The sequence below is a fragment of the bacterium genome, from assembly GCA_035308905.1.
Classification (GTDB): Bacteria; Sysuimicrobiota; Sysuimicrobiia; order Sysuimicrobiales; family Segetimicrobiaceae; genus DASSJF01.
On record DATGFS010000003.1, the window covers coordinates 113,406 to 170,048 of the forward strand.

General features: G+C 70.4%; 56 protein-coding genes, 1 tRNA gene, 1 other RNA gene and 1 pseudogene (2 of these 59 running past the window's edge). 20 read left to right on the forward strand and 39 right to left on the reverse strand.

Annotated features, from left to right (window positions below; translation table 11 throughout):
- Positions 1 to 171, reverse strand: partial view of a helix-turn-helix domain-containing protein gene (locus tag VKT83_00835; protein ID HLY20993.1) — the 5' portion only. It extends 789 nt beyond the left edge of the window; 171 of the gene's 960 nt are visible here — the first part of the coding sequence; it begins with the start codon at positions 169 to 171; its stop codon lies off the left edge, out of view.
- Between the two features lie 10 nt (positions 172 to 181).
- The gene (locus VKT83_00840) at positions 182 to 505 is read right to left on the reverse strand and encodes a hypothetical protein (protein HLY20994.1); all 324 of its coding nucleotides are present in this window, start codon (positions 503 to 505) and stop codon (positions 182 to 184) included.
- Between the two features lie 193 nt (positions 506 to 698).
- Between VKT83_00840 and VKT83_00845 the strand changes: the two genes are divergently transcribed.
- Positions 699 to 1,880 (forward strand): Xaa-Pro peptidase family protein, encoded by a 1,182-nt coding sequence (locus VKT83_00845; protein HLY20995.1) that lies wholly within the window; start codon positions 699 to 701, stop codon positions 1,878 to 1,880.
- 13 nt (positions 1,881 to 1,893) lie between these two features.
- Complete coding sequence (locus tag VKT83_00850) at positions 1,894 to 2,709, forward strand: creatininase family protein (protein HLY20996.1); 816 nt, start codon at positions 1,894 to 1,896, stop codon at positions 2,707 to 2,709.
- Here VKT83_00850 and VKT83_00855 read toward each other — a convergent pair.
- The 6 genes from VKT83_00855 to VKT83_00880 all read right to left on the reverse strand — a co-directional run bounded on the left by VKT83_00855 (position 2,681) and on the right by VKT83_00880 (position 8,907).
- On the reverse strand, positions 2,681 to 3,484 hold the full coding sequence (locus tag VKT83_00855) for a creatininase family protein (GenBank protein ID HLY20997.1): 804 nt from the start codon (positions 3,482 to 3,484) through the stop codon (positions 2,681 to 2,683). The two genes, VKT83_00850 and VKT83_00855, sit on opposite strands and share 29 nt — an antisense overlap.
- A 55-nt stretch (positions 3,485 to 3,539) precedes the next feature.
- A complete protein-coding gene (locus tag VKT83_00860; GenBank protein ID HLY20998.1) occupies positions 3,540 to 4,394 on the reverse strand; it encodes an ABC transporter permease in 855 nt (284 codons plus the stop codon).
- Entirely contained in the window at positions 4,381 to 5,301 is a 921-nt protein-coding gene (locus tag VKT83_00865; GenBank protein ID HLY20999.1) for an ABC transporter permease, read from the reverse strand. The genes VKT83_00860 and VKT83_00865 overlap by 14 nt, the downstream gene beginning before the upstream one ends.
- A gap of 66 nt (positions 5,302 to 5,367) precedes the next feature.
- On the reverse strand, positions 5,368 to 6,957 hold the full coding sequence (locus VKT83_00870) for an ABC transporter substrate-binding protein (protein HLY21000.1): 1,590 nt from the start codon (positions 6,955 to 6,957) through the stop codon (positions 5,368 to 5,370).
- Positions 6,958 to 6,994: 37 nt separating this feature from the next.
- A complete protein-coding gene (locus VKT83_00875) occupies positions 6,995 to 7,759 on the reverse strand; it encodes an alpha/beta fold hydrolase (protein ID HLY21001.1) in 765 nt (254 codons plus the stop codon).
- Complete coding sequence (locus VKT83_00880; GenBank protein ID HLY21002.1) at positions 7,753 to 8,907, reverse strand: Xaa-Pro peptidase family protein; 1,155 nt, start codon at positions 8,905 to 8,907, stop codon at positions 7,753 to 7,755. The genes VKT83_00875 and VKT83_00880 overlap by 7 nt, the downstream gene beginning before the upstream one ends.
- Positions 8,908 to 9,095: 188 nt before the next feature.
- On the opposite strand from VKT83_00880, the gene VKT83_00885 reads away from it, so the two are divergent.
- The 3 genes from VKT83_00885 to VKT83_00895 are packed head-to-tail and all read left to right on the forward strand — an operon-like array spanning position 9,096 to position 12,895.
- Entirely contained in the window at positions 9,096 to 10,160 is a 1,065-nt protein-coding gene (locus tag VKT83_00885; GenBank protein HLY21003.1) for an LLM class flavin-dependent oxidoreductase, read from the forward strand.
- 48 nt (positions 10,161 to 10,208) lie between these two features.
- Positions 10,209 to 11,279, forward strand: a complete 1,071-nt coding sequence (locus VKT83_00890; GenBank protein ID HLY21004.1) for a DSD1 family PLP-dependent enzyme — start codon at positions 10,209 to 10,211, stop codon at positions 11,277 to 11,279.
- A 20-nt stretch (positions 11,280 to 11,299) separates the two neighbouring features.
- Entirely contained in the window at positions 11,300 to 12,895 is a 1,596-nt protein-coding gene (locus tag VKT83_00895) for an ABC transporter substrate-binding protein (GenBank protein ID HLY21005.1), read from the forward strand.
- 15 nt (positions 12,896 to 12,910) lie between these two features.
- Here VKT83_00895 and VKT83_00900 read toward each other — a convergent pair whose 3' ends face one another.
- The 11 genes from VKT83_00900 to VKT83_00950 form a co-directional block, all read right to left on the reverse strand.
- The gene (locus tag VKT83_00900; protein HLY21006.1) at positions 12,911 to 14,095 is read right to left on the reverse strand and encodes a Xaa-Pro peptidase family protein; all 1,185 of its coding nucleotides are present in this window, start codon (positions 14,093 to 14,095) and stop codon (positions 12,911 to 12,913) included.
- 35 nt (positions 14,096 to 14,130) lie between these two features.
- Entirely contained in the window at positions 14,131 to 14,817 is a 687-nt protein-coding gene (locus tag VKT83_00905; GenBank protein HLY21007.1) for an isochorismatase family protein, read from the reverse strand.
- Positions 14,818 to 14,888: 71 nt separating this feature from the next.
- Positions 14,889 to 15,152, reverse strand: an RNA gene (gene ffs, locus VKT83_00910) — signal recognition particle sRNA large type.
- Positions 15,153 to 15,191: 39 nt separating this feature from the next.
- Positions 15,192 to 15,635 (reverse strand): VOC family protein, encoded by a 444-nt coding sequence (locus VKT83_00915; protein ID HLY21008.1) that lies wholly within the window; start codon positions 15,633 to 15,635, stop codon positions 15,192 to 15,194.
- A 28-nt stretch (positions 15,636 to 15,663) separates the two neighbouring features.
- On the reverse strand, positions 15,664 to 16,311 hold the full coding sequence (locus VKT83_00920; protein ID HLY21009.1) for an HAD family phosphatase: 648 nt from the start codon (positions 16,309 to 16,311) through the stop codon (positions 15,664 to 15,666).
- A 3-nt stretch (positions 16,312 to 16,314) separates the two neighbouring features.
- Positions 16,315 to 16,674 (reverse strand): antibiotic biosynthesis monooxygenase, encoded by a 360-nt coding sequence (locus VKT83_00925; GenBank protein HLY21010.1) that lies wholly within the window; start codon positions 16,672 to 16,674, stop codon positions 16,315 to 16,317.
- Entirely contained in the window at positions 16,664 to 17,668 is a 1,005-nt protein-coding gene (locus VKT83_00930; protein HLY21011.1) for an NAD-dependent epimerase/dehydratase family protein, read from the reverse strand. Before VKT83_00930 ends, VKT83_00925 begins: the two co-directional genes overlap by 11 nt.
- Positions 17,669 to 17,690: 22 nt before the next feature.
- Positions 17,691 to 18,026: a DUF6176 family protein gene (locus tag VKT83_00935; GenBank protein HLY21012.1), complete on the reverse strand. Its 336-nt coding sequence runs from the start codon at positions 18,024 to 18,026 to the stop codon at positions 17,691 to 17,693.
- Between the two features lie 31 nt (positions 18,027 to 18,057).
- Positions 18,058 to 18,702, reverse strand: coding sequence for a class I SAM-dependent methyltransferase (locus tag VKT83_00940; GenBank protein HLY21013.1), 645 nt, complete (start codon positions 18,700 to 18,702; stop codon positions 18,058 to 18,060).
- 18 nt (positions 18,703 to 18,720) lie between these two features.
- Complete coding sequence (locus VKT83_00945; GenBank protein HLY21014.1) at positions 18,721 to 19,425, reverse strand: peptidase E; 705 nt, start codon at positions 19,423 to 19,425, stop codon at positions 18,721 to 18,723.
- Positions 19,426 to 19,499: 74 nt separating this feature from the next.
- Entirely contained in the window at positions 19,500 to 20,654 is a 1,155-nt protein-coding gene (locus VKT83_00950; GenBank protein HLY21015.1) for a YbfB/YjiJ family MFS transporter, read from the reverse strand.
- 76 nt (positions 20,655 to 20,730) lie between these two features.
- Here VKT83_00950 and VKT83_00955 point away from each other — a divergent pair, with 76 nt between their 5' ends.
- The gene (locus VKT83_00955) at positions 20,731 to 21,966 is read left to right on the forward strand and encodes an MFS transporter (protein ID HLY21016.1); all 1,236 of its coding nucleotides are present in this window, start codon (positions 20,731 to 20,733) and stop codon (positions 21,964 to 21,966) included.
- A 17-nt stretch (positions 21,967 to 21,983) separates the two neighbouring features.
- The gene (locus VKT83_00960; GenBank protein ID HLY21017.1) at positions 21,984 to 22,157 is read left to right on the forward strand and encodes a hypothetical protein; all 174 of its coding nucleotides are present in this window, start codon (positions 21,984 to 21,986) and stop codon (positions 22,155 to 22,157) included.
- Positions 22,158 to 22,185: 28 nt separating this feature from the next.
- On the opposite strand, the gene VKT83_00965 is transcribed toward VKT83_00960, so the two are convergent.
- Positions 22,186 to 22,608, reverse strand: a complete 423-nt coding sequence (locus VKT83_00965) for a hypothetical protein (GenBank protein ID HLY21018.1) — start codon at positions 22,606 to 22,608, stop codon at positions 22,186 to 22,188.
- Between the two features lie 144 nt (positions 22,609 to 22,752).
- Here VKT83_00965 and coxB point away from each other — a divergent pair, with 144 nt between their 5' ends.
- From coxB to VKT83_00980, 3 genes are read left to right on the forward strand one after another with little or no spacing between them, the layout of a single operon-like run.
- On the forward strand, positions 22,753 to 23,430 hold the full coding sequence (coxB, locus tag VKT83_00970; protein ID HLY21019.1) for a cytochrome c oxidase subunit II: 678 nt from the start codon (positions 22,753 to 22,755) through the stop codon (positions 23,428 to 23,430).
- Complete coding sequence (locus tag VKT83_00975) at positions 23,427 to 25,043, forward strand: cbb3-type cytochrome c oxidase subunit I (GenBank protein HLY21020.1); 1,617 nt, start codon at positions 23,427 to 23,429, stop codon at positions 25,041 to 25,043. The genes coxB and VKT83_00975 overlap by 4 nt, the downstream gene beginning before the upstream one ends.
- Positions 25,040 to 25,432 (forward strand): cytochrome c oxidase subunit 4, encoded by a 393-nt coding sequence (locus VKT83_00980; GenBank protein ID HLY21021.1) that lies wholly within the window; start codon positions 25,040 to 25,042, stop codon positions 25,430 to 25,432. The genes VKT83_00975 and VKT83_00980 overlap by 4 nt, the downstream gene beginning before the upstream one ends.
- Here VKT83_00980 and VKT83_00985 read toward each other — a convergent pair.
- From VKT83_00985 to VKT83_01005, 5 genes are read right to left on the reverse strand one after another with little or no spacing between them, the layout of a single operon-like run.
- Positions 25,339 to 26,211, reverse strand: a complete 873-nt coding sequence (locus VKT83_00985; protein ID HLY21022.1) for a cytochrome c oxidase assembly protein — start codon at positions 26,209 to 26,211, stop codon at positions 25,339 to 25,341. The genes VKT83_00980 and VKT83_00985 overlap by 94 nt on opposite strands.
- Positions 26,208 to 27,575 carry a ubiquinol-cytochrome c reductase cytochrome b subunit gene (locus VKT83_00990; protein ID HLY21023.1) on the reverse strand — a complete coding sequence of 456 codons (1,368 nt, stop codon included), beginning with the start codon at positions 27,573 to 27,575 and terminating at the stop codon, positions 26,208 to 26,210. The genes VKT83_00985 and VKT83_00990 overlap by 4 nt, the downstream gene beginning before the upstream one ends.
- Positions 27,572 to 28,405, reverse strand: coding sequence for a Rieske 2Fe-2S domain-containing protein (locus VKT83_00995; protein HLY21024.1), 834 nt, complete (start codon positions 28,403 to 28,405; stop codon positions 27,572 to 27,574). Before VKT83_00995 ends, VKT83_00990 begins: the two co-directional genes overlap by 4 nt.
- Positions 28,405 to 29,172, reverse strand: a complete 768-nt coding sequence (locus tag VKT83_01000) for a c-type cytochrome (protein HLY21025.1) — start codon at positions 29,170 to 29,172, stop codon at positions 28,405 to 28,407. Before VKT83_01000 ends, VKT83_00995 begins: the two co-directional genes overlap by 1 nt.
- Entirely contained in the window at positions 29,169 to 29,756 is a 588-nt protein-coding gene (locus VKT83_01005) for a cytochrome c oxidase subunit 3 (GenBank protein ID HLY21026.1), read from the reverse strand. Before VKT83_01005 ends, VKT83_01000 begins: the two co-directional genes overlap by 4 nt.
- Positions 29,757 to 29,869: 113 nt before the next feature.
- Between VKT83_01005 and VKT83_01010 the strand changes: the two genes are divergently transcribed.
- Genes VKT83_01010 through VKT83_01020 form a run of 3 tightly spaced genes read left to right on the forward strand, consistent with a single transcriptional unit; the run spans position 29,870 to position 33,356 of the window.
- The gene (locus VKT83_01010; GenBank protein HLY21027.1) at positions 29,870 to 31,588 is read left to right on the forward strand and encodes a long-chain fatty acid--CoA ligase; all 1,719 of its coding nucleotides are present in this window, start codon (positions 29,870 to 29,872) and stop codon (positions 31,586 to 31,588) included.
- Between the two features lie 17 nt (positions 31,589 to 31,605).
- Positions 31,606 to 32,529, forward strand: a complete 924-nt coding sequence (locus VKT83_01015; GenBank protein HLY21028.1) for an ABC transporter permease — start codon at positions 31,606 to 31,608, stop codon at positions 32,527 to 32,529.
- Positions 32,526 to 33,356, forward strand: a complete 831-nt coding sequence (locus VKT83_01020) for an ABC transporter permease (GenBank protein HLY21029.1) — start codon at positions 32,526 to 32,528, stop codon at positions 33,354 to 33,356. Before VKT83_01015 ends, VKT83_01020 begins: the two co-directional genes overlap by 4 nt.
- A 17-nt stretch (positions 33,357 to 33,373) precedes the next feature.
- Here VKT83_01020 and VKT83_01025 read toward each other — a convergent pair whose 3' ends face one another.
- The 10 genes and pseudogenes from VKT83_01025 to VKT83_01070 all read right to left on the reverse strand — a co-directional run bounded on the left by VKT83_01025 (position 33,374) and on the right by VKT83_01070 (position 43,966).
- Positions 33,374 to 34,369, reverse strand: coding sequence for an LLM class flavin-dependent oxidoreductase (locus VKT83_01025; GenBank protein HLY21030.1), 996 nt, complete (start codon positions 34,367 to 34,369; stop codon positions 33,374 to 33,376).
- Positions 34,370 to 34,383: 14 nt separating this feature from the next.
- Complete coding sequence (locus VKT83_01030) at positions 34,384 to 35,982, reverse strand: ABC transporter substrate-binding protein (GenBank protein ID HLY21031.1); 1,599 nt, start codon at positions 35,980 to 35,982, stop codon at positions 34,384 to 34,386.
- 48 nt (positions 35,983 to 36,030) lie between these two features.
- Positions 36,031 to 36,828 carry a creatininase family protein gene (locus VKT83_01035; GenBank protein ID HLY21032.1) on the reverse strand — a complete coding sequence of 266 codons (798 nt, stop codon included), beginning with the start codon at positions 36,826 to 36,828 and terminating at the stop codon, positions 36,031 to 36,033.
- A 134-nt stretch (positions 36,829 to 36,962) separates the two neighbouring features.
- The gene (locus tag VKT83_01040) at positions 36,963 to 38,342 is read right to left on the reverse strand and encodes a cation diffusion facilitator family transporter (GenBank protein ID HLY21033.1); all 1,380 of its coding nucleotides are present in this window, start codon (positions 38,340 to 38,342) and stop codon (positions 36,963 to 36,965) included.
- Positions 38,343 to 38,412: 70 nt separating this feature from the next.
- Positions 38,413 to 38,934, reverse strand: coding sequence for a signal peptidase I (gene lepB, locus VKT83_01045; protein ID HLY21034.1), 522 nt, complete (start codon positions 38,932 to 38,934; stop codon positions 38,413 to 38,415).
- A gap of 54 nt (positions 38,935 to 38,988) precedes the next feature.
- Positions 38,989 to 39,080 (reverse strand) — tRNA-Ser (locus tag VKT83_01050).
- A gap of 98 nt (positions 39,081 to 39,178) precedes the next feature.
- Positions 39,179 to 40,102, reverse strand: a pseudogene (locus VKT83_01055) (carbon-nitrogen hydrolase family protein).
- A gap of 83 nt (positions 40,103 to 40,185) precedes the next feature.
- Positions 40,186 to 41,049, reverse strand: a complete 864-nt coding sequence (locus VKT83_01060) for a xanthine dehydrogenase family protein subunit M (protein ID HLY21035.1) — start codon at positions 41,047 to 41,049, stop codon at positions 40,186 to 40,188.
- Positions 41,046 to 43,442, reverse strand: a complete 2,397-nt coding sequence (locus VKT83_01065; protein ID HLY21036.1) for a xanthine dehydrogenase family protein molybdopterin-binding subunit — start codon at positions 43,440 to 43,442, stop codon at positions 41,046 to 41,048. The genes VKT83_01060 and VKT83_01065 overlap by 4 nt, the downstream gene beginning before the upstream one ends.
- 17 nt (positions 43,443 to 43,459) lie before the next feature.
- Positions 43,460 to 43,966, reverse strand: a complete 507-nt coding sequence (locus VKT83_01070; GenBank protein HLY21037.1) for a (2Fe-2S)-binding protein — start codon at positions 43,964 to 43,966, stop codon at positions 43,460 to 43,462.
- A 189-nt stretch (positions 43,967 to 44,155) separates the two neighbouring features.
- Between VKT83_01070 and VKT83_01075 the strand changes: the two genes are divergently transcribed.
- The 7 genes from VKT83_01075 (at position 44,156) to acs (ending at position 51,977) form a co-directional block, all read left to right on the forward strand.
- The gene (locus VKT83_01075; GenBank protein ID HLY21038.1) at positions 44,156 to 45,004 is read left to right on the forward strand and encodes a branched-chain amino acid ABC transporter permease; all 849 of its coding nucleotides are present in this window, start codon (positions 44,156 to 44,158) and stop codon (positions 45,002 to 45,004) included.
- Positions 45,001 to 46,083 carry a hypothetical protein gene (locus tag VKT83_01080; GenBank protein HLY21039.1) on the forward strand — a complete coding sequence of 361 codons (1,083 nt, stop codon included), beginning with the start codon at positions 45,001 to 45,003 and terminating at the stop codon, positions 46,081 to 46,083. Before VKT83_01075 ends, VKT83_01080 begins: the two co-directional genes overlap by 4 nt.
- On the forward strand, positions 46,080 to 46,763 hold the full coding sequence (locus VKT83_01085; protein HLY21040.1) for an ATP-binding cassette domain-containing protein: 684 nt from the start codon (positions 46,080 to 46,082) through the stop codon (positions 46,761 to 46,763). The genes VKT83_01080 and VKT83_01085 overlap by 4 nt, the downstream gene beginning before the upstream one ends.
- Entirely contained in the window at positions 46,756 to 47,448 is a 693-nt protein-coding gene (locus VKT83_01090) for an ATP-binding cassette domain-containing protein (GenBank protein HLY21041.1), read from the forward strand. The genes VKT83_01085 and VKT83_01090 overlap by 8 nt, the downstream gene beginning before the upstream one ends.
- Before the next feature lie 73 nt (positions 47,449 to 47,521).
- Positions 47,522 to 48,448: a hypothetical protein gene (locus VKT83_01095; GenBank protein HLY21042.1), complete on the forward strand. Its 927-nt coding sequence runs from the start codon at positions 47,522 to 47,524 to the stop codon at positions 48,446 to 48,448.
- A 5-nt stretch (positions 48,449 to 48,453) separates the two neighbouring features.
- Positions 48,454 to 49,662: a Xaa-Pro peptidase family protein gene (locus VKT83_01100; protein HLY21043.1), complete on the forward strand. Its 1,209-nt coding sequence runs from the start codon at positions 48,454 to 48,456 to the stop codon at positions 49,660 to 49,662.
- A 209-nt stretch (positions 49,663 to 49,871) separates the two neighbouring features.
- A complete protein-coding gene (acs, locus tag VKT83_01105; GenBank protein HLY21044.1) occupies positions 49,872 to 51,977 on the forward strand; it encodes an acetate--CoA ligase in 2,106 nt (701 codons plus the stop codon).
- Positions 51,978 to 51,996: 19 nt separating this feature from the next.
- Here the strand turns inward: acs and VKT83_01110 are convergent, their stop codons facing one another.
- The 4 genes from VKT83_01110 to VKT83_01125 all read right to left on the reverse strand — a co-directional run.
- Entirely contained in the window at positions 51,997 to 53,841 is a 1,845-nt protein-coding gene (locus tag VKT83_01110) for an adenine deaminase C-terminal domain-containing protein (protein ID HLY21045.1), read from the reverse strand.
- Between the two features lie 25 nt (positions 53,842 to 53,866).
- The gene (locus tag VKT83_01115; protein HLY21046.1) at positions 53,867 to 55,540 is read right to left on the reverse strand and encodes an ABC transporter permease subunit; all 1,674 of its coding nucleotides are present in this window, start codon (positions 55,538 to 55,540) and stop codon (positions 53,867 to 53,869) included.
- Positions 55,537 to 56,331 (reverse strand): ABC transporter ATP-binding protein, encoded by a 795-nt coding sequence (locus VKT83_01120; GenBank protein ID HLY21047.1) that lies wholly within the window; start codon positions 56,329 to 56,331, stop codon positions 55,537 to 55,539. The genes VKT83_01115 and VKT83_01120 overlap by 4 nt, the downstream gene beginning before the upstream one ends.
- A gap of 72 nt (positions 56,332 to 56,403) precedes the next feature.
- Positions 56,404 to 56,643, reverse strand: partial view of an ABC transporter substrate-binding protein gene (locus VKT83_01125; protein ID HLY21048.1) — the final stretch only. 819 nt of this gene lie beyond the right edge of the window; the window shows 240 of its 1,059 coding nt (coding positions 820–1,059); its start codon lies beyond the right edge, outside the window — the gene reads right to left on this strand; it ends in the stop codon at positions 56,404 to 56,406.

Genomic DNA, 56,643 nt, shown 5'->3' on the forward strand with positions numbered 1-56,643 from the left:
CCGCTCCGGCGCCGTTCCGGAGGAGGCCAGCCGTACGAGATCGCGGTCGACCACCTCGACGCCCGCATGGAGCACGGCGGCAAGCATGTCGGCCATCCGCTGCGCCGACTCCCGCGCATCGATCGGGATCGCCTCCGCGCGCGCGCCGTCGCCGCGGCGCGATCCGGTCACCGGCACGGCCTCAGGACCACTCGACGAGGCGGTAGTGCTCGCGGGTCCAGCGCGTCAGCTGGGTCCCCTGCCTGGCGCGAACGGCGGCGAACGTCGCGTCGCCCTCCTGCAAGGCACGGATCCGCTCGCGTTCGCGGAGATCCGCGTAGGTACATTCCCAGATCACGTCGGCGGCGCCGGCCGGATCGATCCCCGCTTCCCCGGTCACCGGCACCCAGATCTGTCCCGGGGGTACCCCCAGTTCCGCCAGACGCCGGGACGCCTCGATCCGCGTGTCGAGCACGCGCTCGCGCAGACCGGGCTTCGCCGCATAGCGCTGATGGACCAGGATCATTCGTCGCCTCCGTCGTGTCGGGTCGCGGCCACAGCCCGCGGCCGAGCGATTGCGCCGCGGGCGTCCCGTCTGCGCGGGACGAGCGGCCGCTCGGGGGGTTCCGATCCCGATCCCTCGGAGTCCTGCCCTGCGGCAGGGCAGGGAGACACGTGGGGCTCGGCCAAATGCCAGACGCCTGGAGGTGCAGCCGCCGATGCCGCGCGTCCCCTACGACCTGGAATCCCGCCGCCCGTATCTCGCGCAGGCGTTCAGCGACGCCGAGTACGACCGGCGCGTCACAACTCTTCGACACGCGATGGAGCGCGAGGGACTCGACGCGCTGTGCGTCTTCGCGAGCGCGGCGTCGCCGTCCGCGATCGCGTACCTCACGAACTACACCCCGGCGTTCGGCAGCGCGTTCTGCGTGCTCCGCGCGGACGGGACCATGACCGTGATCACGGACGCCGTGCTCCACGGCGAACCGATGCACTCGATGATCTGGATGTGCCGCGTGGCGGACGTCCGGGTCGCCCTCGGCCCGGTCTACGGCGGCGCGGCCGATGAGATCGCGTCACTCGCGGCGGACGCCGTGGGGGCCGCGCAGCGTGTGGGCCTTGCCGGCGCCTCCTCCCTGCCGTACGGGCTGCACGCGGCGCTCGCCTCGCGCCTTCCGCACCTCTACCCGGCGGACCATGTGTTCGCCCGCATCCGGCTGGAGAAGAGCGACGAGGAGATCGCCGTGATGCGCCACGCGGGCGTCATCTCCGACGATGCGATGGGCGCCGTCTTCTCGGCCCTCGAGGCGGGCGTCGAAGAGACCGTCGTCGCCGCGGCCGCGGTGCAGCGGATCATCGCGCACGGCGCCCGCGAGGCGTTCGCGACCTGCGTCGTCGGGGGAGAACAGGCCGGGTTGAAGCACGGGATGCCGCGCCTGCGGCCGATGCGCGACGGCGAGAGCGTGTTCATCGACCTCGGCGCCGCCTACCACGGCTACGCCGCCGATACGAGCCGGTGCACCGCGGTGGGGCGCGCGACCGGGCGCGTGCGCGAGCTCCTCACGGTGGGCGCCGACCTGTACCACGCGGGCCTCGGCGCGATCCGGCCCGGGTGTACGATCGACGACGTCTCAAACGCGCTGCTCGCCGTCGTGCGGGGCACCCGCTACGAGCCCTATTACTGCGCCGGCGGGTTTGGCCACGGCATCGGCATGTCGGTGATCGAAGTCCCCGGCCTGTTCGCGGGCAACACGACGGAACTGCGGCCGCGCATGACCGTGGCGTACGAACCGATGGTCGTGGTGGAAGGCCTCGGCACCGGCGTGGTCGAGGACACGCTGCTGATTACGGAGACCGGATACGAGCGCCTGACCAACTATCCGGTCATGACCTGGTCGTAGCGGCCGGCGCCGGATGTCGCCAGGCGAGGAAAAGCCCTCCGCCGGCCCCGGCGTCTATTTGGAGCGGCTCACGTGGCCCGAGGCGGCCGCGCTGTTCGGCCGCGACCCGCTGATCGTACTGCCGATCGGCGCGGCGGCCAAGGAACACGGCCCGCACCTCCCGCTGGGCACCGATCGCCTCCTCGCCGACCATCTCGCGGCGCGGATCGCCGAGCGCGTCCCCGCGATCGTCGCCCCGACCGTCACCTACGGCTACTACCCGTCGTTCGTGGGGTTTCCGGGCAGCACGCACCTGGAAGCGTCCACCTTCGGTGCCATGATCGGCGAGATCATCATCTCGCTCCACCGGCACGGACCGCGGCGGTTCCTCGTCCTCAACACCGGAATCTCGACCTTCCCGGTGCTCGAAGTCACGGCGCGCGACCTACGGCTCCGCTACTCCGTGCTCGTCGGCGTCACCCGAATCGAAGACCTCGGCGGCCGGGCGCTCGACGGGCTGCTCGAGCAGCCGGCGGGCAGCCACGCCGATGAATACGAAACGTCCGTGCTCCTTGCGATCGCGCCGGAGGCGGTCCGGACCGACCGCGCCGTGCGGGAGATCCCCGACCGCCCGCGGCCACGCGGCCTCTTCGTCCCGGCGCCGCTCCCGGCGCCCGGCGTCGGGAGGCCGGAGGCGACGGGGGTCTACGGCGACGCGACCCTCGCGACCCGCGAAAAAGGCGGGCGCATTCTGGCCGCGATCGTCCCGGCCCTGGTTGCCGCGGCCGAGTACGTCCGGACCGCGCCGATCGACTGGAACGCTACGTCGTCGCGGCCTGCCAGGCCTTGATGAACGCGACCGTCGCCTCGACGTAGGCGTCGAACAATTCTTTCCCCCGCTCCACCGTGCCGGCGGCCGGGTCGCCGTAGGTGATGCAGCCGTTCGACGAGATCTCGTGCACCGGCGGCAGCTTGAGGGTGACGTAGCGCAGCAGCGACGGGTCGCTCCGCACCTGCGCGAGCAGGCGTTCGCGCCAGGGGTCAAGCGTCATGCGCGGCCGCGCCACCTTGTCTCTGCGCACCAGTTCCGGCTGCTGGTAGAGCATGCTCGACGTCTCGCCGATGCCGGCGTGGATGTCGAGTTTGTCGATGTTGGCCGTCAGGTAGATCTTCCGCAGCTCGGCGATGCCGAAGACCATCGCCGACGCCGGCGTCTCGCGGGTGATGCGGTAGGCGAGGTACGTGAGGGTCGCCTCGTTGCCGCCGTGGCCGTTGGCCAGCAGGATCCGGCGAAACCCGTGCGCCGCGAGCGACTCCGCCGCCTCCATCACGACACGGCTGAACGTCTCCTCGGAGAGCGTGATCGTGCCGGGAAAGTGCATGTGGTGCGCGGACAGGGCCGGAAAGAGGATCGGCGCGCACAGCGCCTTGGCCCGGCGCGCCGCCGCGCGCGACACGGCGATCACCCCGAGCGTATCGGTCCCCATCGGAAGCGCGGGGCCGTGCTGCTCGATCGCCCCGAACGGCAGGATGACCGTATCGGTCGTCTTCAACAGCTCGCCGACCTCCGGCGACGTGAGATGTGGCAGGTAGTACGGGTCCTTGGTCTCGTGGAGATCACACATGCGACCGTCCCCCCTTTTTCGAATGCGGACGCCCCGCGGGCCGGACCGGCCGGCGTCAGTGGCGGCCGGCGTAGCGCGGATCCAGGACGCGCGACAGGAACTCGCCGACGACGTTGAACGCGATGACCGTGATCGACAGCGCCGCGGCGGGAAAGACGAGCAGCAGCGGATGGCCGTCGAGGTACTGGAAGCTCTCGTAGATCATCTGGCCCCAGCTCGGATGCGGCGGCTGGACACCGATGCCGATGAAGCTCAGCGTGGCTTCCGCGAGCACGAGGGTGCTGACGTCGAGCGTCGCGCGAACGATCAAGAGGTGCACGACGTTCGGCACGAGATGGCGGGCGAGGATGCGGGGCGTCGTCGCGCCGAGCGCGCGGGCGCCGTCCACGTAGTCCCGCTCGCGGATCGCGACCACTTCGCTGCGGATCGTACGGGCGGTCCCCGGCCACGCCGTCAGCACCAGCGCGATCACGATGTTCGTGAGGCTCGGGCCGAAGATGCCGGTGACCAGGATCGCGAGGAGAATGGTCGGAAAGCCGATCAGGAGATCCACGACGCGCATGAGCGCGTTGTCCCAGGCGCCGCCGTAGTATCCGGCGACGGTGCCCCAGGTCATACCGAGCAGCGACTCGCACGCCACCGCCGCGAAGCCGACCGACAGCGAGACGCGCGCCCCGTACACGATGCGGGTGAACGAATCGCGGCCGAACTGGTCCGTGCCGAACCAGTGCGCGGCGCCGGGCCCGCGGAACAGCGCGTCGAGGTCCTGCGCGTCGTAGGCGTAGCGGATGGCAAACGGCCCCGCCACCGCCAGCACGACCACCGCGAGCAGGAAGCCGGCGCTCGCGGCGACGAGGCGGTCCCCGCCGAGCGCCTGCCGGATCGCCTTCCGGCGCTCAGTACCGAACACGGGGATTGAGATACGCGTAGGAGACGTCCACCGCGAGGTTCACGAAGGAGAACAGGGCGGTGTAGACGAGCACGGTGGCCTGCAGCACCGTATAGTCCCGCTGGAAGATTGCGTTGACGGCGACCCGGGCGATGCCCGGCACGTTGAAGACGACCTCGACGACGAACGCGCCGACGATCGCCGTCCCGAACGCCATCCCGATGGTCGTGACCACCGGCAGCGCCGCGTTCCGCAGCACGTGGCGGAAGAGCACGCGCGGGGTGCGCAGGCCCTTGCTGCGGGCGGTGCGGACGTAGTCCTCCAGCAGCACCTGGCCGACGCTCGACCGCGCGATGCGGGTGATGAAGGCGAGCGGCGCGATCGAGAGGACTATGACCGGCAGCACGTAGTCGCTCGGGTGGCCCCACCCGGCGACGGGCAAGAGGCGAAAATGCAGCGCGAACAGATACACGAGCGCCGCGGCGGTGACGAAACTCGGCACCGAGAGGCCCAGCACCACGCCGAACTGGATCAGCCGGTCGAGCGGCCGGCCCGGCACCGTCGCCGCGACGACGCCGAGCACCGTCCCGACGACGGCGGCCGCGGCGACGGCCAGCGTCGCCAGCCGGAGGCTGATCGGCAGCGCGGTTCGCAGCAGATCGCCGACCCGCAGCCCCGGGTTCACGTACGACGTGCCGAAGCGGAACGTGGCGAGCTGCCCGAGATAGTCGACGAACTGCGCCGCAAACGGGCGATCGAGGCCGAGCTGGTGGCGCAGCACCGCGGCGGTGGCCGGCGTGTAGCGGTCGCCGAGCAGGGACTGCACCGGATCGCCCGGCGCGAGGTGTCCCGCCACAAAGATCAGCAGCGCCGCGCCGAGGAACAGCGGCACGGCCATCGCGAGGCGGTAGAGGACGTAGCGGACCACGGACCGCGGCGGGACTAGCGGGTGTGGCGGCCGGGGCCGCGGCCTCGCGCCGCGGCCCCGGAGCCGCTACTTCTCGATCGAGACGGTGTCAAACGGCAGCCAGCCGTTCACCGCGGGCGACGTACGGAGCCCCTTCACGTAGGGCTTCTTCAAGTACGCAAACTGCGTGAACATGAGCGGTACGGCCCCGACGTCCTCGATCATCAGCGCCTCCGCCTTGTGATACAGCGCGATGCGGTCGGTTTCGTTGGGCGCCGCGTTGGCCTGGTCGACCAGTTTGTCGAAGTCCGGATTGTTGTAGTTCAGCCGGTTGAGCGGCGAGGTGCTGTACAGCAAGATATCCAGGTAGTCGCTGTAGTCGAGGTAGTCCGCGGACCAGCCGCTCAGGAACGACTGGTACACGGTCCGCTTGTTCAAGTTGGTGATGAACGTCGCAAACTCCGTCCGCTCGAGCGTGGCGTCGACCCCGAGATTCTGCTTCAGCATGGCGACGGCCGGCTCGCCCTCCATTTGGGCGACGGGGCCGAACGGGTTCATCGCGATGCGGAACGGCGGCAGTTTGCCGGCCACGCCCGCCTCCTCGAGCAGCTTACGCGCGCCCGCGGGGTCGTACGGCAGGCCCTTGTAGCCGGCGTAGAACCCCGGAATCCCCGGCGGGGTGAACACGCTCGCCGGCGTGTAGAATCCGAAGAACACCGTCCGGGCGATCCGCGCCTTGTCGATCGCCATCGCGAACGCGCGGCGGACGCGGCGATCCCTGAAGGGCGCGTAGACGCGCGGATTGAGCCCCAGATAGAGGATCTGCGCGCGGGGGTACACGAGTAGTTCCTGCTTGAGCTTGGCGTCGGTACTGATGCGCTGGTAGTCGCCGAGCGGCACCAGGATAAAGTCGAGTTGCCCGGCGAGATACTCGGACAGCTGCGTGCGCGCCTCGGTCACGATCGGAATGCTGATCGCGGCGACCTTGGGGGCCCCGGCGTAGTAGCGCGGGCTGGCCGCGAGCGTGAAATGGTCGTTGTGGGCCCACTCCTTCAATATAAAGGGCCCCGTGCCGGCGTCCTGCGTCGTGTACCAGCCCTGACCCCGGGCCACCACGTCCTTGTCCATCACCACCGCGGCGTAGTAGGCGAGCCGGTTAAGGAAGCCGCCGCGGTGGGCCGGATTCAGGACGAACCGCAGCGTGGTCGGGTTGACCGCGGTGATGCCGGCGATGCCGTCGGCGCCGCTCTGGAACGCGTCGTAGCCCTGGATGCCCGAGACGACGACCGAGCCCACCGGCGACTTGAGCGCCGGGCTGCCCATCCGCTCGAACGACCACTTCCAGTCGGCGGCGGTCGCCTTGCGGCCGCTGTGGAAGTACATGTTGTCCCGCAGGTGGAAGGTGTAGACGAGGCCGTTCGGCGAGATGTCCCAGCTGCTCGCCGCCTGGGGCAGCAGCCTGCCGTTCGCGTCGAGCCCCACGAGCGTGTTGTACATCAAGAACACGACGGGCGCGGACGCCGAGTCCACCGCGTAATACGGATCCAATGTCGGCGCCTCGCCGCTGAGCGGCGTCCGGAACACCTGCGGCATCTGCGCCCTCGCCGCCGGCCACGGCCCCGCGGCCGCCACGGCAAGCAGCACCATCACACCTATTGTCATCACACGACGGATCACGCCGATCCCCCCTTCGACCGAGTTCAACCGCGCGACGTTACACGTATCGTGCAAGAAACGGCAGCACTACGGGCACCCACAACTGCGGCGCGTGCACCCAAATTTGATGCGCCTCCATCGGCGAGGCCCCGAACGGCGGAAAGAGATGCCGCTCGCAGACCCCGTCCGCCGCCCGCCGGCGGGCGGCGAGTGCTGCGGACGGCGTGACGTCGAAGTCGTTCTCCGCCTGCAGCAGCAGCAGCGGGCACCGAATGGCATCGGCGTGGGTCAGCAGAAACGGCCGCAGTCCCGGCACCGGACCCCAACTCATCGCCGCCGCGGCGAATGAGACGCAGGCCCTCACCCGCTCGTCGCGCGCCGCCGCGAGCAGCGAGTTGATGCCGCCGTACGAGGAGCCCATCACGCCGACGCGGTCGGGATCCGCCCCGGGCATCGCGCGCACGAAGCGCAGCGCCGCGAGCACGTCGTCGCTCTCAGCCAGAAGGCGGGCGCAGACCTGCTCGTCGTGCCCGGGCGCGCCGGCGGGCGCCGGCACCTCCTCGAGCCGCGAGGGGCCGGGCGACCCGGCATACCCGCGCCGGAACGGGACGAACACCGCGTAGCCGGCGTCGGTCAGCACGCGTGCCACGCCCGGCTTACTGTCCTGCTCGAGGCCGCTGCCGTGGTTCAGAACGACCGCGGGCACGGGACCGCCGCGGCCCCCGCCGCCGGCCCCCGGCGCCGGGAGGTAGCGGTACGCGATGAGATCGCGGCCGGCGCTCGGAAACAGGAGGCGCTCGCCGGGATGGCTTCCGGTTACCACACGCGCAACGGGCAGCCCGACAGCGCCTCGGCCCCGGTCGGCGTGATCAGGACCGTCTCCTCGATGCAGGCCGTGCCGAAGTTCATCCGGATCAGCATCGGCTCGAGCGCGAAGATGTTCCCCGGCCGGAGGACATCCGTCGTCGCCGGACGCAGGGACGGCCGCTCGAAGAGCGAGCAGCCGAGGCCGTGACCAAAGCCCTTGGGCATGTAGTCCGCTTCGTAGCCGGTCCGCACCGCGATCGTCCGCGCGGCCGCGATCATGTCCTGCACCGGCACGCCGGGACCGGCCTTCGCGAGCGCCGCCTCGAACATCTCGAGTCCGGTATCCAGGAACCGCCGCTGCTCGGCGCTCGGTGTGCCGACGACCGTCGAGCGCGACACGTCGGCGCAGTACCCGTGGTAGGTCGCGGCCATGTCGAGGAACACCATGTCGCCCGGCTCCATCACGCGATCCGACGGGGCGCAGTGCTTGAGGCCGGCGCGAGAGCCGGTGGCGACCGCGCTCTCGAAGGCGAGGGCGTCCGCGCCCTCGGCGAACGCGACCGCGTGCGCCCGGGACGCGACGTCGAACTCGCGCGCGCCCGGCGCGAGCGCCCGCAGCGCCTCCTCGTGCATCCGGCCCGAGATGCGCGCCGCGCGCCGCATCGCTTCGATCTCGAGCGGCGACTTGACCGCGCGGACCTCCATCAGCAGGTCGTCCGCCGGAATCCAGGTGGCGCGGGGCAGACGCTCCTCGAGCGCGACCATCACGTGGTGCGGCACGATCGGTCCGCCCGCGACCCCGATCCGGTCGGCCGCGGCCCCGGCCTCTTGAATCCGGTCGGCCGCATGGCCGGCGACGCTCGTCTCGGGGCTCCGGACGAACCCGGGGCGCTCGGCGCCGCGGACGTCGTCGAGCCACGCCGTCCAGATCATGGTATGCATCGGCTCCCCGTGCATCAGCCAGTTCGTGGTCAGCATCGGCGGCCCCGAGGCGGGAATGACGACGACGGTGTCGCCCGCGCTGGTCTCGAAATTCACGAGATACCGCCCGTTGCCGGGATCGGCGCCGTTGGAGTAGGCGACGAGCGCGGCGAGCCCTTCCGCCTTGAGGCGCGCCTGCACGGCCGTGATGCGGCGCTCGTACTCCGACTGCGGAAACGGCATCGTCCGCCACGGACGGCGCGCGTCGGGATCGTAGGGAACCTTCGCCTGGTAGACCGGCAGAACGCCACCCCGCTCGCTCCCGCGTATATCGAGTGAGCGCGCGGGTGCGCCGCTTCCTCTTCCGATCCCGCCGCAACGAGTCCTGCCCATGAAGGACTTGTCCGGAGGGCGCCGGAAGCACCGGCGCCATGAGCGCGGCGCTCGAGTTCGGTATTCAATTTCACCTCGCCTCGACGGTCGACCGCTACGCAACCCCAGATCTCGCAGCGCTCGGCGAGGCCGCGGAGCGCGGGGGGTTCAGCCAAGTCTGGGTCACCGACAATCTCGGCGCGCGGAACCCGTTTGTCGTCCTCGCGGCCCTGGCGCCGCGCGTGCGGATCAAGCTGGGCGCCGCCGTCGTCGTGCAGTACTTTCGCAATCCGGTCGACGTCGCGGATGCGATCGCGACGTTGACCGAGCTGACCGGCGGGCGCGAGCTCGGCGTCGGGCTCGCGCGCGGCAGCCTCTCGAAGACCCCCCAATACGTCCGGCCGTCCGATCCGATCGCCATCCTGGAAGAAACGGCCGGCATGCTGCGGCATCTACTGGCCGGCGACGGCGTGCAATTTGCCCGATACCCCGCGCTGACATCCTATTTCAACCTCTCGCCCAAGGGCGAAGGACGCTTGGGCATGCGTCCGGCCGGTCCGGTCCGCCTGTACGGCGGGGGCAACGGGCCTCGGGCGCTCGAGGTCGCGGGCCGGGCGATGGACGGCGTGATCTACGGCGGATCGTTCCTCGCAGCGGCGCGCGCCGAGACGATCGGCCGCTCGGTCGAGATCGCGGACCGCGCCGCCGGGCGGAGCGCTCCCGGGAAGACACTGCGAAAGGTCGCGGAGGTAAACGTGTCGCTGTCCGCCGATCGAGCCGCCGCCAGGCGCTATGCCAGGCCGTTCGCAGCCACGGTGATCGGTCACCTGCATGCGACGGGCTGGGCCGCGGATGATTTCCGCCGAGCGGGCGTGGAGCCGGAGGACGTCGGGCGCCTCGTCGCCGCCCGGCGCGCAGGGGCGCCGGAGGACGCCGCGGCCGCGATGGTGACCGACGGCATGATCGACGCGACGATCATCGCGGGCGATCCTCGAGCGTGCGCACCCCGGCTCGACGCGGCCTGCGCCGCGGCGGCCCGGCTGGAGTTTCACCAAGTGATGTTCTCCAAGCTCGGGCCCGACTACGGCGAGGCCATCGGCCTGCTCGCGGACTGGCTGCCGTAACCGCGGCGCCAAAGGAGAGCCCGTCTCCCGCAGGTAAGCAAAGAGGCGATGACCCTCGACGACGTCCAGACGCCCGCGCTGATCCTGAATGTCGATGCGTTGGAGCGCAATCTCGCGCGCATGGCGTCGGAGTGCGCCGCCGCCGGGATCGCGCTGCGGCCGCACACGAAAACACACAAGAGCCCGTGGGTCTCCGCCAAACAGATACGCCTGGGGGCGGCCGGCGTCTGCACCGCCAAGCTGGGCGAGGCGGAGGTCATGGTCAAAGCCGGCATTCCCAACGTTCACCTCACCACGGAATTGACGCCGTCCAACATGGACCGGGCGCTGGACATCGCGGCGCTGGCCGAGGTCAGCGTCGTCGCGGATGCCTTCGAGATGGTCGACCTCCTGTCGGCGAAGGCCCGGGACCGCGGGCTCACGCTGACGGTGCTGGCCGACGTGAACGTGGGCCAGAACCGGACCGGCGTCGAACCGGGTGAACCGGTGCTGCAGCTGGCGCGGCGCATTCTCGACGCGCCGGCGCTGCGCTTCGGCGGACTGCAGGGATACGAAGGGCACTGCCAGCACATCCGGGACCGCGCGGAGCGCCGCGGCCGCGCGTTCGAGGCATACGCGCGTCTGGCCGAGACCAAAGCGCTGCTGACCGACCACGAGATCCCGGTGCCGGTCGTGACGACCGCCGGCACCGGCACGTACGCGGCCGCCATCGAGCACGGGACGGCCACCGAGGTCCAACCGGGCTCCTACACGGTCGTGGACAGCGACTACGCCGCGGTGCAAGGCCTGCCCTTCGAACACGCGCTGTTCGTGCTGACGACCGTGGTCAGCAATCAGCGCGCGGGGCTCGTGATCATCGACGCCGGCCACAAGACGGTCAGCACCGACGCCGGTGCGCCCGCGGTCAAAGACTTTCCGGAAGCCAAGTATCAGGCGGCCGGCGACGAGCACGGCAAGATCGCGGGCCTGCCCGCGCGGCGCACGCCCGGCGACCGGATCTGGCTGATCCCGAGCCACTGCGACACGACGATCAATCTCTACAACCGGTACGTCCTCGTACGGGACGACGGGCGCTGCCTGGGCACACTCACGATCGACGCCCGGGGACAGAGCGCCTGACACTCCAAGGGGGGAAACGCGTGTCTCGATTCAAGGCAGGGCTATTGCTCTTTGCCGCGTTGATCGCGGCGGCGGTCGCCGCGCAGCCGTTCTCCGGCGCGACCGCGCAGCAGGCCGGCGTCCTGCGGACGCCCCTCGACGGCCAGCCGTCGAGCCTCGACCCGTACTTCGCGGTGGACGTGCCGGGGGCGTCGGTCGTCATGATGATGTACAACACCCTGGTGACGTTTGACGCCGGGGGGAGGCTGGTGCCGGCCGCCGCGCGGAACTGGGATATCTCCCCCAACGGGCTCGTCTACACGTTTCATCTGCGGCCGATGCGGTTTCACGGCGGCCGCGCCGTCACGGCGGACGACTGGAAGTGGTCGTTCGACCGGATGAGCGATCCGGCGCTGCGCGCGCCGGTCGCCGACTTCGCGCTGTCCAGCGTGCAGGGCTATCCGGAGCGGCGGGCCGGCGCGGCCACCGTCGCCGGCATCCGCGTCTTGGATCCGATGACGCTGCAGTTCGTCGTCAACCCGGCCCGCCGCGGCGGGTTTCTGCACCGCCTCGCCTACTACGCGGCGGTGGTCCTCGACCGCGACGTCGTGCAGAACGGCGGCCAGGGCTGGTTCGCGCAGAAGGACGCCGGCACGGGCCCCTTTACGATGCGCGAGTGGGTGACGAACGACCACATCACCCTGGCCGCGAACCCCGTCTACTTCCTCGGCGCGCCGAAGATCAGCCGCCTGGAAATGCCGATCGTGACCGAGTCGACGACGCAGTTCCGCGAGTATCAGACCGGGCAGCTCGACCTCATCCAGGTGCCGCTCGCGCAGTTCCCGCGGATCAAAGCGGACCCCGCGCTCGGCAAGGAGCTGCTGGTCTTCCCGCGGGTGCAGATCGTGTATCTCGGGCTCAACGAGCGCGTGTACGCGCCGTTCAAGGACCCCCGGGTCCGCCGCGCCTTCGCGATGTCGGTCGATAAAGACAAGATCGTGCAGAACGTCTTCTTCGGCCTGTTTACGGCCGCCCGCACGATCGCGCCGCCCGGCATCCCCGGCTTCTATGGAGAGTACAAGGGCCTCCCGTACGATCCCGCGCAGGCGCGCGCGCTGCTCGCGCAGGCCGGCGTATCGGGCAAGCTCCCGCCGCTCACCGTCGCCGTGAACCCGGGCGGCTCGCTGTACCAGATGACGGCCGAGCCGGCGGCGGCGATGCTGAAGCAAAATCTGGGGGTCGACGTCGGGCTGCAGAAGACCGAGTACGCGACGTTCATCCGCGCGCTGATCGCGAAGAACGTCTACCAGGCGTTTCTCACCGGCTGGACGGCGGACTATCTCGACTACAGCGATTACATGGACGTCCTGCTCTACAGCACGTCGCCGTTCGACCGGGTCAATTACAACAATCCGGACGTGGACCGGCTGATCGACCAGGCGAATGCGGCGCCGACGGACGCGGAGCGGATCGCGGCCTACCACAAGGCGGAGGCCATCGCCGTCAACGACGCGGCGCTGGTGCCGATTTTCTACAGCCGCAGCGCGATGCTCAAGAAGCCCTACGTCGTCGGACTGCAGACGGCGCCCTGGGCGCCGGGCTATCTCCCGCCGGCCGGCGTCGTCATTCAGAAGTAGCGGCGCCGCGCGGCCTCAGTCCCAGGTCACGGTCGGATACCGCGTCAGCATGTCCACGCCTGTCGGCGTGATCAGAATCGTATCCTCGACCACGCCGGTGCCGACGTTCTCCATCACGACCATCGGCTCGTAGGCCATCGTCATCCGGGGGCGCAGCTCCGCCGGGTTCCCGGCGAAGAGGCCCGGCGCTTCGAACAGCGAGACGCCGAGACAGTGCCCGTACTGCCCGGGGCAGAAGTACGGCTCGTAGGGCGTCCCGCGCACGACCGCCGCCAGCACCTGCGCGACCTCGTCCACGGTCACGCCGGGCCGGATGGCCGCGAGGCCCGCGTCGTGGAGCTTGAGCCCGGTCGTCAGCAGCTCGCGTCCCACGCCCGCGGCGCCGCCCACCATCGTGCAGCGGCTGAGATCGGACTTGTATCCGTCGAAAGACGCGCCGAGATCGATGAACACCATGTCGCCCTTCTCGAGGCGGCGCCGGCGCGGGTGGCTGTGCTTCAGCCCCGCGCGCGGCCCCGACACGATGCTCGTCGCGAACGCCTCGGTGCCGCCGAGGCTGTGCATGCGGTTCACCGCGGCGCCGGCCAATTCGGTCTCCTCGACCCCTTCGCGCAGTATGCCGAACACCGCGGCCATCGCCTCGTCGGCGATCCGCCCGGCCTCGCGCAGCTTGGCGATTTCTTCGTCGCTCTTGTAGCGGCGGATCTCGGCCAAAATCGTGTCGGCCGGCTGGAGCTGCGGGAGCCGGGCCATCAGCGCGCTGTGCACCGGATGCGGCAGCCCGGCGGAGCCGATGATGCCGACCTGCTTGACATCGCCCAGGGCGTCGGCGGCCAGCTGGGCGATGCCGTCGACCGGACCGCCGTAGACCGGACGGCGTAGAATTACCCGGACGTCCGGCACCCGGCACATCCAGATCATCGAGTGCATCGGCTCGCCGTGCATCACGGCGTCCGTCGTCAGGGCCATGCGGCCGTCGAGGTGCACGATGGCAAACGCGCTGCCGACGACCGGCGCGAAGTTGGTCAGATACTCGACGTTCTCCGGGGCTTCGCGGGTGCCGTAGACGCAGACCGCGTCGAGCCCTGCCTTCTCCATCCCGGCGCGCAGCGCCGAGATCCGCCGGTCGTATTCGGCGTCGCTGACGAGATTGACGCGATACGTCTTGCGCGACTCCATGTCATACGGAACACGCGGCATGCCTACGCCTCCGGGGAAGTGGTCTGCGGACGAGCTTAGGACGTCGCGGCCGGCGCCGCCTGCCGCTCTCCGTCCCGCACCGACTCGAGGTATACGAGCACCTCTGAGGCGGGCGTCACGTCGCCGTACTTCATGTCGATGTCGAACAGACTGACCTTGTGCGCGACGGTACTGCGGTCGCAGACGCATTCGACGGGGACGATCACGCGGAAATGGTAGCTGAACGCGTCCAGCACGGTGGCCCGCACGCAGCTGCTCGTGACGGTGCCGGTGACGATCAGCGTGTCCACGCCGCCGTGGATCAGGTACGACGCCAGATCCGTGCCGAAGAACGCGCTCGGCGCGGACTTCACGATCACCGATTCGGTCGGGAGCGGCGCGAGCTCAGGCACGATCTCGTACGCGCCGTCGCCCGCCATGATCGGGTCCCGGACGGCCGTGGCCTTCGAGCGGCCTCGCTCCGCAGGGATGGTGCGGCGGCGCGCCTTTGAAAAGAACACGGGACAGCCGGCCGCGCGCGCCCGATCGAGCAGCGCGCGGATGGCGCGCACGGCCGCGGGCGCGCCCTGGGTGCTGAACGGGTAGGCCGGATCGACGAAGGCGCGATACATGTCCACGATCAGCAGCGCGGGACGGCGTCCGTATCCGATCCGGCCGCCCCAGCCGCCCTGTGTGTAGAGGTCCCGTTCGGCCTGCGGGATGACGTCATCCCAAATCGCCACGGCGTTCCCCCGCCCTCTGCGCAGCTCGCGGATGGATGGTATTACCGGTCCCAGCCGATCGGTGAAATTGGCCGTGCACCCACCGTCGACAACACCGTCCAGGCGGTCCCCGCGTCGCCGGCTCCGACCAGGTGTCCCCGCGGCACACGAGACGCCTTACGTACCGTTGCTTCCTTCCGGACCTGGCGGGGTTGGTAAGATCTCGTTGCGCGGGACCCGATCCTCCTCGTCACGTGCGCGGGCCGGACCCTGAGCGGTGAGGCCTCGGGTGGGAGTTCAGTCCCGCTGGAGCGGGTTGCGGGTACAGGGAACCGCTAGCTCCCCACCTAGCACGGCCATGTCGTAGTATAGCACGCGCGCCGTCCCGACCGGCGTCAGCGGCGGGTCTGCAGCCACCGAGTGTACGGCATCCACGCCACGTCCGGCCGAGGCGGATCCGGCAGCATCGTGATCAGCTCGACCGAGTGTCCGTCTGGATCATCGAAGAACACCGACGCGGCCGGCATCCACCCGATTACGACGGGCTCGTCTCCGTCCCGCGGGGTGACGCCGGCGGTCCGGAGCCGGGCGGGCGCCGCCAGCAGGTCGTCCAGCGCGACCTCGACCGAGAAATGGAGCCGCTGCGCAAGCGGTGAGGTCCCGATGGACCACAGACCCAACATTCCCTTGCCCGCCCCGCCGATCCACAGAAACGCGGCGTCCCGCTCGGGCACCCGGTGGGCCAGCGTGAGACCGACGACGTCCCGGTAGAATGCGATCGAACGGTCCAGGTCCCGCACGGTCAAATGCGTTTCGAAGAGGCCGCGAATCGGCGGCACGGTCGCCACCTCCTTGCCGGCGTTGGTGCTAGGCGCGAGCGATCGCGTTCCGCAGCGCCGCCGCCGGATCGTCGCCCACGAAGTGCACGGTGCGCATGCCGAGTCGCGCCGCAGCGGTGACGTTCTCTTCGCGGTCGTCGACGAAGAGCGCTCCCGCCGGCTCAGCATCGAGGCGCTCGAGACAAAACCGGTAGATTCGCGGATCCGGCTTCGTGGAGTGGACGTCGCCGGAGACGATCACCACGTCAAACCACTCCTCCAGCGCGCGGTCGCGGCGAATGCACTGGGCCAGCGCCACAGGCATGTTGGAGAGCATGGCGGTTGAAACGCCCCTCGCCCGAACGTCCCTTGCAAGATCCCAGACCTCGTCCCGATACCGCATCCATGAATCGCCGTCGCGGTCGGCGAGCCAGTCGAACAGCGCCCGTTCGTTCGATTCCTCCGGCCGGAGCCGAAGCGACCGCAGCACGCGCCGCCAATAGTCGGCGGGTGGATACTCGCCCGCGTCGTAGGGCCGGCGGTGCTCCCAATAGGCCGCGGTAAAGGCCTCGACGGTCACCCCAAGCCGCGCCGCCATCGCCTGAATGACGTCCGCCGCCTGCGGATAGGTCAGCACGTTGCCGTAATCGAGGATGAGCGCGCGCAGCGGTGTCACGTCGTCATTGTAGCGGATCATGAACTACCAGTAGGCGAAATCACCAAGGGGCCGAAGGTACGTCGCGCCGGCCCGATCCAGTACCGCCTTGAGCTCATCCGTCGGCGTTCCGAACACGGAGAGCCGTTTTCGGTCCACCAAGCTTTCAAACCGGCGGCTGAACATCTTCTCAAACGCTCGCAGGTGTGCCAGCGCCGCCGCGGAGTCCGCGTATCTCTCGTACAGATGCACGATCCGACCGTCTTCGCTTACGAACCGTTGATAACTCAGCGCACCGGGCTCGGGGCGCGTCGACTCCACCATCTCGCCCGTCAGCGCCCGAAAGTTATCGAGCTGACCGGGCCTGACGGCCAACTCGACCACCCACGCGATCTCATCGCCCATGTGTCGCCTCCCACAACCGCAGCAACTCTGTCTCGCGCCCGGCCGCCAAGCCGGCCAAAGGGTCTCCGTCCTGCGGCCGCGTGCGGTCCCAAGCGAGCGTGTCGGCGATGGTCTTCGCGAGCGGCCGCAGGCGGAGGCCCGCGCCGATCGCCTTCGTCGAATCGAGACCGGCCAGGTCGTCGCGGCCCCGCGGCACCCAGAGCGGGATTTCCGTCCACGGCGTCACGCCGTGCTCGAGCAAGAACGCCTCGCTCACCCACACGAACGACGCGCCGGAGGCGCGGCTGACCGCCCGGCTGGTCTCGAGCACCTCTCCGATCGTGACGCCGGGCTGGCTGCCGAGGTTGAACGTCCCCGTCAGCCCCGCTTCCACGCTCATGACGATCCACCAGGCGATGTCCCGCGCGTCGATAAACGGCAGCACCACGCGGTTCGGTCCATCGAAGGCGAGGACCGTGCCGCCCCTCGCCACCCGGCGCGGCCAGTAGGTAAAGCGGTCCGTGGGATCCCGCGGCCCGACGACCAGGCTGAGCCGCGCGACGAGCGCCTGGTCCGGCATGGCGTCCTCGACGGCGCGTTCGCACAGCGCCTTGAGCGCCCCGTACGCGGCCGGGTCCTGATAGTCTTCCCGCCGGTCGTCCGTGATCGTCTTGATCGGCGCCTGCTCGCCGATTCGGTCCGCGGCCTTCGGCGAGTCGTAGACGCTGGCGGTCGAAATGAACGTGTAGTGGTCTACGGCGGGCGCCAGCAGTTGGACCGAGGCGCGGACGATTCGCGGCACGTAGCCCGAGACGTCGATGACCGCGTCCCACCGGCGCCCGCGCAGGGCGGTGAGATCGCCGTCGCGGTTTCCGCGCAGGTGTTCGACCGCGATATCCGGATTCGGATCCGATTGGCCGCGGTTGAAGACCGTTACGTCGTGGCCGCGGGCCAGCGCGGCTTCCGCGATGTGCCGGCCGACGAACCGCGTCCCGCCGAAGATGAGAATCTTCACGCCGTGCACGCCGGCCGGTTCCTCACCGCCATTGCCCGGATCGATTGTCGAAGAAGAAAAGACACTGCAACCGCGCAACTTGTTCCAGCGCGGCCGATTTTACCTCCGCGTGCTCCCGGTCGACGGCATAGGGGCTGCGCCGGTAGGCAGCCTCGCCCTTCGCCAGGTCCTCCGCCGCGACGAAATAGTAGATCGCATCCTCCTCGGGCGATACAAAACACGCTTCGACAATCACGCCTTCGTTGCGCAGAGTTTCGAAGATTTCCGCAGACCGGCGTTTCATTTCCTCGGACCAACTGAGCCACTTCTCCTTGCCGTCCGGTTTGAACCGGTACTTCAGCAGCCGGGCTTCCGACAATTGGCCACCCCTGGGCGATCAGGCTCTGCCGCTACTTCACGAACATCAGGGACAAGAGTTTCGGCGGCGCACCGGGCGCGTCGTCAGAATACCGCCACTCATCCAGGGCGTCGAGACGAAGCCGCGCGTTCAGTCCGGCGGTCACGAAATCCGAAACATCGTGCTGGAAGGCAGGGACCCGCATGATGGCTTGCGTTGCCGGATCAACGTACTGCGCTTTCAACCCGGCCAACTGTTGAAAGGGGTGAAATTCACAGACAAACATCGCGCCGCCCTGGCGCAAGGCCCGTTCGGCCTCTTTGAAAACTGGACCCAGATCGTCGACGTGTTCGAGGACCAGGCCTGCCGCCACCAGATCCACCGATTCGCCGGGGATGGGCCATTTCGCCGAGATATCATGCAGCATGAAGCGAACGCGGTCAGACGTCACGCGGCGACGCGCCTGGTCCAGCATCGGTTCGGAAAAGTCGAGCGCGACTACGCGCTCGCCTAATTCAGCGAACCAGACGGTGTTCGTGCCGGTCCCACATCCTAGTTCGACGATAGACTTGCCGGATAAGTTCAGGTCTTGCTTCCTAAGCACGGCCGCCGCAAGATCGCGGAGGTGGCGCGGTTCGCTCGTATCATACGTGGCCGCCCACGCATCATATGCCGCCCGTACTCCATCCGGCGTCATCCCAACACGGCCGGTCGGTCAGTCAAGGTACCGTGGCACGATCTCGGTTTCGCGGACGCCGTCGGCCGTCCGTTCGACGCGCCACGCCCGCGCCGCCGGCCGTGAAGAGACGAACTCGGCGATCTCCGTGCCATGATACACCACTCCGACGCCGTCGTCGGCGGCGATGCCCGGGGGGAGCGCGCCCCCTGACACGGCGGCGTGGAATGCCGGCCGGCGATCCTTCTCGCCGTCGTAATGCGGAACAAAGGTGCCGGAAAGGAATCCCAAGCCGTCCCGCAAGGTCTGCAGCGGCCGGCCGAACGTGTCCGTGAGGCCCGCCTCGAACCAGCACAGGGCGCCGGCGCTGACGCCGCTTAAGATGACGCCCCGCTCCCAAGCCTCGCGAAAAATGGCGTCGAGGCCGGCAAGCCGCCAGGTCGCGAGCAGGTAGCCCGTCGCGCCGCCCCCGACGTACACGATGTCCTGACCGAGGATGAAGCTCCGCAGGTCCTGGAGCTTCCGGCTGAAGAGCCGCAGGTGGGACGGCAGACAGCGTTCGACGGTGTAGGCATCGTAGAAGCGGGCGATGTTGCTCTCCGAATCGCCGCTCGCCGTCGGCACAAAGCAGACCTTCGGGGGCGTCCGGCGCGCGAGCGACAGAATGTAGCGGTCCAGCCTGGGATTGTCGGGTTCCATGTTAAACCCGCCGCCGCCCAATGCCACGATCCGCCGCTCTGTCATCGCCGTATGATCACCGTATCCTGTCGCATAGTCACGGTGTTAGGGTTCGACGCGGACGCCGAAAACTTTTCGGGCTAACCCGCGACGGCCAGAAGCGCGCCGAGCAGCAGCGCGCCCGCGGCGGCCATCGACGGCAGCAGGAAGCTCCCGGTCGCGTCGTAGACCGCGCCGGCAAACGCGGGACCGACAATCTGCCCGATGCCGAAGACGGCCGTTAAGATCGCCAGCGTCCCGCGCGGGTCGCCTGTGGTGAGGCGCCGGCCCTCGATCAATCCCAGCGCCGTGATGCCCATGATCGTCCCGCCAAAGAGCACCGCCGCGAGAAACACACCTGCCGGCGCGATCCAAAGCACGCTGGCGGCCACCCCCGCGGCCTCGGTGGCGCAGGCGAGCGCGAACGCGCGAACGATGCCGATCCTCTCTCCCACACCCGTCCAAAAGACCACCGACGGCAGGCCGGCCATGCCGACGACGATCCAGACGAGCGGCTCGAGCGACCGTATCGCCGGCGAACCGCGCACGATGGCGACGAGAAACGTCCCCGTAATGACGTAACCGAAGCCGAACAGGCCGTAGCCCGCGGCCAGTGCCGCCAGTCGGCGACTGTCCCGCTTCGCCGGCACCCGCGGGGTCCCGGGCGCGTCGTGCCGCTCCGGGATGAGAGTCGCGGCGCCCCACAGCGCGAGAAGCGAGACGCAGCCGCTCGCAAGCCAGAGCTGGCGCCACCCGCCGCCCAGCGCGGCGACCGCCGCGACGAGGGCCGCGGACACCGCGATCCCGGCGCCGACGCCGGCGAAATGCACCGCGGCAAGTTCGGGTCTCCCCGCCTGGCTCAGGCGATCCAAGACCAACGCCGATGAAAAGACGAGGACGAGCGCGCTGGCCACCCCGCCGGCGAATCGCAGCGCCATGAACGCGGCTACGGACGACGCGAATGTCATAGCGCCGGTCGTCACGGCGCTGCCCGCCAGACCGGCCAGGAGCCAGCGGCGCCGGGAGCCGCGCACCACCGGCGTCGCCGCGGCCAGCGCGCCGGCAAGGTAGCCGAGGAAGTTCGCCGACGCGAGCAGGCCGGCGGTGGCCTTCGTCATCCCCAGATCCTCGGTCATGCGCGGCAGAATCGGCGTGTACACAAAACGTCCAATGCCCATCGCGGCGGCCATCGCGATGAGCCCGCCGAGCGCAAGCGCCAGAGGACGGGGCGATTCCGTAGACAGCTTGGTCTGCATCTTCGAGCCGCGATACGCCGTGCTCCTGTGACACCCCGGAGGGACGCCCGGCGTCCGCCCAGTAGTGAGACCGTCAATGAAGCGCGCCGAGTACGGGTGGATCGTCGTCGCGACCCTGTGCGTGACGGAGACGGTGTCCTGGGGCATCGTCTACTACGGCTTCCCGGTCTTCCTGCAGGCGATGGAGCGGGACCTCGGCGTGTCCCGCGTCGCCATTACCGGCGCGCTGTCGCTGGCGCTCGCAATTTCCGCGCTGGCCGCGCTGCCGGTCGGCCGGTGGATCGACCGCCGCGGCGCCCGCGGTCTCATGACCGTGGGGTCGTGCCTCGCCTTCGTGCTCCTGATCGCCTGGTCGCGCGTCCACTCGCTCGGCGCGCTCTACGCCGTCTGGGGCGCGATGGGCATCGCCATGGCGATGATCCTGTACCAGCCCGCGTTCGCAGCGGTGGTGCAGTGGTTTCCGCGGAACCGCGAGCGGGCGCTGCTTACGGTGACGCTTGCCGCGGGATTCGCCAGCACGATCTTCATGCCGCTCGCCGCCTGGCTGCTCGCGTGGATCGGCTGGCGCGCCGCGGTCAGTGCGCTGGCGGTCTTTCTCGCGGCCGTCACGATTCCGGCCCACGCGCTCATCCTGCGCGCCCCTGGCGGCCACGGCCGGGGCGCGGAGGCGGACGGGCCCATCTCGACCGACGCCACGCTCGGAACGGCGCTGCGGCACGGCGTCTTCTGGGTGCTCGCGCTCGCGTTCGCGTTCGGAAGCTTCACGGTCGTGTCGCTGAACATCCACATGATTCCGTACCTCGGGCAGCACGGCTATTCTACAAGGCTCGCCGCGTCGGTCGTGGGCTGGATCGGCGGCATGCAGGTGCCGGGGCGTCTCTTGTTCGTGCCGATCACGGCCTGGCTCGGCGCGGTCTGGGTCACCGGATCGTTGTTCTTCGCCGAAGGCGCGGCGATGGCGCTGCTGGCCGCGGGCGCGCTCGGGGCGGGTCTCGCGCCAATGATCCTGCTGTTTGGCGCGGCCGCAGGGATGCTGACGCTCGCGCAGGCGACGGCGGTCGCCAACATCTGGGGACGGCGCCATTACGCCAGCATCGCCGGGGCGATGGCGATCCCCGGAAATCTTGCCCGCGCGCTCGGCCCGGTCGGGTCGACGCTCCTCTACACGTGGCTCGGCGGCTACGCGCGCCTGTTCTGGATCCTCGCCGTCGCCCTCGCGATCACCGGGGTCGCGGTGCTCGTCACCGAGCACCGCGCCGCCTCACACGCCGCGGCGCCCGCCCGGGAAACCGCCTCGGCGCTCAACGGCTAGCCGGCCTCGAGCGGCCGGTGCATCTGAACACCACGTCGGGAATCGCGGCGAGCTTCTTCGACTACGTCCGGCTCGACGGCGGCTTGATCGTGGAGCGGGTGCAGCAGACCGACGTGCTGGGCCAGATGCGGCAGCTTTATGGAAAGGCGATGGGCCTGGTCGGGCTCGGGGCTATGCTGTGGCGGCTTTAGCCGCGGACGGCGAGCATCGCCGGCGTGCCTAGTAGACTTCGCGCACCGGAACGGAGATCCGGTCGGGCAGCAGCAGCACCGTCTCGTACTTGGCCGGTACGATCGTCGCGTAGGAAACGCTCACGCTGCCGTCGCCCGGCATCTGGGGTCCGGCCGGCGAGTGGAGGGCAAAATCCATCAGGAACACATTCGGGTCGGCGCTCGGCGGAAGATGAGGCCTGAACTCGACGCTGTAGCCGACGACGCGAAACGCGCACTGTCCCCGCACATGGAGCGTGGGAATCGCCCCGAGACCCGGCGCCCGGTCGATCCAGGCCGACCATGAGGCGCAGTCATAGGGCGACTGCGCGGCGGCCGAATGCATCATCAATCCCGCGATGGCCGCGAGAAACGCGGCCGGCAGGAGCCAATAGTAACGGAGTGCGGTGATCCCCCGAAGTAGAGCGCCCACCTGCCTGCCTCCTCCGATGGTTCTCACACTCCAATAAGTACCCATTTTTGCCGATCGGAAGCCACGGCGGCGCCGAGGGTCCCGGCGCCGGAGCGCCCCGGCCCGGCGGGAATGTCCCCGGCGGCGGCGGAATGTAGGGGTGCCATGCCGGGCGGAGCGACACTGCAGGCCGGTGACATCCACCACGTGTGGGACGTCTTTCTTCTCGCGGCGATCGGAGTCGCCGGCATCGTCTACATCCTGATCTTTTGGTGCATCGTCCGGTACCGCCGGCGAAGCGAGGCCCTGCCGCCGCAATTCCACCACCACGCCGTCGTGGAGACCGCCTGCACGGTCACAGCCCTGTTGATCGTCGCCGGGCTGTTCGCGCTGTCGTACGGGGCCGAGGCGCGCATCGAGCGGTTGGATCCGCGGCCGGCGGCGACCGTGCGGGTCACCGGCTTCGACTGGTCGTGGCGGTTCGAGTACGCCGGCGGCGGGCCGACCGTGACCGGCACGCCCGAGCATCCCCCGGTCCTCGTCGTGCCGGTGGGCCGGCCCGTCCACATCCAGATTACGTCGGCGGACGTGGACCACGCGTTCTTCGTCCCGGCGTTCCTGTTCAAGCGAGACGCGATTCCCGGGCTGTTGAGCCACTTCGATCTCGTCGTGACGCGGCCGGGCATGTACCGCGGCGAGTGCGCCGAGTTCTGCGGCCTGGACCACGCCGCGATGAACTTCACCGTGTCGGCGGTGACACCGCAGGCCTACCAGCAGTGGCTGCGGGAGCGCCGCACGGCCGGCCCGCCGGGACCCGCCGCATCCGGCGTGGAGAACCCATGAGCACCGCGGCAGCCCTGCCGGTGCCCGGGCCGCGCGTCGGCCTCCTCGGCTGGCTCACGACGACGAACCACAAGCATATCGGCATTCTGTACATGACCACCACGCTCGGGTTCTTCGCCCTCGCCGGCATCATGGCGCTGCTGATCCGCGCCGACCTCACGGTGCCGAACCACCCGATCGTCGGCCGCCAGACGTACGCCGAACTGTTCACGCTGCACGGCACCGGGATGATCTTCCTCGTCATCGCGCCGTTCGGGCTCGGCCTCGCCAACTACATCCTGCCGCTGCAGATCGGCGCGCCCGACATGGCGTACCCGCGCCTCAACGCGCTGTCGTACTGGCTGTTCCTCCTCGGCGGCCTCGTCGTGATGAGCGGCCTGCTCACCCGGGACGGCGCCGCCGCCGCGGGATGGGTCGCCTACGCGCCCCTGTCGACCACCGGGAGCCCCGGTGCGGGGATGGACCTCTGGATCGTCGGCGTGCTCATGGTGAGCGCGTCGTCGATCATGACCGCGATCAATCTCATCGCCACGACCGTGCTGTACCGGGCGCCGGGCATGATCATGTGGCGGATCCCGGTTTTCTGCTGGGACATGGTCGTGACGTCGCTGATCATCCTGATGGCGTTCCCGCCGCTGGCCGCGACGCTCGCGATGCTCCTCATCGACCGGCGGCTCGGCGGCCACGCCTTCGATCCGTCGCAGGGCGGGAGCGCCGTCGTCTACCAGCATCTCTTTTGGTTCTTCGGGCACCCCGAAGTCTACGTGATGGTCCTGCCCTATTTCGGCATGATCACGGAGATCATCCCGGTCTTCTCGCGAAAGCCGGTGTTCGGGTACACCGCGTTCGTGCTGACGACGCTCGCGATCGCCGGGCTGTCGATGGCGGTGTGGGCCCACCACATGTTCACGACCGGAGCGGTCGTCAACCCGTTCTTCTCCGCGATGTCGCTGCTGATCGCCGTGCCGACCGGGATCAAGTACGTCAACTGGATCGGCACGATGTGGCGCGGCGCGATCGTGTTCCCCACGGCGATGCTGTTTGCCGTCGGGTTTCTGCTCAACTTCCTGATCGGCGGGGTGACCGGCGTCATGATCGCGTCGCCGCCGATCGACTTCTGGGCGGAGGACACCTACTTTATCGTCGCCCACATGCACTACGTGCTCGGCGGCGGCAGCCTGTTCGCGCTCTTCGCGGCCGTCTACTACTGGTTCCCGAAGATCACCGGCGTGATGCTGCGCGAACGCTGGGGCCGTCTCCAGTTCTGGCTCGTCTTCGTGGGCTTCAACGCCACGTTCTGGCCGATGCACCTGCTCGGGCTGTGGGGCATGCAGCGGCGCGTCGTGACGTACCCGGATCTCCCCGGCTGGCACGCCATGAACCTCATCGCGAGCCTTGGGTCCGCCGTGCTCGGCCTGGGTGTCCTCGTCTTCCTCTGGAACCTGTGGGTGTCGCTCCGCGATCGGGTCCCGGCCGGGCCCGATCCGTGGGGCGGATACACGCTCGAATGGGCCACCACTTCGCCCCCGCCCGAGTTCAACTTCGAGACCCTTCCGCCCATTCACTCAGAGCGGCCGGTGTTCGATCTGCGTCGTTCCCGGAACGCGCCGTGAACACGACGCAGGGGATCCTGCTCGGCTCCGCGGCCTTTGCGCTCGTGGTCGGCGCGATCTACTGGTTCGTGAGTTACGAGAGCGCCGGCGCCCTCATGCTGCTCACGATGGCGGTGGGACTCGCGCTCGCCGCGGCGTACCTGGCGCTCCTCCGCCGCCGGGCGTCGCTCGCCGCGGATCAACGCGACGTGCGTCCGTCCGACGCGCGCGATGAAGCCGTCGGGGTCTTCGCCTCGCACAGCGTGTGGCCGCCGGTGCTGGCCCTCGGCTGCGCGGTGGGCCTGACCGGACTGATCTACGGCTGGTGGCTCGCCGTCCTCGGCGCCGCCGGCGTGACCGCGGCGCTCGTCGGGTTGGTGCGCGACGACCGCGCGGCGCGGTCGAGGTGATCGGCGAGGCGGCGGTCTTCCGCGGCCCACGCGGCCGCGACGAGCAGCAGCGCGGCGATCACGGGGAGGCCGCCCCCCAGCCACATGATGATCCCGCCGGTCTGCTGGTCGGCCAACGCTGAGGTGCCCCGGACCGCGGCCGTCACGGCGTAGTGCGGGTAGAGCACGTGCCGCGACGAGAAGATCGCCAACCCCACGAGGGACTGCACCGGCAGCGCCGCCGCCAGATAGAGCAGGCGCAGCCCGTAGCCGAGACGCCAGCGCGACGGCTCGAGTCCCACGACCGGATACCAAAAGACCAGCGCGGCCGACAGGTACAACGCGTGCTCCAGAACGTGCACGGCGGGACGCTCGAGCGCGGCTTCATACAGCGGCGTAAAGTGCGACCCGGCCAGCACCGCGGCGTACACCGCCCACGCCCCGGGCGGCCATGTCAGCGCCTCGACGAAGCGGCTGTGGGACAGCCGCGCGGCCGCGGCCTCGAGCCCGCGCACGCCGCTCTGGCGGGCGAGCCGAAGCGGCGTCCCGACCAGCAGCAGCGGAGCGGCGACCAGCATCAGGAGCAGGTGCTGCGCCATGTGGGCGCTGAGAAACCACGCGGAGAGGCCGTCGAGCGGCGGGCCGAGCGCGGCGGCGCCGGCGGCGACCCCGAGGGCGAACGCGGCGGCGCGAAGCGGCGGAAACGGCCGCGACGCATGGCGGCGGTTGTACCGCCGGATGCCGGCGCCGTACAAGGCGAGGATGCCGGCCGCGAGCACAAACGGCGCCGCGGCGCTCACTCTTCCTCGTCCTCCACGACGTAGCCGCCGCCGGGCCCGCGGCGCACCACGTGCCAGGCCGGGACCGGACGCCCCTCCGCGGCCTTGAGTTCCCGGCACACGACGTAGGTGACCCATCCCGCGACCAGCGGAGCGATCAGCACCACGCCGCGCAGCACCTGGGTCACAACCTCCACGGGCACGCCGAAGAACCGCGCCATCACGTCGTTGCTGCCCGCCAGCGTCAGCAGCACCACAAACGTGAGCGCGGCCGCCCCGACCCCGCTGCGGCGCGGCGCGGCGCGGGCGCGGTCGAGGAAGTGGTGGACTTCGCGGTCGCCCGTCAGCCGCTGCTCGATGAACGGCCAGAGCGCGTATATCGTGATCAGCAGTCCCGGCACCAGCACGCCCGGAAAGAACGGCTCCGGGATCGTGTGCCCGAACCCGCGCAGTTCCCAGTTGGGCATGAGGCGCAGCGCGCCTTCGAGCCAGCCGATGTACCAGTCCGGCTGCGCGGGCGAGCTCACCGTGGTCGGATCGTACGGGCCGTACAGCCACACCGGGTTGATCTGGACGAGGCCCCCAAGCGCCGCCAGCACCGCGAAGACGGCCAGCCCGAGCCCCGCCGACTTCATCGCGTAGTTCGGCCACAGCGGCGACCCGACCACCGTGTCCTCGGTCCGGCCGGGCGCGCGGAACTGCGTGTGCTTCTGATGCCAGATGATCGCGAGATGCGCGCCGAGCGCGGCGAGGATGAGGCCCTGGAGCAGCATGATGTGCAGCGCGAGCAGCCGGCCGATCGTCACCGGCGCGGGAAACTCTCCGCCGAAGAACAGGAACGCCGCCCAGGTGCCGACGACCGGAATCGACAGCAGCACCGAGTACGCGATCCGGATGCCCGTGCCCGAGAGCAGGTCGTCGGGCAGCGAGTAGCCGGTGAAGCCCGCGCCCATCGCGAGCAGCACGAGGCTCGTGCCGATCAGCCAGTTGATCTCGCGCGGCCGCCGGAACGCGCCGGTGAAGAAGACCCGCAGCGCGTGCGCGACGATCGCGGCGACGAAGACGAGCGCGGCCCAGTGGTGGATCTGCCGCATCACGAGTCCGGAACGCACGTCAAACGACAGCCCCAGCACGCTCGCGTAGGCCGCCGACATCCGCTCCCCGCGCAGCGGCGCGTAGGAGCCCTGATAGACGACGTCCTCGCCCGACGCGGTGAAGAAAAACGTCAGAAAGATCCCCGTCACGAGCAGCGCGAGGTAGGCGTACAGCGCCACCTCGCCGAGCATGAACGCCCAGTGGTCCGGGAACGCCTTGCGCAGCGCCTTGCGCGCGAACGACGCCGCGCCGAGGCGGTCGTCGAGCCACAGCACCAGCCGGCGGATCATGAGAGCTCCCAGAATCCCGGGCCGACCGGCGCGGAAAAGTCGCCGGTCGCGCGCAGGTACCCGTCCTCGTCGATCCGCAGCGGCAGCTGCGGCAGCGCCCGGGTCGTGGGCCCGAATATCGGCGCCGCCCCGCGCAGCACGTCGAATGTGGACTGGTGGCACGGACACAGCAGCTGGTGGGCCGCGGCGCGGTAGAGTCCGACGGGACAGCCCGCGTGCGTGCAGAGCTTCGAGAAGGCCACGTGGCCCTTCGGCGCCCAGGTGCCGCGCCCGGGCGGCAGTGCAAGCTGCGCCGGATCCACCCGGATCAACAGCGCCTGCGACACGGGCGACCCGCCGTGCCCCTCCGGGAACACGGTGATCACCGATCCCACGGCGAGCTGGCCGTCGCGAATGCGGTGCCCTTCGCCGTCGATGAGAAACGTTCCGGGCTGCCATTCGGTGTGGAACATCGAACGGCCGGGGCGCGGACCCAGCGAGCGGATCGGAAAGAACACGACCAGCACGAGCGCCGCGAGCGCGCCGAGCAGCAGGCGTCCAAGAGTCCGCCTCCCGGTGAGCTGCTCTTCCCCGCGCTCGAGCGCCGACGTCGCGGCCGCGCGCACCGCCGGCGGGGACGGCTCGGTCTCGCGGACGTCGGTCACTTCCTCCTGTGGAAGAAGACGCAGCGCCCACGCGATCACCGCGGCGCCGAGCGCGCCTAACGAGACCGCGAGCAGCGTCCCTTCCAGCTGCGGCTGGCCTCCGGCGGCGTAGACGAGGACGAGGGCGAGGCTGCCGCAGATCGACAAGGCCAGCATGCCGGCGATCGGCCGCTCGACCGGGCGCATTACGTCGTCGTCCCGATGAAGCGGATGATCACGACCAGGCCGGCGAACCCGACGAGCCAGGCGATGAACCCCTCCGCCACGGGCCCGAGGTGCCCCAGGCTGAGCCCGCCCGGATCCGCCGGGGTCCGCAGCAGCAAGACGTAGCGAACCAGTGAATTCAGGTCGTGCTGGTCGATGACCCCGACGTCGAACCGCGGCATCGGGTTGGGGCCGATGCGCACGGCCTCGGCGACCTGGAGCGGGGTCGCCTCGTAGAGATCGGGCGCGTCCGCGCCCTCGCCCACCGCGGCGCCCTGGCCGGCCGTACCGTGGCACGGCGCGCAGTTCGCCGCGAAGATCTGCTGCCCGCGCGTGAGGTCGCCGCCGGCCGGGTACACGGCCGGGATCGGCGGGCCCCCCGGCGCGAGCGACGTCACAAACACCACGAGCGCGTCGATGTCGGGGCGCGTCCACGCCGACGCCCGGCGCACCATCGGCTGCTGCGGATCCGCGAGCGGCATCCGGCCGGTCGAGAGCGCGAAGTCCACCGCGGCCGCGCCGATGCCCCGGAGCGTCACGCCGTCGTCCGTGCCCTGCCCCGTCACGCCGTGGCAGGATGCACAGTGGAGCGCGTAGAGATCGGCGCCTCGCCGCACATCCCCGCTCGCGGCGGAGGCGGGCGTCGACGGCGGCGGCGAGGGCGTCTGGGCCCGCGAGCGGGCGGCCGCCACGACGGTCGCCCCCAACACCACCATCACGGCGGCCACCGTGACGGTGCGCCGGCTCATCGGATGAGCCAGATCGTGGAGAACACCGCGATCCATACGGCGTCGACGAAGTGCCAGTAATAAATCACCGCGTCGGGTCCGCCGGTCCCGCCGCCGGGATCCAGCGCGCGATAGGCGCCGCCCGCGACTTTGACCGCCAACCCCAACAACAGAATGATGCCCACGACCATGTGGAGCGCGTGAAAGCCGGTCAGGGTGAAAAAGATCGTGCCGTACGCGTGCGACGCGACGGTGAAGCCCGCGCTCAGCCAGTCGTGCAGCTTGAGGCCAAGAAACACGAGCCCCATCACGGCGGTCAGGACCAAGCGGCGGACGGCCGCGGCGCGATGCCCGGCGCGCAGCGCGTGGGCGGCCAGATGCGCGGGGATGCTCGAGCCGAGCAGAATCGCCGTCGCGAGCCCCATTTCGGCGAGGTCGAGGTGCACCCCGGCCGGCGGCCAGACGACCGCTTCACCGCGGAGCGTAAAGTACGCGCCGAACAGCGCCCCGAAGAACATCGTCTCGGACGCGATGAACAGCACCATGCCCAGCACGAGCGGGGCCGGGTGCGTCGCACCCGGGCGGGCGGCGGTCTGCGCGATCATCTCCGGCCGTTCTTTCCGTCCGTGCGCGGCCGTGTCCTCCGGTGTGAGAAGTCGGCGCACAGCGCAGGGGCAAGTCGCGGCCGCGTGCAACCTTGGGGGTCGGAGGTGGACACTTGGAGCCGCGCCCCTGGCACCGGTTCTACGCCGACGACGTTCCCCACGATATCGCTCTTCCCGACGCGCCCCTGCACGCGTTTCTCCGGGCGAGCGCCGCGCGCCATCCCGGCCGGGCCGCCGTCATCCTGAGCGGCCCCGGGTTCCACTCGGCGCTGTCCTACCGCGCGCTCGATCGCGCGACCGACCGGTTCGGCGGAGGCCTGCGCGCGCTGGGCCTCCGCCGCGGAGACCGCCTCGCGATCGCGCTGGCCAACCTGCCGCAGTATCCCATCGCGCTCTACGGCGCGTTCAAGGCGGGCGTCACCGTCGTCCAGGTCAATCCGCTGTATCGCGGCGAGGACCTCGCGTTCCTCCTGCGCGACTCGCAGGCGAAAGCCCTCGTGACGCTCACCCGCCTCTATCCGAACGTGGCGGCGGTGCGCGACCGGACGGCGCTCGAGCACATCATCCTGACCAAGGTGTCGGACTACTTCCCGCCGCTGTGGCGCGCGCTCTATCGCGTGGCGCGGGAGCGGCGCGAGGGCGACGCGATGCCGCGCGGGGCCGGCCTCGTCCCGTGGGGCCGGATGATGCGGCGGCACGCGCTTCCGCCGTCCGAAGGCGCCGGGCCCGAAGACCTCGCCGTCTTACAATATACCGGCGGCACGACGGGACGTCCCCGCGGCGCGATGCTGACGCACCGCAACCTCGCCGTGAACGCCGCGCAGGGGCTCGCCTGGTTCCGCGGCCTCAGGGAGGGCGAGGAGTGCTTCCTCGTCGTCGTGCCGCTGTTCCACGTCTACGGCCTGCTCGTACTGAACGCCGGCATCCGGCTCGCCGCGACCCAACTGATGGTGCTGATGCGCATGTTCGAGGCCCGCCTTGTGGCCGAGCAGGTGCCGCGGTGGCGCCCCACGGTCTTCCCCGGCGTGCCGGCGATGTACGCGGCGATCAACCAGCTCAAGGACGTCGCGCGCCACGATCTCCACTCGATCCGGTACTGCCTCTCCGGCGCCGCGGGGCTGCCGGCGGAAGTGGCGCGGCGGTTCGAGGAGCTGACCGGCGGCCGCGTGGCCGAGGGGTACGGCCTCACCGAAGCCGGGCCGCTCGTGGCGGCGAACCCGATCTGGGAAGGCGGGGTGCGCAAGCCCGGCAGCATCGGCATACCGGTCCCCGGCACCGACGTGCGGATCGTCGATCTCGAAGGGGGCGTGCGCGATCTGCCGGCGGGCGAGGCCGGAGAGCTGATCGTGCGCGGGCCCCAGATCATGCAGGGGTTCTGGAACGCGCCGGCCGACACGGCCACGTCGCTGCGCGGCGGCTGGCTCTACACCGGCGACGTGGCGCGCACCGACGCCGACGGATTTCTCTTCATCGAGGACCGCAAGAAGGACATGATCGAGGTCGGCGGGCTCAAGGTCTACCCGCGCGAGATCGAGGACCTGCTGCTCGAACACCCGCTGGTCCGCGACGCCGCGGTCATCGGCGTGCCCCACCAGCTGCGGGGAGAGACGATCGTGGCCTACGTCACACTGCGGACCCCCGGCGGGGACGCCGTGCCGGCGCGCCGCCAGATCCGCGACTGGCTGCGGGAGCGGCTGCCGTCCTACAAGCTGCCCCGGCGCATCGAAATCGTCGACGCGATCCCGAAGACCCTCATCGGCAAGCCGCTGCGGCGCGTGCTGCGGGAGACCGCCGCCGCGGCCGCACCGCCCGAGGACGGATCGGAAGGTTAAGCTCGGCCCGCGCCCCGATGACACGTTATCTCGCCTACCGGATCGTCGCGATGCTTCCGATCGTGATCGGGGTCACGTTGATCGTTTTCGTCGTCGGGCGCCTCGCGCCGGGCGATCCCGTGCAGATCCTCTTCGGCGACATCAGCAACCCCACGGTAGAAGCGCGCGCGCGGGCGCAGTTGGGGCTCGATCAGCCGCTGCCTGTGCAGTACGCCCGGTTCCTCAAAGGCCTGGCCCGTCTCGACTTCGGCACCTCGTACGTCTATCGCGGCGTCCGCGTCAGCGCGATCATCGGGCAGGCGCTGCCGATCAGCCTGGCCCTCGGCACCCTCGCCCTGGTCGTCGCGGTCCTCGTGGGCGTTCCGCTTGGCCTGGCCGCGGCGCTGCACCGGCGGTCCGTCCTCGACCAGGGCGTCCGGCTGCTCACCCTGCTCGGCGTGGCGGTGCCCTTCTTCGTCGTCGCCATCGGCCTCGTGCTGCTGTTCTCGCTGCGCCTGCGTTGGCTGCCGGTGTCCGGCTGGGGAACGCCGGCGCACCTGGTGCTGCCGATCGTGGTCCTGATGCTGCGGCCGATGGCGTACATCACCCGCATCACGCGGCTCGCCGTGCTGCAGACGCTCGGCCAGGACTACATCCGCACCGCGCGCGCGAAGGGACTCCCGGTCGCGGCGATCACCGTCCGCCACGCGCTGCGCAACGCCGCCATCACCATCACGACGACGGTGGGGCTCGCCCTCAGCCTGGCGTTCACCGGCGCCTTCGTCACGGAGATCATCTTCGGGATCCCCGGCATGGGCCGGGCGACGGTCACCGCCGTGTTCCAGCGCGACTACCCCGTCATTCAGGCGGTGGTGCTACTGTACACCGCGCTCTTTCTGCTGCTGAATCTCGCGATGGACCTCGCGTACGCCGCGCTCGACCCGCGGATCCGGTACACGTGAGCGGGGCGGCCGCGGTATGGAAGGACCGCGCGACGGTCGCCGCGCTCGTCACCGTGGCGCTCCTCCTCGCGGGCGCGATCATGATCCCGTATACGACGCACATCCCCTACGACGTCCAGGATCTGTCGCAGACCCTGCAGGGGCCGAGTGTCCAGCACTGGTTCGGCACCGATCAGTACGGGCGCGACCTGCTGACGCGGGTCGCCTACGGCGGCCGGATCTCGTTTGCGATCAGCGGCACGGCCGTGCTCGCGCACACGGTCATCGGCACGGCCGGCGGGATGCTGGCGGGGTTTCTCGGCGGGACCGCGGACGGCGTGCTGATGCGGGTCACGGACGTGTTCCTGGCCTTCCCGCCGATCCTCTTCCTCATTCTCATCACCGGGGTGCTCGGCCCGAGCCTGCTGAACATCATCATCGCGTTGTCGCTGGTCGGCTGGGCCGGCATGGCGCGCCAGGTGCGCGCGGAGGCCCTCACGCTGCGCGGCCAGGAGTTCATCGACGCGGCGCGCGCGCTCGGCGCGACCGACCGGCGCATCCTGATGCGGCACGTCCTGATCAACCTGCTCACGATCGCGCTGGTGCGCGCGTCGCTCGATATCGGCCCCGTGATTCTCTCCGAGGCGACGCTCTCGTTTCTGGGCATCGGCATCCAGCCGCCGATGCCGTCGTGGGGCGTGATGATCGCGGAGGGCCTGCCGAGATTGCGGAGCGAGCCGTATCTGGCCTTGATCCCGAGCGTCGTCCTGTCGCTCGCAATCCTGTCGCTGACGTTCGCGGGCGAAGGCATCGCGGAGGCGCTCGACCCGCGGTCGCGGAGCCGGTGAGCCCCGCGCCGTGAGCCTCAGCGACCGCGCGCGGCGACCCCTTCCCACACCGCCGGCATCACTTCATTTAAGAGCATCGGAATCTGCTCGTCGTAGTTGAACGCGCCGAGACGCACGGAGATGCGCCGGGCGCCGGCGTCCCAGTAGCGTAAGATCCCGTCCGCCACCTGCCGCGGCGGCCCGAACACGAGACGGTCGAAGCTGCGCGGACCGTACGTGTCGGGCCAGTACCGGCGCACGTAGTCCTCCGCTTCCTGCCGGGCCTTCACGGGATCGGGCTGGATGTTGACGAGGCTGCCGCACGCCACGGAAAAGTCCGAGAGATCCTTTCCCTCCCGCGCCGCGAGTTCGCCGAGCCGTGCGCGCAGCGCGCGGAACTGGTCCGGGGTGAGGCCGGTCGGATGCCAGCCGTCGAAGTGGCGCAGCGCGCGGAGCAGCATGCGGTCCCGGAGCGCCGGTTCGGCCTCGGGATCCGGCGCGTTGGCGAGATAGATCGGCGGGTGCGCCTGTACCGGCTTGGGGAGCGCCGTCACGTCCTCGAACCGGTGGTAGCGCCCGGCCACGGTGACGTGATCCTCGCGCCAGAGCCGGCGTACCACCTCGACCGCCTCGAGGAGGCGCGCCACCCGCTCCTCGCGGCGGATCCCGTAGGGACGGATCTCACGCTCGTCGCCGCCGCCGATGCACGCCGACAGCTCCATGCGGCCCTTGCTGATGACATCCAGGCTGGCCCACTGGATCGCGAATAGAATCGGATCGCGCAGCACGAGCGTGGATAGGCAGCCCACGTTGAGCCGGAGGACCGACGTCCGCGCCGCGAGCGCGCCGAGGAGCGCCACCACCTCGACGCGCGGCTTCTCCAGCAGATTGTCGCCGACGCTCAGGGCGGCGAACTGCCCCGAGGCGTCGGCGGCCTCCGCGGCGCCGAGCAGCTGGTCCACGGTGAGAAACCCGAGGACGACCGCCCGGTTCGGCAGACTCAGCGCGAACGCCGTCCGCTCCGGCTCCCCCATCCTCCGCGGCCGGCCTACTTGACGATCGCGGCCGTGTTGAGGTGCTCCAAGAACCCGAGCCCGTACGCGGTAAACGTCAGGTTGTGCACGTACGGCTTCAAGAGAATGGCCTCGCGCACGTAATAGATCGGAACGACGCCCACGTCGTCGACGATGAGAAACTTCTCGACGGCGCCCATCTGCTTGAGCATGCCGGCGCGGGTCGGCTGGCGGTTCGCCGCGGCGACCATCTTGTCGTAGGCGGGGCTGTTGTAGCCGGAAAAGTGGATGAACGGCCCCTTCGAGACAAACAGGGCGTAGAGATAATCGTTCGGATCGGCGATGTCCGCGGTCCAGCCGGTGACGGCCGAGAACGCGGTGCGGGACTTGAGGTCGCTCCGCCACTTCGCGATGTCGAGCAGCTGGACTCGGGTCTCGATGCCGAGGTTCTGATGGATCATCGCCGCGACCGCCTGGGCCGCCTGCGACGGCCCGTAGCCCCGCGGGTTCGGTCCGAGCACGAGCGGCGGCAGCCCGCGCCCCTGCGGATAGCCGGCCTCGGCGAGCGTGGCGCGCGCCTTTGCCGGATCGTAGGGGATCGCCGCCAGCGGATGGTAGCCGGGCACCTGCGGCGGAAGGATGCCCGTCGCCGGCGTGAACAGGCCCGCGAAGATGGCGCGCACGAGGACCGGACGGTTGATGGCGTAGGCGATCGCCCGGCGCACGCGGACGTCCTTGAACGGCGCGTACGCGAACTGGTTCAGCGCGAGAAAGACCGTGGACGCCCGGTCGTACTCGACGACCTGACGGCCGAGGGTGGCGTCGCGCTTCAGCCGCGTGTAGTCGGTGCCGGGCACCTGGGTGATGTCGAGCTCGCCCGCCTCGTATTTCGCGACGTCGGTCGTGGGATCCGGCACGATCTCCAGCACGACCCGTTGGATCTTCGGCGCGCCCTCGAAGTATCCGGGATTCGCGGTGAGCACGATCTGGTTGCGCAGCGACCACTCGGTGATCGTGTACGGCCCCGTCCCGTTGGCGTGCGTGGTACCCCAGTTCTCTCCGCCGGCCTCCACCGACTCCCGCGAGACGATGCCGGAGGCGACGTGCGCGAGCCGCACCAGAATGTCGCCCTGCGTGGGATCCACGGTGATGTCCACGTGCGCCGGGTCGACGACCTTGACGCCGCTCAGCCCCGTGGCCTTGCCGGCCTGCTCCTCGGCGTACCCGACGATCGGCGCGACCAGCAGGTCGGCGTTCGGCGAGTCGACCTTCGGATTGGCGAGGCGGTCCAGCGTGTACTTCACGTCGGTCGCCGTCACCGGCTTGCCGTTCTGGAATTTGAGGCCGTCGCGCAGCGTGAAGTGGAACGTCCTGCCGTCGGGCGACACAGTCCACGACTTCGCGGCCAGCAGCTTCAGCCCGCCGCGGCTGTCGAGGTCCAGGAGCGGGCTGTACACGTCTTGCAGGAGCGCGGTGCCGGTCGGATCGTCGGTCAGCGCCGGATCGAGCGTCGTAGGATCGGCTTGGATGGCGACCCGCAGCGTGGCGCCGGCCTGCGCCGCCGCTCTGGTGGATGGAAAGCCGAACGCTACTACGAGGAGCGCCGTAAGTGCCCATGCGAGGTGCCGTACCATCCTCTGACCTCCCTGATCGGTGATGACTGGCCTGGCCGCCGTGGCTGACTACTCCGAGGACATCGGGATGCCGAGCCGCGCCGCCGCGGCGGGCGCCGTGCGAAGGCGCTCGGCCCCGGCGACGAGGTCGTCCACGATCGCCTCCGCGATCACGCGGCCCTTCTCCGCGGTGGCGAGGGTCGCGTCACCGTAGACGCCGGTGTCGGAGTGGCCCGGCCCCGGCTCGCGGTGGTACATCGGCGGCACGAAGACGCCGCGCGAATCGGGGCGATCCGGAATCTCGCGGGCGAGCTTGTCCGTCCGCACGACGTCCGGGGCGATCGCGAGCAGCAGAGAGGTCTCATGCTCGTCGCCGTGGCTGCCGCGCGGCTGCTGGAGAAGTCCGGTCGTCCGCTGCGCCCCGAGGTCGCCGATCCGGGTCACCGCAACGAGCAATCGGTGCACGCGGTCGAGGTCGCGCGCCACGATCTCCAGCACGGGATACGTCGACACGCCGGTGTTCAGAAACAAAAAACGTCTCGGTCCGTGCCGGTGGAGCGAGAGGACGAGCTCGGTCATCATCGCCTGAAAGGTGGACGCTTCGAGGTGCGTGCTGCCGGGGAACGGTGAGAAATGCGGAAAGTAGCCGTAGACGACGGTCGGCATGACGACGACGGGGACGCGCTCGGCGAGCCGGCGTGCGAGATAGTCCGCCATGATGCGGTCGGTGCCGAGCGGGAGATGCGGCCCGTGTTCCTTGGCGCCCGCGCCGACGGGGATGACGACGAGGGGATCCGCCCGCAAGAGAGGCTCAGCTTCGGTCCACGTCAGCCGTTCGAGATAGACTCCGCGGAGCGGTTCCGTCAAGCCGGCGTCTCCGGATGAAGAAGTGTGGGGCGGATCGCGCGTCCTTCACGTTCCGCGCACCGCCCGCACATCCTGCCGGGGCGTCAACATTATGGCGGCCGGTCTTTCAGCCGGCGGCACGGTCGAGTGGCGGTCTACCGCGCGTCGCGGCCGGTGGCGGGCTCGGGGTGGATGCTGACCTTGACGCCGTGCCGGAACTCCTCCCGTACCCGCAGCTCCAGCTCCTCGGTGATGTCGTGGACGCGCGTGACCGACAGGTCGGGCTGCAGTGTGCAGTGCACCGTGGCGAGGAGCGCCCGTCCGATCTGGTGGACCTCGACCGAATGGCAGTTCACGACGCCCGGCAGCTTCCGCGCGATCTCGAGAATACGCCGCTCCAGCTGCGCCCGGATCCGCGTCGCTTCCCGCGCGGTTTCAACCCGCCGGGGAAGCGGCTCGATGTGGACGTTCACTTCGTCGATTTCCGGCAGCGCGCTCCGGATCGCGCGCTCGAGGTCGGAGGCGCGGTCGTGCGCCGCCGTGAACCGGATGTTCGGATCGACCTCCAGGTCCAGGTCGACTTTGATCCGGCCGCGCGTCTCGAACACCGTCACGTCGTGGATCTGGAAGTTCTCCCGATGCGCGATCGACCGCACCCGCTGCACGAGATCGCGGCGCGAGGGGACGTCCGGCACCGCGTCGGCGACGACGTCGGCGGCCGGATAGAGCTCGTGGATCGCTCCCTCCACCCGGTCGACGACGGACTGCGCGTGCTCGAACGGGATGTTGCTCTCGAGAACAAGCCGCAGGTCGGCGAAGAGGCGGTTGCCGCTCTGCCGGACGCGCACGCGCTCGACCTCGAGCACGCCGGGGACCTTCGCCGCCGCGTCCGCGATGCGCTCGGGCACGCCCTCGGGCGCGGCGTCCATCAGCGCGCCGACCGTGCGGTTGCCGAGCCGCGTCCCCACGTACAGCGTGACGCCGGCCACGACCAGCGCGGCCAGGGGATCGGCGTTCGCCAGCCACGGCAGCCGGGCGGTGGCGCCGACCGACACGAGCACAAGCCCGAGCACCACCGCGCCCGTGCTCCAGACGTCCGTCGAGAAATGCAGCGCGTCCGCCTCGAGGGCCTGGCTGCGGTACTGGATCGCGACCCGCCACAGCGCGCGGGAGCGGAACGTGTCGATCAGAATCGACAGCGCCAGCACGGCGAACGCCCACGCCGACGTCGCGACGTGCGACCCGCTGAAGAACAGCCGGCGGATCGCCTCGACAACAATCCAGACGCTCGTCACCGCCAGCAGACCGGTCTCGACGAACGCGGACAGATGCTCCACCTTGCCGTGCCCGAACGGATGCTCGGGGTCCGCCGGCTTGTCCGCGACGCGCACGGACGTGTAGGTGATCACCGCGGCGACGAGATCGAGTGCGGAGTGCGCCGCCTCGGAGAGAATGCCGAGGCTGCCGGTGAGAAACCCGACGGTCGCCTTCAGCGTCGTCAGCAGCGCCGCGGCGGCCACGGACGACAGGGCCACCGCGTATTTTTGCCGGGCGGGAATTCCGGTGAGGGGCGGCGTTCGGCGCTAACCTCTCGACGTCATCGCGTCATCGAAGGACGTGAACGCGTTCGGGCGGCCAGTAGATCAGGATCGCTTCGCCGACGAGATTGTGGTCGGGCACGAAGCCGAACGCGCGGCTGTCCTCGCTGTTGCCGCGGTTGTCGCCGAGCACGAACACCTCGTGCGCCGGGACCATGGCGGGGCCGTATTCGCCCGCGGTGGTGACGCGGAGATAGCCCTCGGGGAGCATCCGGCCGTTGACATAGACGTGGTTCGCGCGGATCTGGACGCGCTGGCCCGAGACCGCGACGACGCGCTTGATGTAGTTGCGCGAGGGATCTGTCGGCGGCTTCAGGACGACGATTTCGCCGGCCCTCGGGGTCCGGAAACGGTAGATGAACTTGTTGACGAGCACGCGGTCGTGGGGCAGCAGGTTCGGCTCCATCGAATACTGCTCGACCTGGAACGCCTGCGCCACCGAGATCATCACGAACTGCGCGAGCACGAACGCAACGACCAGGGTCTTGAGAAAGTCGAAGATGCTGCGGCGGGTGTCGCGAATATTCATGTCCTGCCTCAACTGCCTCCGAATGATGGGCGACCGGTGGTTCGGCCTGCCGGATGGCGGAGGGGGTGGGATTTGAACCCACGAGGCGGTTGCCCGCCTACACGCTCTCCAGGCGTGCCGATTCGGCCAAGCTCTCGCACCCCTCCCGAGCGTCCCCCATTATAACATCAGTCGCGGGGTCACGATCGGGGACGACGGCCGCCGCCGGCCGCTCACCGACGAATGCAATCGGATCGCGCCCCGCGCGGTTTACGCGCAGCGTGAACACGTCGGGCCGGCCGTAGTGGCCCGCCACGTCGAGGCGCCGGCGCGCCCCGCCGACCACTGCGGGGTCGCAGTCCGCATACAAGATGCCGCGGTCGGCGCGCAGCGGGCCCGCCACCACCGTGCCGTCGATCGGGCTGACGATCACCGAGTCGCCGGTGTTGAGCCAGCCGTCCTTCGTCTTCAGTTCGCTCCGGCCGGGGAGATCGGCCGGCACGTCGTCGATGTGGACGGCGCTGCCGCATCCAAGCACCCAGCAGCGGCCCTCGAAGGCGATGTGGCGCATCGAAGCCACCCAGCGATCGCCGAAGGCCCATGTCGGCGCGACGTAGACCTCCACCCCCTGCGCGAAGAGCGTGTACCGCGCCAGCGGCATGTAATTTTCCCAGCAGATGAGCGCACCGAGCCGTCCCGACGGCGAATCCACCACTCGCAGCCCTGACCCGTCCCCGGGCGCCCACACGGTCCGCTCGCCGTCGGTGGGGACGAGCTTGCGGTGCCGGTTCGCAATCGCCCCGTCGGGACCGATAATCACGACCGTGTTGTAGATCGTGCCGCGGCTGAACGTATCACGCTCGTCGATGCCGCAGACCACGGTCACGCCGTGCCGGCGTGCGCTTTCGCGAAGCGGGCGCAAATGGTCGGCGGACAGATCGACCGCGTTGTCGAGCAGCCGGCCGTACAAGGTGTCGAGGAACGCGCGATGCTCGAAGCCGCGAAGATGCCCCACCCACAGCGGATACCCCGGAATGAATGTCTCCGGAAACGCGATCAGTTTAGCGCCCTGCCGGGCCGCCTCCTCGACGAACTTGACGGCGCGGGCGATGGTCGCGTCGCGATCCAGCAAAACGGGCGGGTGCTGAACGACCGCCACCCGGTGACTCTCCCCCGCCGGAGCGCTCATCGGCGTATCCCTCCCCCATGAACCTTGGGGGCATCACCCCAACCGGGATGATGCCCCCTGGTGCGACGCGCGAACGGCGAGCCTTAGGTGGCCCGGGAGGCCGCCTTGAGGATCGCCCGCTTGGTATAGACCGACGCGAGGTGGGCGCGAAACTCGCTCGACGCGTAGAGATCCGCCTGCACGTCCGCGCCGTCGGCCGCGTGCGCCGCGGCGTCCGCGACGGTCTTTTCGTCGAGGGCTTTACCCACCAGCGCCTTCTCCACGGCGGAGGCGCGATACGCCTTTCCCGCGACGCCGTTGACGCCGATCGCGGCCTTCTGGCACTTGCCGCCGCTCATCTGCAGCACCACGGCCACGCCGACGACCGCGTACCCGCTGGCGGGATGCGGGTGCTTGAGGTACGCGGTCGCGGTGCCTTTGCCGGTCGCCGGCACGCGGACCTCGGTGATGATCTCGGTCGGCTGGAGCGCCGTCGTCAGCATCTCGACGAAGAAGTCCTTGGCGGGAATCGTGCGGTTGCCCTTCGGTCCGGTCGCGACGATCTCGGCCTCGAGGGCGAGGATGGCGCCGGGATAATCGGCCGCCGGATCCGCGTGCGCGAGGCTGCCGCCGATCGTGCCGCGGTTGCGGACCTGCATGTCGCCGATCACCGCCGCGGTCTCCGGCAGCAGCGGGCACTGCTTCTGCAGCGCCTCGCTCTGCTCGACGGCGTCGTGGGTGACGAGGGCGCCGATCGTGATCGTGGACCCCTTGGCCTCGATCTTGTCCAGCCCGGCGATGCGGCCGATGTCCACGACCACCTTGGGCTGGGCCAGCCGGAACTTCATGATCGGCAAAAGGCTGTGGCCGCCGGCCAGCAGCTTGGCGTCGTCGCCGTGCCGCTCCAGGAGGCCGATCGCTTCCTTCACGGTGGACGGCGCGTGGTACTCGAACGGCGCGGGAATCATCGGGCCTTCACCTCCGCCTTCTTGGCTGCTTTCTTGGGGGACTGCTTGTGGATGGCGGTCCAGATCCGCTCGGGCGTGAGCGGCATGTCGATGTGAGTGACCCCGAACGACCGCAGGGCGTCCAGGACGGCGTTGACGACCGCGGGGGTGCTCGCGATGGTGCCGGTCTCGCCGACGCCCTTCACCCCGATCGGGTTGTGCGGCGACGGCGTCTCGGTGCGGCCGGTGACGAAGCGCGGAAACATCCGCGCCCGCGGCACGGCGTAGTCCGCCATCGAGCCGGTGAGCAGCTGGCCCTCCGCGCTGTAGGCCGCGGCCTCGTGGAGGGCCTGCGCGACGCCCTGTACGATCCCGCCGTGCACCTGGCCGTCCACGATCAGCGGGTTGATGACCCGGCCGCAGTCGTCCACCGCGACGTACCGCCGCAGCTCGACCTGCCCCGTGTCGGCGTCGACTTTCACCGCGGCCGCGTGCGTGCCGAACGGGAACGTGAAGTTCGTCGGATCGTAGTACGCGGACGCCTCGAGCGACGGCTCCACGCCGGCGGGCAGGCTCCAGGCCAGGTACGCCTGCAGGGTGACCTCCTGGATCGTCTTCGAGCGATCCGGGCTGCCGCGGACCGAGAAGCGGCCCTGTTCGAACGTCAGATCTCCTTCCGCGGCCTCCAGCATGTGCGCGGCGATCTTCGCCGCCTTATCCCGCACCCGCTGCGCGGCAATCGCGATCGCCGCGCCGCCCACGACCGTCGACCGGCTGCCGTAGGTCCCCCAGCCCATCGAGATCGCGCCGGTGTCGCCGTGCACGACCTCGATGTCCTCGATCGGCAGGCCCAGCTGGTCCGAAACGAGCTGCGCGAACGTCGTCTCTTCGCCCTGGCCGTGCGGCGACGTACCGGTGAACACCGTCGCCTTCCCGGTGGGGTGCAGCCGGACCGTGGCGCTTTCCCAGAGCCCGCCCTGGAAGCCCACCGCGCCGGCGACCGACGACGGACCCAGCCCGCAGATTTCCACATACGTGGAGAGGCCGATGCCGAGATACCGCCCGTCCTTCGGCCCCTGCTGCTGCACCTCGCGCAGCCGCTTGTACTCGATGAGCTCGAGCGCCTTGTCGAGCGCCGGCACGTAGTTGCCGCTGTCGTAGGCGAGGCCCTCGACGGTCGTGTACGGGAACTGCTCGGCGCCGATGAAGTTCTTGCGCCGCACCTCCGCGGGATCGAGGCCGAGACGGCCGGCGACGAGATCCACCATCCGCTCGATGAGGTACGTGGCCTCGGGCCGCCCGGCGCCGCGATACGCGTCCACCGGCGTCGTGTTGGTGAACACGCCTACCACTTCGTAGTCGAGGCTCGGAATCGTGTAGCAGCCCGTGAGGATCAGCCCGTGCAGAATCGTCGGCACGCCCGGCGCCGCGGTGGAGAGGTACGCACCGAGGTTGGCCCACGTCTTGCCGCGCAGGCCGAGCAGCGTGCCGTCCCGCCGCGCCGCGATTTCGAGGTCCGTGATGTGGTCGCGGCCGTGGATCGTCGCCACGTAGTTTTCGCGGCGGTCCTCGATCCACTTCACGGGGCGGCCCGTCGCGCGGGCGCAAAACGCGACCACGGCCTCGTCGGCGTAGAATGGGATCTTGCTGCCGAAGCCGCCGCCCACCTCCGGCGCCACGACCCGGATCTTGTGCTCGGGAATCCCGGTCACCACCGACATGAGGAACCGCGCGATGTGCGGATTCTGCGTCGTGTACCAGACCGTGAGCTCGCCCGAGCCGCTGGTGTACTTGGCGACGACGCCGCGGGTCTCCATCGCGTTCGGGATCAGCCGCTGGTTGACGAAGCGCTGGCGCACGACCACGCCACCGCGCTCCGCCTCGTCGAACGCGGCCTTCGCGTCGCCGCCGGCCAGCTTCCAGGTGAAGGCGATGTTGTTCGGCGCCTCCGCGTGCAGCTGCGGCGCGCCCGATCCCACCGCCTGCTCCTGGTTCACGATCGCGGGCAGCGGCTCGTAGTCGACCCGCACCAGCGCCGCGGCGTCACGCGCCGTGTAGGGATCCTCCGCGACCACCACAGCCACGCCGTCGCCGGCGTACCGCACGCGGTCGACAGCGAGCGCGGGGTGCGGCGGCGTCTTGAGGTCCGAGTTCGGAATGAGCCACGCCGTCGGAATCGGGTTGATCTTGCCCTGGAGGTCGGCGCCGGTGAACACGGCGACGACACCCGGATGGCCGCGCGCCGCCTTCGTGTCGATACGGGTGAGGCGGGCATGGGCATGCGGGCTGCGGACGATGCACGCGTGCAGCATCCCAGGGAGGCGCAGGTCATCGGTGTACGTCGCCTGGCCGGTGATCAGACGCGGGTCTTCGCGGCGGCGGATGCTGGCGCCAAAGATCTTGCTGACCGCCATGGACGCCCCCCCCCCCGCTACCGGACCGGCTGGGCCTGCGGCGCGGACGAGGGCCGCCCGCGCAGCTTGCCCGCGGCGTTCTGGATCGCGTTCACGATGTGCTGGTAACCGGTGCACCGGCAGAGGTTGCCTTCGAGGCCTTCGCGGATCTGCGCCTCGGACGGATCGGGATGCCGCCGCAGCAGCTCGAGGGCGGCCATCATCATTCCGGGAGTGCAGAAGCCGCACTGCAGGCCGTGCTCCTCCCAGAACCCCTGCTGAATCGGGTGCAGGTCGCCGTTTGTGGCGAGTCCTTCGACCGTCTGCAACTGCGCGCCGTCGGCCTGCACTGCGAGCAGCGTGCAGGCCTTGATCGCGCGGCCGTTCATCATGATCGTGCATGCGCCGCAGTTGCTCGTGTCGCACCCCACGTGCGTGCCGGTGAGGCCGAGCGTATCGCGGATGTAGTGCACGAGCAGCAGGCGGGGCTCGACCTCGTTGGAGTATTTCGTGCCGTTCACCGTGACGCTGATCGCGCGCTTCACGGGTGCGCCTCCTTCGTGGGAAATCGCCGCGGTCCGGGCGCTGCGCCCGGTGCCCGCAGGGCGGTTGCCGGTTGGGCGGGAAAAACTGTACTGTGACGGCCGCGGAAAAGGGTCGCTGCTCCGGCAGCAGGCTCTTCTGCGCGGGCCCACCGGCGTCCTCCGGCTCAGCCGGCGCCCCCCGGGAAATCCATGGATCTCGCCGCTCAACTGATCGTCAGCGGTCTGCTGGCCGGCGCGCCCTACGCGCTCGCCGCCTGGGGCATGGCCGTGGCCTTTGCGAACGGAATGCTGAACCTCACGCTGGGCCTATTTTTCACGCTCGGCGCGTACTTCGCGCTGGAGTTCACCGCCCGCGGTCTGCCCGCGTCCTCCGCCGCCCCGGCCGCCGCCCTCGCCGCCCTCATCGCCGGCTGGGCCATCGAGCGCGTGTTCGTACGCCCGCTGCAGGGACGGGCGCTCGCGACGGCGGTCGTGCTGCTCGGCATCGCGCTGGCCGGCGAACAAGTCTTCGGCCTCGTCTGGGGCGGGGCCGATCGCTCGGTGCCGCTCAAACTGGAAGTCCTGCAAATCGAGCACGTCGTCGTCGCGGGCCTGGAGTTATTCATCGCGGCCGGCGCGGCGCTCGCGTTCTTCGGCGTGGTCGCCCTGGCGCGCCGGACGCGCGCCGGCCTGGCCGTGCGCGCCGCGGCCGAAAACGCGGAGATCGCGTCGTGCGCCGGTCTCGACGTCGAGCGCGTGCGGGTGTGGGCGTTCGCGGGGGGATGCGCGGCGGCCGCGGCGGCGGGCGCCTTCGTTTCACCGATCACGCCGCTGTCGCCCTCGATGGGACGCGGCGCGCTGATCTTCAGCCTTGCCGTGGTCGCCGCCGGCGGCCCGAGCCTGCGCGGACTGCTCGCGGGATCGCTCGCGCTCGGTGTGATCACCCAGTCGCCGGCGACCTATTTCGCGCCGCAGTGGGCCGTGGTGGTGGCGGCGGCGGTGCTCGCGGGCGCCGCGGCCCGGCGGCGCGTGCCGCTCTGGCGGCGGGCGAACGCATGAGCACGGCGGCCGTCACTCGCTCCGCCGCCCCGCCCCGCGTAGACGGGGTCGCCGCCTACGCGCCCGGGCGCCCGCCATCGCTGTGGTGGGCGGTGGGCGGCTGGATCGCGGTGCCGTTCCTCACCGCGGCGCTCGCGCGCGACCGGTTCATCTTGACGACGCTCGCGGCGGCCGCCGTGCAGGGCCTTTTCGCCGTCGGCTGGGTGCTGCTCGCCGTCACCGGACAGCCGAGCCTCGGACACGCGCTGCCCTACGGCGCCGGCGCCTACGCGGCGGCGTTTGTCGCCCGGCGCGCGGGCCTTCACGGGGGCGACCTCGGGGGGTGGGTGCCGGTCGTCCTCACCGCCGCCGCCGCTATCGCGGGCGGGTGCTTCGGCGGCCTGCAGGGCCGGTTGACGCGCCGCCTCGCACCGGCGTTCGTCGCGGTGGTCACGCTCGCGACGGTCGAGGCGGCGCGCAGCCTCGCTACAATGTGGACAGTGCCCGTGCTGCGCGGCAGCGGGGACACCGACACCGCGATTCCGCTCCCGACATTCCCGAACGACGACCGCGCGGCGGCCTGGCTCGCCGCCGCCGCGTTCGCCTCGGGCGTCCTCGTCGTCGCCGCCCTGGTGCGGTCGCGCACCGGCGTCGCGCTGCGGGCGGCGGCCGGCGGCGAGCGGGATGCCGAGGCGCTCGGCTTCGACGCGCCGCGCCTGCGTCTTTTCGCCTTCATCGCGGCCGGGACGATCGCCGGCATCGCCGGCGCGCTCGCGGCGCAGCTGTCCGGACACGCGTCCCCGCTGATGCTCTCGTGGCAGGCGTCGCTGTTCGCGCCCGCCGCGGCGCTGATCGGCGGAGCAGCGACCGTGGCCGGGCCCGCCGCGGCGGCGTACGCCGGCGCCGGGGCCGCGCAGTTCTTCGAGATCCCGGCCGCGGTCCAGCTGCTCGTCTTTGCGGGCGTGCTCGTCGCGGCGGGCCTGCGCGATCCGCAGCACCTGTTTGGACCGGCCTTCAGCTGGAATCCGCGACCGGCCGAGCGCACGGGCGATCCGCGACCGGGGCGCTCGCGCCCCATCGTACCGTGGGAGGACGCGTGAAGAACCCGGGCGACGGCGCCGCTCCGCTGCTGCGGCTCGACGGCGTACGGGTCCGCGCCGAGGGGGCGTGGCCGGTCCGCGAGTTCACGATCGGCGTCGCCCCCGGCGAGGCGCTCGGCGTGCTCGGCCCGCGGAGCAGCGGGAAGACGGCGCTGCTGGACGTCGTCTCGGGCTTCCTCCGCCCGGAGCGGGGCCGCATCGCGCTTTGCGGTGAAGACATCACCGGCTGGGCTCCCCACCGGATCGCGCGCGCCGGCGTCGCCCGCAGTTTTCAGACGCCGCCGTTTCTCGACGGCACCATGATCGACGATGCCGTCGTCGCGGCGGCGATCGGACGGGGATTCAGCGCGCGCCGGACGCGCGACGCGGTCGCGCTCGGCCTCGCCATCACCGGTCTTGCGCCGAAGCGGTACCGCACCGGCGCCGCGCTGGAGCCGCCCGAGCAGCGGCTGCTCACGCTCGCCCGCGTCGCCGCGGCGGAGCCGCGGCTCGCGCTCATCGACGAGCCGCTCGCGGGACTCGCGCCGGAGGCCGCCGGCCTCGTCGTCTCCGCCCTGCGGCGACTGCACCAGATCGGGACCGCGCTCATCGTGACGGCACACGACGCGGCGTCGCTGCGCGTCGTCTGTTCGCGGGTCGTGGTGATGCGCGACGGCCGCGTCGTCGGACCCCATGCTTGAGGCCCACAATCTCTACCTGCATGGGCCGGACGGCGCGGTCGCGCTCGCGGACCTCACGATCTTCGCGCACCCCGGCGATCTCTTGGCGCTGCTCGGCGGCCACGGCGCGGGCAAGTCCGCGCTGCTTCGGACCGTCGCCGGCCTGGCGCACCCGGAGCGCGGCAGGCTGCGGCTCGACGGCATAGACCTCGCCGGGCTCGGAGCGCACGCGCGGGCCGCGCGCGGCATCGCCTACGCCGGCGACGACGCACGCGTCATGGACGGGTTGTCCGTTCGCGAGAATCTGCTGGTAGGAGCGTGGCGGCGGCGCGACCGGCGGGCGGTGGGCCGCGAGTACTCGGAGTGGCTGGAGCGGTTTCCCGCGCTCGCCGCGGCGGCCGCCCGGCCGGCCGCCGATCTCGACGCGGGCGGCCGCGCGGCCACGGCGCTCGGACGGGCGTGGCTTGCGGGACCGCGCGTTCTCTTGGTGGACGAGCCTTTCGCGGGCCTCGACGGGAAGAGCCGGGCCGGCATCGCCGCCGCGCTGCGGGCGGCGTGCGATGCCGGCCGCATCGTCGTCTGCTCGATGCACGAACCGGAGGACGCCGCGATCGCCGGCCGCGTCAACGTCCTCTCGAACGGCCGTCTGATTTTCTCCGGTTCTCCGGCGGCGCTCGCGACCGCGGGCGCCGCGGCGCTCGAATAGTCCCGGCCGAACCGCGCGCTACGTCGGGGCGCGCACCAAGCCCGAGTGGGACCGGTAACCGGCGTGCTATCCTATGAAAGTGCCCGCGCGCGTCCTTTCGTGTCCCCCGGGGTTCGACTTCCACGCGACCGCGACCGTCATGCGGCGGGGGCCGGCCGACCCGCTTGTATGGTACGACGGACGGCGCTGGCGCCGCCGGCTCGCGGTTGACGGTGCCGCGTGCCTCCTGGAAGTCGTCCCCGCGGGCGGCGGCCTCTCCACACGCGTTCTCGCGGGCCGGGTGCCGCGGCCGCATGTTGAACGCACCGTCGCGCGCCTCTTCGGGCTCGACGATCCCGCTTTAACGTCATGGCTGCCGGCCGCGACGTCGGCCGGCAGCGCCCTCTCCCGCCGTCTGCCCGCGGCGGTCCGCCGCGCCGCCGGGCGTCCGCGGAGGACCGCCGCGCTGCCGGGTTATCCCACGCTTTTCGAGGCACTCGTGCACACCATTCTCGGCCAGCAGATCAGCGCGACGGCGGCCAACGCGCACCGCGCCGCGTTCACGCGGCGGTTCGGCCGTCCGTTCGCCTTCCAGGGCGGTACGTACTGGATGTTCCCCGCGGCCGGCGACGTGGCCGGCGAGCGGCTCGCCTCGCTTCGGCGCCCCGGGCTCAGCACCGCGAAAGCCGTCGCGGTCCGAGCGATCGCGCGCGCGTTCGACCGCGGCACGGTGTCCGAGGCCGCGCTCGAGGCGCTGCCGCCGGAAGCCGCCATTGAAGCGCTGACCGCGCTGCCGGGCATCGGACGCTGGACGGCGGAGTGGGTGCTGCTGCGTGCGCTGCGCCGCTTCGACATCGTGCCGGCGGGCGATCTCGCAGTCCGCAAAGCGGTGAGCTGGCTTGCCGGACGCGAGGAACTGCTCTCCGAGCGCGAGGTTCGCGAATTCGCCGCGCCGTGGACGCCCTACTCGGGCCTGGTGGCGTTTCGATTGCTCGTCGCCCACCGCCAGACCGTCGGCTGATTACGATGAGCGCGCAATTTTCGCCCGGCCCGTCGATGCCCCGCGATGAACTGCGCCGGCGCGCCGCGGCGCTGCGGCGTCACCTCCGCGCGGCGGGACTCGACGCGGCCGTGATCGTCCAGAACGTCAACCTCCTCTACTTCGGCGCCACCATTCAGAGCGGCGTACTGATCGTGCCGGTCGAGGGTGAGCCGGTGTACGCGGTGCGACGGATCATCGAACGCGCCCGCGCGGAAAGCCCGCTCGACGCGATCGTGCCGCTGCCGAGTCTGCGGGGGTTGAGCGCGCGGATCACCGAGGCGCTCGGCCGCGCGCCCGCGCGGGTCGGCATGGAGCTCGACGTGCTGCCGGTCGCCGTGCGGGACCGTTTCGCCGCCGCGCTCGGCGCGGTCGAGATCGAGGACGTCTCCGCGGCCGTACGGCGCATTCGCGCGGTCAAGTCGCCTTACGAGCTCGAGAAGCTGCGGGCGACGGCGCGGCTGTCCGACGCGATCCTCGGCGCGGCGACCGAGGCCCTCCGCGAAGGCATGACCGAGCTCGAGCTCTCCGCGCTCATCGAGGCTTCGGCGCGGCGCCGGGGCCACGAGGGCGTGATCCGGCTGCACGGGTGGAACCAGGAGACCTACTATGGGATGATCGCCGCGGGACCGGCCGCCGCGGTGCCGAGCTTTCCCGATCTGCCGCTCGGCGGCGAAGGTCCAGGCCCGTCGGCTCCGTACGGCGCTGGCTGGCGGCGGATTGCGCGCGGCGACGCGGTGATCGTCGACGCACCCGCGGTCCTCGGCGGGTACATCATCGACCAGACCCGCACGCTCGTGATCGGACGGCTCCCCGACGCGCTCGCGCGCGCCCACGACGCCGCGGTGGACGTTCTCAAGACCGTCGAGGCCGCAATCCGTCCCGGCGTCACGCCGGAGGCCCTATATCGCCTCTCACTCGAGCGGGCCGAGACCCTCGGCTATGCCGATGCCTTCATGGGCGCCGGCGCCTACCGCGCCCGCTACGTCGGCCACGGCGTCGGCCTCGAGCTCGACGAATGGCCCGTGCTCGCGGACGGGTTCACCGACCCGCTCGAGCCGGGCTGCGTCTTCGCGGTCGAGCCGAAAATGCTGTTCCCCGGCCTCGGCGTGGCCGGCATCGAAGATCAGTACGCCGTCACCGCGACCGGCCGCGAGCGCCTCACCTTGGCGGAGCAGCGTCTGTTCACCGTCTGAACCCGTTGCGGCAGGGTTGCCTCTCGGTAGAATAGAACGGAGCCGAATCCCGGTCCGCGGCCCCGCGACGGCTGGGCCGGCGCATCTCGGCGGCCCGTCCCCCTGGGACTCGGCCGGTCAATTTCCGCGCCGGCCGACAGCCTACGGCGTGAGCCATAACGTCCGCGGCCGGTAACCATGAAATTAACCCCTGAAGGAGGGGCAGCAGGATGGCCGACGCACCCGACAGGCGCTCCGCTACCGCCGTCACCGAGGCGGAGATCGCGGTCCACTGGAAGGAAGAAGAGTACTATCACCCGTCGCCCAAGTTCATCGGGCAGGCCAACCTGACCGATCCCGCGGTGACGGAGCGCTTCGCGCTCGAGCACTTCCCGGAATGCTTCCGCGAGTACGGCGAGCTGCTGAGTTGGGACCACTACTGGCACACGACCTTCGACGGCAGCAACCCGCCCTTCTGGAAGTGGTTCGTCGGCGGCCGGATCAACGCGTCCTACAACTGCGTCGACCGGCATCTCGCGCAGTACAAGAACAAAGCCGCGCTCATCTTTGTGCCCGAGCCCGAGCAAGACGCCCACATCGCCATCACGTACCGTGAGCTCTACGTCCGCGTGAACGAAGTCGCCGCCCTGCTCCGCGACTTCTGCGGGCTCAAGGCCGGCGACCGCGTCACGATCCATCTGCCGATGACGCCCGAGCTGCCGATCACAATGCTGGCCTGCGCCCGCCTCGGCGTCGTCCACTCCGTTGTCTTCGGCGGATTCAGCGGCGAAGCGTGCGGCATCCGGATCGCGGACTCCGGCAGCCGCGTGCTCATCACGATGGACGGGTACTATCGCAACGGAAAGCTGCTCGACCACAAGGCGAGCGCCGAGATCGCGGTCGCCACCGCCGCCAAGGAAGGCCAGAAGGTCGACAAAGTCATGGTGTGGCGCCGGTTTCACGACCGGTCCGCGACCAACGCTCCGCTCGTGCAGGGCCGCGATCATGTGATGAACGAGGTTCTGGAGAGCTATCGGGGCCGTACCGTCGAGCCGGTCTCGATGGACGCGGAGGCGCCGCTCTTCATTATGTACACGAGCGGCACGACGGGCCGTCCGAAGGGCGCCCAGCATCGCACCGGCGGCTACCTCGCGTACGTCGCCGGGACGTCGAAGTACATTCAGGACATCCATCCGACCGACGTCTACTGGTGCTTCGCGGACATCGGCTGGATCACCGGTCATTCGTACATCGTCTACGGCCCGCTCGCGCTCGCGGCGACGAGCGTCCTCTACGAGGGCGTCCCGACCTACCCCGACGCCGGGCGGCCCTGGCGGATCGCCGAGCGCCTCGACGTCAACATCTTCCATACGTCCCCGACGACGGTCCGCATGCTGCGGAAGCTCGGGCCCGACGAGCCGAAGAAGTACGGCTATCACTTCAAGCACATGACCACGGTCGGCGAGCCAATCGAGCCCGAAGCATGGCGCTGGTACTACGATACCGTCGGGAAGCGCGAGGCCGTCATCTGCGACACCTGGTGGCAGACCGAAAACGGCGGCTTCCTCTGTACGACGAAACCGGCGATCGATGCGATGAAGCCCGGCAGCGCCGGACCCGGCGCGCCCGGCATCCATCCCGTCATCTACGATGAGGAGGGCCGCGAGATCCCGCGGGGCAGCAACCGCGCCGGCAACATCTGCATCCGGAACCCCTGGCCCGGCATCATGCAGACGATCTGGGGCGACTCCGACCGGTTCGTCCGGACCTACTACGCGAAGTACTGCAAGAACCCGAAGAGCAAGGACTGGCGCGACTGGCCGTACTTCGCCGGCGACGGCGCGCTCCTGGCGGCGGACGGCTACTTCCGGATTCTCGGCCGCGTCGACGACGTGATCAACGTCGCGGGGCACCGGCTCGGTACGAAGGAATTGGAATCCGCGGCCCTCACCGTCGCGGAAGTCGCCGAGGCCGCGGTCGTGCCGGTCGTCGACGAGCTGAAGGGACGGGTGCCGGAGGTCTACATCTCGCTCAAGCCGGGCGTCGTCGCGAACGCGAAGGTCCAGGAAAGCGTGGTGCACGCGATCGAGACCACGATCGGCAAGATCGCGCGGCCGAAGCAGGTCCGGGTCGTGCCCGACATGCCGAAGACGCGCTCGGGCAAGATCATGCGGCGGGTGCTGGCCGCGATCTCGAACTCGATGGACACCGGCGACGTCACGACGCTCGCCAACCCCGACGTCGTCGAGCAGATCCGGCAGGCGGTTCAGGGCTCGGGCCCGGTGAAGCTCAAGGACGCCCCGGAGGATATCAAGCGGTTCGGGGAGCAGCCCTGATTGAGCGAAAGCCGAAGCCTTAGGGAGCTTCGATCACCGCCGGCAGCAGCGTCTGCCGCTCCACATCGACGAGCCCGAGATCGGACAGTTTGCCCTCCGGGCTTACGGCAAGCGTCAGCGAGACGATCGCCATAAACGCCCGCTCCCCGGCCATGCCGGCGGCCTCGGCCGCCGTGCGGAACGCGGCCACCTCCGCTGCGACGTCGGCCGCGGGCTTGAGCGAGATGAGTCCGGCGACGGGCAGATCGATCCGCGCGGTCACGCGGCCGCCCCGCACCAGGACGATTCCGCCGCCGCTTTCGGCCAGCGTCCGGCAGGCGAACAGCATGTCCTCGGGATTGGTGCCCACGATCGTGAGGTTGTGCGAATCGTGCGACACGGAGGTGGCGATCGCGCCCTCGCGCGGACCGAACCCGCGGATCACGGCGCAGGCGGTCCCGCCGTGGCGGCCGTGGCGCTCCACGACCGCCAGCATCGCGAGCTCCCGCCCATCGGCGGACGGCGGCAGCGCGACCTCGCCGCCGGCGACCCGCACCCGCATCGTGCCGTACGTCGTGCGCACCGGCGCCGAGCGCCCATTAAAGTCGATCACCCGGATCGTCGCCTCGCCGTCCGGGGTCCCGGAGACCCGGATCCGGAACACCCCCGCGGCCAGATCGCGGGGCAGGCGGATGGTGTTCTCGCGCTCGACCGCGGCGGTGCGGTTTGGCGGAGCCGATGCGGACGCGGCGATCACACGGCCGTCCTCGGCGACCCGCCGGCCCGCGCGGTAGACTTCCGCCGCCTGAAACCGCGGTAAGTTCGACAGCAGCACAACATCGGCAATCCGGCCCGGAGTGAGCGCGCCGAGGTCGTGGCGCCGCAGACGGTTCGCGGCGTTGAGGGTCGCGAACCGTACGACGTCGATCGGATCGAGCCCCTCTTCGACGAGCCGCCGCGCGACGTAGTCCACGCCGCCCCGCCCCAGCAGGTCTTCCGGCACCACGTCGTCGGTGCACAGCGTCACGTTCGGCAGATATCCCCGGCCGCGCAGCGCCGCCGCCAGCGCCGCAGCGTTCGGCGACAGCGAGCTCTCACGCACCTCGAGGTACATCCCCGTGCGGAGCTTCGCGAGGCCGTCCTGGGTCTCGCGGTTCTCGTGGTCGGAGTCGATGCCGGCCGCGGCGTAGGCCGAGAGATTCCGGCCGCGCACGCGCGGGGCATGGCCTTGAATCAGGCCGCCGGCCCGTTCGGTCGCCTCGAGCAGACGCATCATCCGCCCCTCGCCGCGAAGCACGCCCGGGTAGTCCATCACCTCGGCGAGCCCCACCACCCGCGGCCAGCCGAGCATCTCCTCGATCTCGGCGCGGTCGAACGCCGCGCCCGCGGTCTCGACCGCCGGAGCCGACGGCACGCACGACGGGGCCATCACCAGGACGCGCAGCGGAATATCCTCCGACGCGTCGAGCATGTAGCGCACGCCCGGGAGGCCGAGCACGTTCGCCAGCTCGTGCGGGTCGATCAACACGCTCGTGGTGCCGTGCGGCAGCACCGCGTCGGCGTAGTGCGCAGGGGTGATCATGCTGCTCTCGATGTGTACGTGCGTGTCGATGAGCCCCGGAATCGCGACGAGCCCGCGCCGGTCGAGCACCGTACGCCCGGCGAGCGGCCCGCCGCCCGGCCCCGCGCAGACGGGGTCTCCGGGCGCGGTCACGTGCGCGATGCGCCCGGCGAAGATGCCGAGATCCGCGGGGTAGGTCTCGCCGGTGAACACGTTCACGACGGTCACCCCGCGCAGCACGAGATCCAGCTCCCGCCGCCCCGCCGCGGCCTCGATGAGCGCCACGCGATCGTACGCCGGCTCCCGGCTCCACGGTGCCGTCATCGGCGGACGCCCCCCGCGGGCCGCGTCACCGGCCGGCCTGGCTCGGCGCGTACCGACGCAGCACCGGCGCCTCAACCCACGTCAGCATCCCGTACAGCAGCACCGACACGATCGTCACGAGGATCCCGGCCGCCCACAGCATCGTGAACTGAAACTGGGCCCGCGCGATGATCATGAGATAGCCGAGGCCGCGCCCGGTGGCCAGCCACTCCGCGACGATCGCGCCGAGAATCGACGCGAGCACGGAGATCCGCGCGGCCGCGAACACGCTCGGCAGGGCGCTCGGAATCCGGATCTTCCAGACCACCGCCCACGGCGACGCCGCGTACAGCCGCAGCACCTCGATCGCCTGCGGCGAAGCGGACCGCAGCCCCTGCATCACGTTGACGAGCGTCGGAAAGAACGTGATGATCGCGGTGATGGCGGTCGTGCCGGCGATGCCCCGGCCGAAGAGCAGCACGAGAAGCGGCGTCATCGCGATGACCGGCACCGAGCGGAGCGTGATCGCCACCGGCATGAAGGCCCGCTCCAGCCGCGGGTAGACGACGAACAGCACCGCCACAAACGCCGCGGTCACGGTCCCCACGCCGAACCCCGCCGCCGCGTCTTCGAGCGTCATCGCCAGCGCCGCGCTCAGCTCGCGGCGGTTCTCGACCGCCGCGGTCCCGGCGACCAGGTCGCGCAGCACCTGGACCGGCGTCTTTGCAAAGAACGGATTGAGATGAAAGACGCGGATGAAGGCGACCCACAGTCCGACGATGACCCCGATCGACACCACGGTGAGGCCGGCGCGCCGCAGCGCCCACCGCCCCGCGCCCGCCGCGCCGCCGTCGCCCCCTTCGGGGAGCAGGCCGCGGGATGCGCGGCCGGTCAGCGCGGGCGCGGCGTCGAGCGGCGGCGCCCACGTGACAAGCACCCGCGCGGCCGCCGCGGCAAGCGCGAAGCCGCCGCCGGCCAGGGCGCTCGCGACGATCGCAAGCCCCCACACCCGCGGGGTGTCGAGCGTCGCCATGGCGTTCACCATCGCCACGCCGAGTCCGCGGTCCCCGCCGAGGAACTCACCGAGGATCGCCCCGAGCACCGCGCCCGGCGCGGCGACGCGGAACCCCGCCAAGAGCCACGGCACGCTCGCGGGCAGACGCACCTTGCGAAGCGCGTCGAACGGCCGGCCGCCGAGCGTGTGGATCAGGTCGAGCGAGGCGCCGTCCGCCGACCGCAGGCCGATCAGCGTGGTGATCACCGTTGGAAAGAACACCGCGAGGGCGGCCAGCGCGACCTTGGGCTCGTCGCCGGGCAGCACCACCGCGATGATCGGGGCAATCGCCAGCAGCGGGGTCGCGTAGATGACGATCGCGATCTGCATCAAGAGGCCCTCGAGCCGGCGGACTTGCATGATGAGGAGCGCGAGCGCGATCGCCGCGAGATTGCCCCAGAAGAAGCCGCGCGCCGCTTCCCACAGCGTCGCGGCCACGTTCGTCGGGTAGATCGCGAGATCGTGCCAGGCCCGCAGCGCGATCGCGGCCGGCGACGAGATCGTGTACCGCGCCCAGGGCAGCATGCCGCCGAGGATCTGCCACAGGACGAGCAGCGCGACCGGCCCGAGCACCGCATCCAGCCGGCCGGACGCGCCCCAAAGAACGCCGCCGCGGGCGGCCGCCTCCGCTCCGCCGGGCGCGCGTCCCGCGGGCGCGTGGATCACGAGACCGGGGCCCCCGCGAAGAGCAGTTCGCTCAGCCGGTCGCAGAGGGCGTGGAACCGCGGACTCCGCAGCACCTCCGGGCCTCGCGGCCGCGGCAGATCGATCGCCACCTCCGCGCGCACCTCACCGGGCTGCGGCGTCATGACGACCACGCGGTCGGCGAGGAAGACCGCCTCGGCGATCGAGTGGGTGACGAGCAGCGTCGTCGGCGACTGCTCGCCCCAGATGCGGAGCAGTTCGAGATTCATGCGCTGGCGCGTCATCTCGTCGAGCGCCCCGAACGGCTCGTCGAGCAGCAGGACGCGAGGCCGGGTGACGAGCGCGCGCGCGATGGCCGCGCGCTGCCGCATCCCGCCCGAGAGCTGAGCCGGACGCGCGCGTTCGAATCCGCGGAGCCCGACGAGGGCGATCAGGTCGAGGATCTCGTGCCGCGGGACCTCGAGACCGGTGACCTCGAGCGGCAGCGTCACGTTGCCGTAGACGGTACGCCAGGGGAGCAGCGCCGGATCCTGAAACGCGATGGCGACGCGGTGCTGCCGGCGGGCGGCCTCGGGCGGCCCGCCCTCGACCAGGACGCGGCCCTCCGTCGGCACGTCGAGATCGGCCAGGATGCGGAGCGCCGTCGATTTGCCGCAGCCCGACGGGCCGAGCAGGGCGACGAACGCGCCGGCCGCCACCCGCAGATCCATGCGGCCGATCGCGTGCACCGGCCTGCGGTCGAGCCAGTAGGTTTTCCGAACGCCCTCGAGGATCAGCCCGGCGCCGCCGGCGTCGGGCCCTCCGTGGGACACGGCCGGCGGCGGCGCACCGGCAGGAGGCGGTGAAGCGGCGGGAGGTCCTGCGCCAGACAGGCCGCTCACGGCCTAGATGCGCGTCCGCCCGTGATAGATCTCCTGGAGCACGTCCATGGTGAAGAGCTCCGCGCCGACGTTGATGCCCGTCCGCTTGAACAGGTCGACGTTCTTCGCGATGTCCGCGCCGTCCATCCAGAGGAGGCCGTGCTGGGCCGTCACCGGCGTCTGCATCAGCTTCTCGATCGTGACCTTGTTGCCGAGGTACTGTGACATGTAGCTGAGGCCGAGCGCCTTGCCGTACTTCTCCAC

Coding starts and splice junctions, on each gene's coding strand:
- VKT83_00840 (HLY20994.1), bottom strand. CDS start 505: ATGATCCTGGTCCATCAGCGCTATGCGGCGAAGCCCGGTCTGCGCGAG.
- VKT83_00845 (HLY20995.1), top strand. CDS start 699: ATGCCGCGCGTCCCCTACGACCTGGAATCCCGCCGCCCGTATCTCGCG.
- VKT83_00850 (HLY20996.1), top strand. CDS start 1,894: ATGTCGCCAGGCGAGGAAAAGCCCTCCGCCGGCCCCGGCGTCTATTTG.
- VKT83_00855 (HLY20997.1), bottom strand. CDS start 3,484: ATGTGTGATCTCCACGAGACCAAGGACCCGTACTACCTGCCACATCTC.
- VKT83_00880 (HLY21002.1), bottom strand. CDS start 8,907: ATGCCGTTTCCGCAGTCGGAGTACGAGCGCCGCATCACGGCCGTGCAG.
- VKT83_00885 (HLY21003.1), top strand. CDS start 9,096: ATGAGCGCGGCGCTCGAGTTCGGTATTCAATTTCACCTCGCCTCGACG.
- VKT83_00890 (HLY21004.1), top strand. CDS start 10,209: ATGACCCTCGACGACGTCCAGACGCCCGCGCTGATCCTGAATGTCGAT.
- VKT83_00900 (HLY21006.1), bottom strand. CDS start 14,095: ATGCCGCGTGTTCCGTATGACATGGAGTCGCGCAAGACGTATCGCGTC.
- VKT83_00920 (HLY21009.1), bottom strand. CDS start 16,311: ATGATCCGCTACAATGACGACGTGACACCGCTGCGCGCGCTCATCCTC.
- VKT83_00925 (HLY21010.1), bottom strand. CDS start 16,674: ATGGGCGATGAGATCGCGTGGGTGGTCGAGTTGGCCGTCAGGCCCGGT.
- VKT83_00940 (HLY21013.1), bottom strand. CDS start 18,702: ATGACGCCGGATGGAGTACGGGCGGCATATGATGCGTGGGCGGCCACG.
- VKT83_00945 (HLY21014.1), bottom strand. CDS start 19,425: ATGACAGAGCGGCGGATCGTGGCATTGGGCGGCGGCGGGTTTAACATG.
- VKT83_00950 (HLY21015.1), bottom strand. CDS start 20,654: ATGCAGACCAAGCTGTCTACGGAATCGCCCCGTCCTCTGGCGCTTGCG.
- VKT83_00955 (HLY21016.1), top strand. CDS start 20,731: ATGAAGCGCGCCGAGTACGGGTGGATCGTCGTCGCGACCCTGTGCGTG.
- coxB (HLY21019.1), top strand. CDS start 22,753: ATGCCGGGCGGAGCGACACTGCAGGCCGGTGACATCCACCACGTGTGG.
- VKT83_00975 (HLY21020.1), top strand. CDS start 23,427: ATGAGCACCGCGGCAGCCCTGCCGGTGCCCGGGCCGCGCGTCGGCCTC.
- VKT83_00990 (HLY21023.1), bottom strand. CDS start 27,575: ATGATCCGCCGGCTGGTGCTGTGGCTCGACGACCGCCTCGGCGCGGCG.
- VKT83_00995 (HLY21024.1), bottom strand. CDS start 28,405: ATGCGCCCGGTCGAGCGGCCGATCGCCGGCATGCTGGCCTTGTCGATC.
- VKT83_01000 (HLY21025.1), bottom strand. CDS start 29,172: ATGAGCCGGCGCACCGTCACGGTGGCCGCCGTGATGGTGGTGTTGGGG.
- VKT83_01005 (HLY21026.1), bottom strand. CDS start 29,756: ATGATCGCGCAGACCGCCGCCCGCCCGGGTGCGACGCACCCGGCCCCG.
- VKT83_01015 (HLY21028.1), top strand. CDS start 31,606: ATGACACGTTATCTCGCCTACCGGATCGTCGCGATGCTTCCGATCGTG.
- VKT83_01025 (HLY21030.1), bottom strand. CDS start 34,369: ATGGGGGAGCCGGAGCGGACGGCGTTCGCGCTGAGTCTGCCGAACCGG.
- VKT83_01030 (HLY21031.1), bottom strand. CDS start 35,982: ATGGTACGGCACCTCGCATGGGCACTTACGGCGCTCCTCGTAGTAGCG.
- lepB (HLY21034.1), bottom strand. CDS start 38,934: ATGAATATTCGCGACACCCGCCGCAGCATCTTCGACTTTCTCAAGACC.
- VKT83_01060 (HLY21035.1), bottom strand. CDS start 41,049: ATGATTCCCGCGCCGTTCGAGTACCACGCGCCGTCCACCGTGAAGGAA.
- VKT83_01065 (HLY21036.1), bottom strand. CDS start 43,442: ATGGCGGTCAGCAAGATCTTTGGCGCCAGCATCCGCCGCCGCGAAGAC.
- VKT83_01075 (HLY21038.1), top strand. CDS start 44,156: ATGGATCTCGCCGCTCAACTGATCGTCAGCGGTCTGCTGGCCGGCGCG.
- VKT83_01080 (HLY21039.1), top strand. CDS start 45,001: ATGAGCACGGCGGCCGTCACTCGCTCCGCCGCCCCGCCCCGCGTAGAC.
- VKT83_01090 (HLY21041.1), top strand. CDS start 46,756: ATGCTTGAGGCCCACAATCTCTACCTGCATGGGCCGGACGGCGCGGTC.
- VKT83_01095 (HLY21042.1), top strand. CDS start 47,522: ATGAAAGTGCCCGCGCGCGTCCTTTCGTGTCCCCCGGGGTTCGACTTC.
- VKT83_01100 (HLY21043.1), top strand. CDS start 48,454: ATGAGCGCGCAATTTTCGCCCGGCCCGTCGATGCCCCGCGATGAACTG.
- acs (HLY21044.1), top strand. CDS start 49,872: ATGGCCGACGCACCCGACAGGCGCTCCGCTACCGCCGTCACCGAGGCG.
- VKT83_01110 (HLY21045.1), bottom strand. CDS start 53,841: ATGACGGCACCGTGGAGCCGGGAGCCGGCGTACGATCGCGTGGCGCTC.